At 44.3% G+C, this 41,359-nt stretch carries 32 protein-coding genes; 7 read left to right on the top strand and 25 right to left on the bottom strand.

Translation table 11 applies throughout. The annotated features are described in order from the left end of the window. On the top strand, nucleotides 1-1,223 hold a 1,223-nt coding region (locus tag FTV48_RS09580; RefSeq protein WP_180000141.1), incomplete at its 5' end, for an electron transfer flavoprotein-ubiquinone oxidoreductase. A 300-nt stretch (nucleotides 1,224-1,523) separates the two neighbouring features. Here FTV48_RS09580 and FTV48_RS09575 read toward each other — a convergent pair. The 5 genes from FTV48_RS09575 to betI all read right to left on the bottom strand — a co-directional run bounded on the left by FTV48_RS09575 (nucleotide 1,524) and on the right by betI (nucleotide 8,766). Further along, entirely contained in the window at nucleotides 1,524-3,722 is a 2,199-nt protein-coding gene (locus FTV48_RS09575) for an OsmC domain/YcaO domain-containing protein (protein WP_100354826.1), read from the bottom strand. A 365-nt stretch (nucleotides 3,723-4,087) separates the two neighbouring features. Then, on the bottom strand, nucleotides 4,088-4,858 hold the full coding sequence (locus tag FTV48_RS09570; RefSeq protein ID WP_180000139.1) for a hypothetical protein: 771 nt from the start codon (nucleotides 4,856-4,858) through the stop codon (nucleotides 4,088-4,090). Nucleotides 4,859-5,005: 147 nt separating this feature from the next. Next, on the bottom strand, nucleotides 5,006-6,673 hold the full coding sequence (betA, locus tag FTV48_RS09565; RefSeq protein WP_100354824.1) for a choline dehydrogenase: 1,668 nt from the start codon (nucleotides 6,671-6,673) through the stop codon (nucleotides 5,006-5,008). A 15-nt stretch (nucleotides 6,674-6,688) separates the two neighbouring features. Continuing rightward, complete coding sequence (betB, locus tag FTV48_RS09560) at nucleotides 6,689-8,164, bottom strand: betaine-aldehyde dehydrogenase (protein ID WP_100535113.1); 1,476 nt, start codon at nucleotides 8,162-8,164, stop codon at nucleotides 6,689-6,691. Nucleotides 8,165-8,178: 14 nt separating this feature from the next. Next, entirely contained in the window at nucleotides 8,179-8,766 is a 588-nt protein-coding gene (gene betI, locus FTV48_RS09555) for a transcriptional regulator BetI (protein ID WP_005170886.1), read from the bottom strand. A 260-nt stretch (nucleotides 8,767-9,026) separates the two neighbouring features. Here betI and FTV48_RS09550 point away from each other — a divergent pair, with 260 nt between their 5' ends. Together FTV48_RS09550 and FTV48_RS09545 are read left to right on the top strand one after the other, a co-directional pair. Continuing rightward, on the top strand, nucleotides 9,027-11,063 hold the full coding sequence (locus FTV48_RS09550; protein WP_074382767.1) for a choline transporter: 2,037 nt from the start codon (nucleotides 9,027-9,029) through the stop codon (nucleotides 11,061-11,063). A gap of 30 nt (nucleotides 11,064-11,093) precedes the next feature. Next, complete coding sequence (locus FTV48_RS09545) at nucleotides 11,094-11,702, top strand: MarC family protein (protein ID WP_180000137.1); 609 nt, start codon at nucleotides 11,094-11,096, stop codon at nucleotides 11,700-11,702. Between the two features lie 75 nt (nucleotides 11,703-11,777). Here the strand turns inward: FTV48_RS09545 and FTV48_RS09540 are convergent, their stop codons facing one another. The 3 genes from FTV48_RS09540 to FTV48_RS09530 all read right to left on the bottom strand — a co-directional run bounded on the left by FTV48_RS09540 (nucleotide 11,778) and on the right by FTV48_RS09530 (nucleotide 17,231). Beyond that, the gene (locus FTV48_RS09540) at nucleotides 11,778-13,937 is read right to left on the bottom strand and encodes a TonB-dependent receptor domain-containing protein (protein ID WP_180000147.1); all 2,160 of its coding nucleotides are present in this window, start codon (nucleotides 13,935-13,937) and stop codon (nucleotides 11,778-11,780) included. A 688-nt stretch (nucleotides 13,938-14,625) separates the two neighbouring features. Next, a complete protein-coding gene (locus FTV48_RS09535) occupies nucleotides 14,626-16,356 on the bottom strand; it encodes a bifunctional protein-serine/threonine kinase/phosphatase (RefSeq protein WP_180000135.1) in 1,731 nt (576 codons plus the stop codon). 65 nt (nucleotides 16,357-16,421) lie between these two features. After that, entirely contained in the window at nucleotides 16,422-17,231 is an 810-nt protein-coding gene (locus tag FTV48_RS09530; protein WP_005170868.1) for a formate/nitrite transporter family protein, read from the bottom strand. 286 nt (nucleotides 17,232-17,517) lie between these two features. On the opposite strand from FTV48_RS09530, the gene cynS reads away from it, so the two are divergent. Then, complete coding sequence (cynS, locus tag FTV48_RS09525; protein WP_180000134.1) at nucleotides 17,518-17,967, top strand: cyanase; 450 nt, start codon at nucleotides 17,518-17,520, stop codon at nucleotides 17,965-17,967. Between the two features lie 302 nt (nucleotides 17,968-18,269). Here the strand turns inward: cynS and FTV48_RS09520 are convergent, their stop codons facing one another. From FTV48_RS09520 to nirB, 13 genes are all read right to left on the bottom strand, one after another. Continuing rightward, a complete protein-coding gene (locus FTV48_RS09520) occupies nucleotides 18,270-19,619 on the bottom strand; it encodes an MFS transporter (protein WP_005170866.1) in 1,350 nt (449 codons plus the stop codon). Nucleotides 19,620-19,949: 330 nt separating this feature from the next. Further along, nucleotides 19,950-20,591, bottom strand: a complete 642-nt coding sequence (locus FTV48_RS09515) for an ATP-binding cassette domain-containing protein (protein ID WP_005096928.1) — start codon at nucleotides 20,589-20,591, stop codon at nucleotides 19,950-19,952. Nucleotide 20,592: 1 nt separating this feature from the next. Then, nucleotides 20,593-21,276 (bottom strand): molybdate ABC transporter permease subunit, encoded by a 684-nt coding sequence (gene modB, locus FTV48_RS09510; protein ID WP_034609008.1) that lies wholly within the window; start codon nucleotides 21,274-21,276, stop codon nucleotides 20,593-20,595. Between the two features lie 6 nt (nucleotides 21,277-21,282). Continuing rightward, nucleotides 21,283-22,047, bottom strand: a complete 765-nt coding sequence (gene modA, locus FTV48_RS09505; protein WP_005170862.1) for a molybdate ABC transporter substrate-binding protein — start codon at nucleotides 22,045-22,047, stop codon at nucleotides 21,283-21,285. Nucleotides 22,048-22,094: 47 nt separating this feature from the next. After that, nucleotides 22,095-23,336 (bottom strand): molybdopterin molybdotransferase MoeA, encoded by a 1,242-nt coding sequence (locus FTV48_RS09500; RefSeq protein WP_180000132.1) that lies wholly within the window; start codon nucleotides 23,334-23,336, stop codon nucleotides 22,095-22,097. Then, on the bottom strand, nucleotides 23,333-24,256 hold the full coding sequence (moaCB, locus tag FTV48_RS09495; protein WP_180000130.1) for a bifunctional molybdenum cofactor biosynthesis protein MoaC/MoaB: 924 nt from the start codon (nucleotides 24,254-24,256) through the stop codon (nucleotides 23,333-23,335). The genes FTV48_RS09500 and moaCB overlap by 4 nt, the downstream gene beginning before the upstream one ends. Nucleotides 24,257-24,326: 70 nt before the next feature. Then, nucleotides 24,327-24,869 carry a molybdenum cofactor biosynthesis protein MoaE gene (locus FTV48_RS09490; protein WP_004646997.1) on the bottom strand — a complete coding sequence of 181 codons (543 nt, stop codon included), beginning with the start codon at nucleotides 24,867-24,869 and terminating at the stop codon, nucleotides 24,327-24,329. 1 nt (nucleotide 24,870) lies between these two features. Beyond that, nucleotides 24,871-25,137, bottom strand: coding sequence for a MoaD/ThiS family protein (locus FTV48_RS09485; RefSeq protein ID WP_005266361.1), 267 nt, complete (start codon nucleotides 25,135-25,137; stop codon nucleotides 24,871-24,873). A 2-nt stretch (nucleotides 25,138-25,139) separates the two neighbouring features. Then, on the bottom strand, nucleotides 25,140-26,165 hold the full coding sequence (gene moaA, locus FTV48_RS09480) for a GTP 3',8-cyclase MoaA (protein ID WP_180000129.1): 1,026 nt from the start codon (nucleotides 26,163-26,165) through the stop codon (nucleotides 25,140-25,142). A 230-nt stretch (nucleotides 26,166-26,395) separates the two neighbouring features. Beyond that, on the bottom strand, nucleotides 26,396-27,022 hold the full coding sequence (locus FTV48_RS09475; RefSeq protein ID WP_005100264.1) for a molybdenum cofactor guanylyltransferase: 627 nt from the start codon (nucleotides 27,020-27,022) through the stop codon (nucleotides 26,396-26,398). Next, nucleotides 27,019-29,796 carry a nitrate reductase gene (locus FTV48_RS09470; protein WP_005170848.1) on the bottom strand — a complete coding sequence of 926 codons (2,778 nt, stop codon included), beginning with the start codon at nucleotides 29,794-29,796 and terminating at the stop codon, nucleotides 27,019-27,021. Before FTV48_RS09470 ends, FTV48_RS09475 begins: the two co-directional genes overlap by 4 nt. Nucleotides 29,797-29,952: 156 nt before the next feature. Further along, nucleotides 29,953-31,563, bottom strand: coding sequence for a nitrite reductase small subunit NirD (gene nirD / locus FTV48_RS09465; RefSeq protein WP_180000127.1), 1,611 nt, complete (start codon nucleotides 31,561-31,563; stop codon nucleotides 29,953-29,955). Nucleotides 31,564-31,587: 24 nt separating this feature from the next. Next, complete coding sequence (nirB, locus tag FTV48_RS09460; protein ID WP_218945907.1) at nucleotides 31,588-34,134, bottom strand: nitrite reductase large subunit NirB; 2,547 nt, start codon at nucleotides 34,132-34,134, stop codon at nucleotides 31,588-31,590. A gap of 491 nt (nucleotides 34,135-34,625) precedes the next feature. Here nirB and FTV48_RS09455 point away from each other — a divergent pair, with 491 nt between their 5' ends. Further along, entirely contained in the window at nucleotides 34,626-35,204 is a 579-nt protein-coding gene (locus FTV48_RS09455) for an ANTAR domain-containing response regulator (protein WP_100328604.1), read from the top strand. A 10-nt stretch (nucleotides 35,205-35,214) separates the two neighbouring features. Then, the gene (locus tag FTV48_RS09450; RefSeq protein WP_005096939.1) at nucleotides 35,215-36,216 is read left to right on the top strand and encodes a CmpA/NrtA family ABC transporter substrate-binding protein; all 1,002 of its coding nucleotides are present in this window, start codon (nucleotides 35,215-35,217) and stop codon (nucleotides 36,214-36,216) included. Here FTV48_RS09450 and FTV48_RS09445 read toward each other — a convergent pair. Continuing rightward, the gene (locus FTV48_RS09445; RefSeq protein ID WP_005096940.1) at nucleotides 36,205-37,098 is read right to left on the bottom strand and encodes a LysR family transcriptional regulator; all 894 of its coding nucleotides are present in this window, start codon (nucleotides 37,096-37,098) and stop codon (nucleotides 36,205-36,207) included. The two genes, FTV48_RS09450 and FTV48_RS09445, sit on opposite strands and share 12 nt — an antisense overlap. A gap of 282 nt (nucleotides 37,099-37,380) precedes the next feature. On the opposite strand from FTV48_RS09445, the gene FTV48_RS09440 reads away from it, so the two are divergent. Then, nucleotides 37,381-38,091: an HAD family phosphatase gene (locus tag FTV48_RS09440; protein WP_180000126.1), complete on the top strand. Its 711-nt coding sequence runs from the start codon at nucleotides 37,381-37,383 to the stop codon at nucleotides 38,089-38,091. A gap of 65 nt (nucleotides 38,092-38,156) precedes the next feature. On the opposite strand, the gene FTV48_RS09435 is transcribed toward FTV48_RS09440, so the two are convergent. From FTV48_RS09435 to FTV48_RS09425, 3 genes are all read right to left on the bottom strand, one after another. Beyond that, nucleotides 38,157-38,507: a hypothetical protein gene (locus tag FTV48_RS09435; RefSeq protein WP_005170837.1), complete on the bottom strand. Its 351-nt coding sequence runs from the start codon at nucleotides 38,505-38,507 to the stop codon at nucleotides 38,157-38,159. Between the two features lie 258 nt (nucleotides 38,508-38,765). Next, nucleotides 38,766-39,932: a fatty acid desaturase gene (locus FTV48_RS09430; protein WP_373683529.1), complete on the bottom strand. Its 1,167-nt coding sequence runs from the start codon at nucleotides 39,930-39,932 to the stop codon at nucleotides 38,766-38,768. A 42-nt stretch (nucleotides 39,933-39,974) separates the two neighbouring features. Continuing rightward, the gene (locus tag FTV48_RS09425) at nucleotides 39,975-40,997 is read right to left on the bottom strand and encodes a flavin reductase family protein (protein WP_180000124.1); all 1,023 of its coding nucleotides are present in this window, start codon (nucleotides 40,995-40,997) and stop codon (nucleotides 39,975-39,977) included. Between the last annotated feature and the right edge of the window lie 362 nt (nucleotides 40,998-41,359).

Raw genomic sequence — 41,359 nt, 5'->3', positions numbered from 1 at the left:
TGGGCATTGGTAAAGATGGCGAACCGACGCATAACTTTACTCCGGGTTATGAACTGCATGCCAAATATACGATTTTTGCTGAAGGCTGTCGTGGTCACCTCGGTAAACGTCTGATTGAACAGTTCAACCTGGCCAAAGATGCAGATCCACAGCATTACGGGATCGGCATTAAAGAACTCTGGGAGATTGATCCTGCCAAGCACAAACCGGGTCTGGTGATGCACGGCGCCGGCTGGCCACTCAATGAAACCGGCTCGAGTGGCGGCTGGTGGTTATACCATGCTGAAAATAATCAGGTGACTTTGGGCATGATCGTGGATCTGTCCTACACCAATCCGCATATGTATCCATTTATGGAAATGCAGCGCTGGAAAACCCATCCTCTGATTAAACAATATCTGGAAGGCGGCAAGCGTATTTCTTATGGCGCACGTGCCGTGACCAAAGGTGGCTTTAACTCACTGCCTAAATTTACCTTCCCGGGTGGCTCTTTAATTGGTGATGATGCAGGTTTCCTGAACTTTGCCAAAATCAAAGGTTCACATACGGCAATGAAGTCCGGCATGCTCTGCGGCGAAGCGGTATTTGAAGCGATTGCGGCTGGTGTGGAAAAAGGCGGTGATCTGGCGGTTGCGCGTGTAGTTGAAGGCGAAGATTTCTTTGTCAAAGAACTGACCGCCTATAAAGACAAGTTTGATGCAAGCTGGCTGAAAGAAGAGTTATATAACTCACGTAACTTTGGCCCGGCAATGCATAAATTCGGTCAATGGATCGGTGGTGCATTTAACTTCATTGATCAGAACGTGTTTAAAGTACCGTTTACCCTACATGATCTGGTACAAGACCATGCGGCACTGAAAACTCAGGCGGCTGAAACGTTTAAACCGAACTATCCTAAACCGGATGGCAAGCTGACCTTTGACCGTCTGTCTTCAGTATTTGTATCCAATACCGTACATGAAGAAAACCAGCCTGCGCATTTAAAGCTGACTGATGCTTCGATTCCGGTGGAAGTGAACTTACCGAAATGGGATGAGCCGGCACAGCGTTACTGCCCGGCAGGTGTATACGAAATCATGGAAAATAATGACGGTTCCAAGCGTTTCCAGATCAATGCAGCCAACTGTGTGCACTGCAAGACCTGTGATATTAAAGATCCGTCTCAGAACATCACCTGGGTAACACCGGAAGGTGGCGGTGGTCCAAACTATCCAAATATGTAATTTGGATAGTTCTTGTGAATTAAAAAAATATATCTATTTCTCTGATTCACTTACCCAATCTTGAAGCAGTTCGTACTAACTCTTCACTTTAATTTTTTAGGTAATCCCAGTTCTCTCGAGAGCTGGGATTAATAAATTTTAAAGTAAATCAAAATAAGCCTGTATCACTCTATCTATTGAAATGAGATAGGAAAATAATCTGGTTTATGTCGTGCTGAAAAAATGGCTGACCCGAAGCCGGATCAGCCATTTTAAAATCAGACCTGAACGACTAAAATTTGAGTCATTCAGGGAATTGATTTATTTTGCGACAAACTTGGCACGCGCAGCATGCAGTTTTTTATAGCTATCAATCAGGCGTAAATGACGATCCAGACCTTCAAGCTTCATGCTGGTTTCAGTCAGGCCATGGAAACGAAGCGTGCCTTCAACTGAAGCCATAACCGCATCCATACGTTCATCACCAAACATACGGCGGAAGTTGTGTGCATAATCTTCCAGCTCCATATCATCATCGAGCAATACTTCAAGCACGACATTCATGCATTGGTAGAACAGGCCACGTTCAACGGTATTGGTATTGAACTGCAAGAACTGCTCAACCAGATCCTTGGCTTCTTCAAATTGCTGTAAAGCGATATAAATCAAGAGTTTTAGCTCAAGAATAGTAAGCTGTCCCCATTCAGTATTTTCATCGAATTCAACCCCGATCAAGGTTTTGATCTCGGTATAGTCATCCAGCTCACATTCTTCCAGACGCTCTACCAGCGCCTCAAGCTGTTCTTCATCCAGACGATGCAAGTTCAGGATATCTTCACGGAATGCCAGAGCCTTGTTGGTATTGTCCCAGATCAGATCTTCGACCAGATAGATTTCAGAATAGCCTGGCACCAGGATACGACAAGCCGTTGCACCTAAATGTTGATAAACCGCCATATAGGCTTCATGACCGAGCTCTTCCAGAATGCCGAATAAAGCTGCAGCTTCATCTGCATTGGAGTTTTGACCATGGTTGGTGAAATCCCATTCCACAAATTCATGATCTGCTTTGGCACTAAAGAAACGCCAAGACACCACACCGCTCGAATCGATAAAGTGTTCGACATAGTTGTTCGGTTCAGTCACGGCATTTGAGCTAAAAGTTGGCTTCGGCAGGTCATTCAGACCTTCGAAGCTACGACCTTGCAGCAATTCAGTCAGACTGCGTTCAAGTGCCACTTCAAAATTTGGATGCGCGCCAAAAGATGCAAACACACCGCCGGTACGCGGGTTCATCAAGGTCACACACATTACCGGGAATTGACCGCCTAATGAGGCATCTTTGACCAGCACCGGGAAGCCCTGTTCCTCTAAACCTTTAATACCTTCAACGATTTTTGGATATTTCGCCAGCACCTGTTCAGGTACATCTGGTAAAGCCAGTTCACCTTCAATAATTTCACGCTTGACTGCACGTTCAAAGATTTCAGACAGACATTGCACCTGAGCTTCAGGCAAGGTATTCCCTGCACTCATGCCGTTACTTAAGTAAAGGTTTTCAATCAGATTTGATGGGAAATAAACAGTTTCACCATCAGAGTGCCGTACAAATGGCAGTGAACAAATGCCGCGTTCGGTGTTGCCCGAGTTGGTGTCATAAAGATGAGTACCTAAAAGTTCATCTTCAGGATCATAAATTTCAAGCGTGTATTCGTCTAAGACTTCCTGTGGAAGTTCGCCATTTGGACCCGGCTTAAACCATTTTTCATCTGGATAATGTACAAATTCTGCATTGGCAATGTCTTCACCCCAGAACTGGTCGTTATAAAAGAAGTTACAGTTCAGACGCTCGATGAACTCGCCCAGTGCAGATGCCAGCGCACTTTCCTTGGTTGACCCTTTACCATTGGTAAAGCACATTGGCGACTGTGCATCACGAATATGCAATGACCATACATTTGGTACGATGTTGCGCCATGATGCGATTTCAATCTTCATGCCCAGACCGGCCAGAATGGCAGACATATTGGCAATGGTTTCTTCCAAAGGCAGATCTTTGCCCGGAATGAAGGTGCTGTTTGCCGAGGCCAGACTTGGCATTAACAAGGCTTGCGCATCGGCATCAATGCTTTCGACTTCTTCAATCACAAACTCAGGGCCAGTCTGGATCACTTTCTTGACCGTACAACGGTCAATCGAACGTAAAATGCCCTGGCGGTCTTTTTCTGAAATATCAGCTGGCAGTTCAACCTGAATTTTAAAAATCTGTTTATAACGGTTTTCAGGATCGACAATATTGTTTTGTGACAGGCGAATATTTTCGGTCGGAATATCACGTGCTGCACAATATACTTTGACAAAGTAAGCTGCACAAAGTGCCGATGAGGCCAGAAAATAATCGAATGGACCGGGTGCAGAACCATCGCCTTTGTAACGAATCGGTTGATCGGCAATCACCGTGAAGTCATCAAATTTGGCTTCTTGGCGCAGATTGTCGAGATAATTGACCTTGATTTCCATGTGGACACCTAAATGTTCTTATGTGCCGCCATGGACAAATAAGATGCTGAATCTGAATGTACAAGCCGAATCACGCAGGAGAACTTGACTTAAAAATAAATCAGGGTAATAACGTAGTCATGAGACTACGGCGAACCCTTTAAGAATGGGCGCTATTATAGAGTCATTTGATGAAATTGATAACGTTTGTGAGTTTTTCCGCGATATTTTCTATAAAGCTAAGAAATAGGAACAACATGAATCAACACATTTAAAATTTGTGACGATCCATGTGTTGCTTTTAATATCGAATGAGCGCTTCTGATGTAGCTTTAAAATATGTATAGACAGATTAACAATAATTTCATCTTCTAAGCTTTAAGGCCTTAAAAATCATAGCTTAAACCGAATAAAGCCAGATTTCGCTGCTTGTCACCGTAGCGGTCATAGCCCCCCAGCAGATATTCGCCTGACACACTTAATTGAGGCAAGATTGCATAACTCAGTCCAGCAGACGCATAACGGAAGGCATGCTGTTTTTGGGTATCGCCCAGTTCTCCACCTTCATATTTGCCTTCATCATTAAAATAGCTACCTGCAGCAGTCAGACTGGCATTCACACGATCATTCAATTGATGGTTCAGATTCAGCGTATAAAAGGTATCGCCCTGATTGGCATAGGCCACATCATAAAGATAGGTCGATACGCTCGCGCCAATACTGGTTTTTTCATCCAGCATACGGCTGACATTTAAACCCAACTCATTACCGGTGGTGTTTTCGCCCCCTGGATAATAGTAGGTGGCATTCCAGAAATCCCAATCATAATGTTCCGAGCTGTGCGTATAACCGACCAGAAAATCATGCTCGAATTTATCGGTGCTATGCCCTTTGCGTCCTTGCACCTCAGCATAGGAATAACCCAATGTAGAACCCCAATAGCCCACATAAAAGTTGCCATAGGCCAAATTCAACCCTGCTTGTAGTGCAATATTATCGTCTTCCGGTGCATTGCTTAAACCACGTGATACATATTTAGACACCACGCTCAGGTTGCCACTTGCTTGTATTTGAGTATTTTGAACGTCATTTGCAAAACTACAAATACTGGAAAATGTGACACAGCCGAAGAGCAAGGTTTGATTTAAGATTCTCATAAAATATAAAATTCTTTTTAGGTAAATAAAAGGGCTGAACACATGATGCAGCCCTACTTAAAGATTGATTAATATCAAAATATACAGCTTATTTTAACGCATAATTAATATAAGTTTATGCCTATTTCCACCTGTAAAATAGAAATTTCAAGCTTGGCTTGAGACTCGAGCTGCCTGATAAAACGGCGCAGTCGATGCAGCTAAAGCCGGATTTCCCCGAATATGATCTGCCAGTTTCTCGGCCATCATGATGGTGGTGGCATTCAAATTTCCGGTAATAATTAAGGGCATGATGGAAGCATCAATGACTCTGAGACCCTGCATTTCATGTACCCGGCCATAACCGTCCACAACTGCCATATCATCCTCGCCCATTTTACAGCTAGAAGATGGGTGATATGCGGTTTCAGCATGATTACGCACAAACTCGTCAATCTGGGTATCTGTCTGTACAGCTTGACCCGGACTGATTTCTTCACCCCGATAAGGATCAAGTGCTGGCTGGTGCATAATTTCCCGGGTAATCCGGATGGCATCCCGGAATTCGCGCCAATCCTGCTCGGTACTCATATAGTTAAATAAAATACTTGGATGCTCAAACGGATCTTTGGATTTGAGTTGTATACGCCCGCGGGAGGGTGAACGCATCGAACCGACATGCGCCTGAAAACCATGCTCATGAATGGCATTGGTTCCATTATAGTTAATTGCAATCGGCAGGAAATGATACTGGATATTGGGCCAGTCGAACTCGTCGGAGGAGCGGATAAAGCCACCTGCTTCAAACTGATTACTGGCACCAATACCTGTGCCTAGAAATAACCATTCAGCACCAATCATCGGCTGGTTATACCACTTTAAGGCGGGATAGAGACTGACCGGTTTTTTACACTGGTATTGCAGGTACATTTCCAGATGATCCTGCAAGTTTTCGCCCACACCCGGCAAGTCCTGAACGACCGGAATGTCCAGACTTTTTAATAATGCGGCAGGACCCACACCTGAACGCTGCAAAATTTGCGGGGAAGCAATCGTCCCGGCACACAGCAGAACTTCTTTATCGGCAAAGACCTGAATGGGTTGTAAGGCATTTTGACCTTCAAAATATTCCACGCCAATCGCCTGCTTCTGGCTAAACAGAATTCTATTGGTCATGGCATGGGTAATAATAGTGAGATTGTCGCGCCCTTTGGCCATATCCAGATAACCGCGCGCGGTACTGGAACGGCGGCCTTGCGGAGTCACGGTACGATCCATCGGGCCAAAGCCTTCCTGCTGATAGCCATTTAAATCGTCCGTTCGTGGATAACCGGCCTGTACACCAGCTTCGATCATGGCATGAAACAGCTCATTATTATCATTTTTTGGTGTTGCGACTGAAACTGGCCCTGCATCGCCATGATAGTCATTGCCGCCAATATCGCGTGTTTCCGCCTTTTTATAATAGGGCAGACATTCTGCATAGCTCCAGTGTTCCAGACCTTTCAAGCTGGCCCACTGTTCCAGATCCATGGCATTGCCGCGGATATAACACATGCCATTAATCAGCGATGAGCCACCAAGGCCTTTACCACGTCCGCATTCCATGCGGCGATTATTCATATGTGGTTCAGGATCGGTCAGATAGGCCCAGTTATAACGGCGTCCCTGTAAAGGATAAGCCAAGGCTGCCGGCATCTGGGTTCTAAAATCCAGACGATAATCCGGCCCGCCCGCCTCTAACAGCAAGACTTTGGTGTCCGGATCTTCAGTCAATCGAGCAGCCAGCACATTTCCGGCTGAGCCTGCCCCAATAATAATATAATCATAATTCATAAAGCTGGGCCCTCTTTATGCGCTAAACACGGACTGGAATGGGCTCAACTCCACCTGAACCGATTTGGTCTGGGTATATTGCTGCAAAGTCACAATGCCATTTTCACGTCCAACTCCTGAGTGTTTATAACCACCGACTGGCATTTCTGCTGGAGATTCGCCCCAGGTATTTATCCAGCAAATTCCGGCTTCAATCTGATGAATGATACGATGCGCACGGGCAAGGTCAGGCGTGACAACACCCGCAGCCAGTCCGTACTCGGTCGCATTGGCACGGCGAATGACTTCCTCTTCAGAGTCATAGCTTAAAATGCTCATGACAGGCCCAAAGATCTCATGCTGGACGATACTCATATCATCCCGGCAGTCACTAAATACCGTGGGCAAGACGTAGGCACCTTTGGCCAAATCACCTTGTGTGGCACGGCCACCACCACAAAGTAATCGTGCCCCTTCGATTTTGCCCTGCTCGATAAATTTCAGTACTTTCTGCATATGCGCAAAACTAGAGACTGGCCCAAAATTGGTTTCCGGATCGAGCGGATCGCCTATACGGATATGAGGAATACGCTGCAAGATTTTTTCTTCAAAAGCCGCTTTTAAGGTATAGGGAATGAATACCCGGGTGCCGTTGGTACAGACCTGACCTGAGCTGTAAAAATTGGCCATCATGGCAATGTCAGCGGCAAGATCAAGATCGGCATCTTCACAGATAATCAGGGGAGATTTCCCACCGAGTTCCATGGTGACTTCTTTCAGGCTGGAATCTGCGGCTTGCGCCATGACTTTTTTACCCGTGGCAACACCACCGGTAAACGAGACTTTAGCAATATCCCGATGTGCAGTTAAATAAGCGCCAATCTCGCCACTGCCAGTCACGACATTAAATACCCCGTGCGGCACACCGGCTTCGGTATAGATTTCAGCCAGTTTCAGTGCGGTCAAAGGCGTGGTTTCACTGGCCTTAAAAATCATGGCATTGCCTGCCGCCAGTGCTGGTGCAGATTTCCATAATGCAATCTGGATTGGATAATTCCAGGCCCCGATGCCGGCCACAACACCCAAAGGCTCACGACGGGTATAAATAAATGAAGTCTCTCGCAGTGGAATCTGCTGTCCTTCGAGGGCTGGCAAGATGCCGGCATAATATTCGAGGACATCTGCACCAGTCGCAATATCTACCGTAGAGGTTTCACTCCAGGCTTTACCGCTGTCGAGACTTTCAATACGCGCCAGTTCATCACTACGTTCGCGTAAAATAGCGACTGCTTTATTTAAAATCCGGGAGCGCTCGATCGCCGTCATTGCAGCCCAGACCTTCTGCCCTTTTTGTGCAGATTCGACGGCACGATCAATGTCTTCTTTGCTGCAGATCTGGATTTCCGCCAGGATCTCACCAGTTGCAGGGTTGATGCTTTCAAAGCTGCGATGCGATGTTGCATCGACATATTGGCCGTGAATATAAGGACGCTGTAAATGATAGGTAGTCACTGTAATTCCCTCGCCTATTTGTGTGATTTCAATTGCTGCTGGATAAACTGGCTACACAGTTCGATCGGCATTTCTGGATCAATCTCGCCACTGATCAGTGCTCCACGTAGCCAGAAACCATCAATCAGTGCAGCTAGCCCTTGTGCCGCTTTTTCTGCTTCTGATTTGGACAGCACTTTCATAAATTCGTGCTTGAGATTGGAATGTAAGCGGTAATGGTTAACCTGTTGCAACCGATGCAAGTCCGGTTGATGCAAGCTGCTCGCCCAAAATGCCAGCCAGACTTTCATAGCGGCCTTATTGGTTTGAGGTGCAGCAAAATTACCCCGTACAATGGCAAGCAAACGTTGCTCAGGTGTGGCATCCACCTGGGTCTGCATCTCTGCCACGGTTTTACCTAACTGCTGCAATAAATAACGCATTGTTGCTTCAATGAGGCCATTTTTCCCGCCAAAATAATGGCTTATGATGCCGGTCGAAACACCGGCACGTTGTGCAATCTGGCTGATTGAGGTTTCTGCAAAACCTAGTTCATTTACAGCAGCTAGGGTCGCGTCAATAAGCTGTTGACGGCGGATCGGTTGCATACCAACTTTTGGCATAAGACTAACCTGAATAACGAATCTATAAATCGGACTCATGCTGCAATAGCAGAATGAGGTAACATTAAAAAACGTTTTTTTAATTGAACGATCAATTAATAAAAATTATAGTGCCTAGCAACCTCAGATGTACAGCGCAGTTTGTTTTGGATTTGCAAATGTTTGTAATTGATTCGGCTTTGACTCTTTAAGTGTCGAACCCTGTGTCAAATCGAACTGCGCTGTAAATCACATGACAATAAAACTACGGTCACAGATTTATGCAAAAGAAAACTGAACAAGTGCAGGATAGTCTGAATAAAGTGGTGTTTTATGTTTCAGCAACACTTATTCTGCTTTTTTCTCTCGTCACGATTTTATTCAATCAACAGGCCAATCTGGTCATCACCAATATTCTGAACTGGGTCAGTGCTACATTTAGCTGGTATTACCTGCTGGCTGCGACCTTATATCTGGTGTTTATTATTTTTATTGCCTGTTCACGTTATGGGGAAATTAAATTAGGGCCTAAACATTCCAAGCCTGAATTTAGTTTATTAAGCTGGTCAGCCATGTTGTTTTCTGCCGGAATCGGGATTGACCTGATGTTCTTCTCGGTGGCGGAACCTCTCTCGCATTATATGAATCCACCCGTCGGTGAAGGCCAGACTTTCGAGGCGGCTCGCCAGTCCATGGTCTGGACCCTGTTCCACTATGGTTTAACTGGCTGGAGCATGTATGCACTGATAGGTGTGGCCCTGGGCTATTTCAGTTATCGTTATAACCTGCCACTGACCATCCGTTCAGCACTCTATCCGATTTTTGGTAAAAAGATTCATGGTCCGATTGGGCATACGGTCGATACTGCGGCAGTACTCGGCACGATTTTCGGTATTGCGACCACCTGCGGTATTGGTGTGGTCCAGCTCAATTACGGCCTGCATGTGCTGTTTGATTTACCGGAAAACCTGTGGGTACAGACCGGATTAATCGCAGTCGCGGTGATTATTACCATTATTTCTGTTGCATCCGGTGTCAATAAAGGCATTCGCGTCCTTTCAGAAATTAATATTTATGTCTCGATTGGCCTGTTACTGTTTATTTTAATGATGGGCAATACCGAATTCTTGCTGGCCGCCCTGATTCAGAACTTTGGTGACTATATCAGTCAGTTTCCAAAGCTGTCCTTAACCAGTTTTCCATTTGAGCAACCTAAAGAATGGATGAACAGCTGGACCTTGTTCTTCTGGGCCTGGTGGATTGCCTGGTCTCCTTTTGTCGGGCTGTTTCTGGCGCGTATTTCACGTGGACGAACCATCCGTGAGTTTGTCGCCGGCACCTTGATTATTCCCCTATTATTTACCCTGACCTGGTTATCTATTTTTGGTAATAGTGCACTCCATAGCGTCATGTTTGATGGCAATACTCAACTGGCAACCACAGTCCTGGAAAATCCGGCACATGGTTTCTATGACTTGCTGGCGCAATATCCTGGCTTTAGCTTTATCGCAGGGATCGCAACCATTACCGGTTTGTTGTTCTATGTCACTTCTGCGGATTCTGGCGCTTTGGTACTGGGGAATTTCACCACTAAATTTACCAATATCGAGCATGATTCACCGCGCTGGCTGAGTATTTTCTGGGCCATTGCGATTGGCTTGCTGACTTTGGCGATGCTGATGGCCAATGGTGTTACAGCCTTGCAAAACACCACCATTATTATGGGACTGCCTTTTAGCTTTGTGATTTTCTTTGTCATGGCGGGCCTGTATAAATCCCTGCGTCTGGAAGATTTCCGTCAGGCCAGTACCAGTATGAATGCGGCACCTGTGGTCGGAAACGTGGACATCTTTAACTGGAAAAAACGGCTGAGTCGGGTGATGTTACATCCAAGCCTGTCCCAGACCCGAAGCATGCTAAATGAGGTGTGCAAACCGGCTATCGAGGCTGTTGCAGCCGAACTCATCACTAAAGGTGTGCATGTTGATGTACAGGAAAAACCGGTAGAGGATGAACCGGAACTCTATCATCTGGATCTGATTATTCAGCTCGATGAAGAAGAAAATTTTGTTTATGAAATCTGGCCGGTGCGTTATGACACCCCAAACTTCAGTTCGCGCGGGAAACGTGCCAAACGTTATTACTATCGTCTGGAAAGCTATCTGTTTGAAGGTTCGCAAGGCAATGATCTGGTCGGTTATAGCAAGGAACAGGTCATTAACGACATTCTGGATAAATATGAACGTCATATGATGTATCTGCATATTAACCGTATCAGTCCGGGTACACGCCCGCTGTTTCCAGACCGTGAAAATTAATACCGTCCAAGGCCCTAGAAGGAATCGATAATGTCAGAAAGCTTACATGCCTTTGCCCTGTTCTTCTCTTTACTCAATCCATTTTTGATGAGTATTTATATGCTCGGAATTATCCGTAATTCCGAGGCCAAAGTCTTTAATATGGCATTGATTCAGGGCAGCCTGATCAGTTTTATCGTCTTTATCATTTTTGCCAAGACTGGTGAAGCCTTTTTTCAGGAAGTGCTGCATGTACGCTTTGAATCTTTCCAGATTTTTGGCGGTATCATTTTTCTGGTGATTGGTTATCGCTATGTCTTTGAAGGCGCCGATACCATTGGCGTGATGCGCGGCGCGCCCAGTCATCTGGCAGGCACCATTGCCATGCCCTTTATGATTGGGCCGGGCACCATTTCAGCGGCGGTGATCACCGGGATTCAGCTCAGTTTATGGCAAACCATGCTGGTGATTTTTCTTACCCTGTTTTTGACCTGTAGCCTGCTGATTCTGATGAAATATCTGCATGATCATTTGCAGCATAAATATTCCAACTACATAGATTTATATGTGGATATAGTCGGGCGTGTTGCTGCACTGCTGATCGGTACCATTGCGATTGATATGATTGTCACTGGCGTGACTGGAATTATCCAAAGTTAATGGTTGAATTAATCATATATAAAAAAGAGCGGACTAATCTCCGCTCTTTTCTTTACGCTTGTAACAGTTTCAAGTTTAAAACTTGAAAGACACACCAGCATAGGTCGAGAATCCTTCGCCTGGCGAAGATCGCGCCACATCCTTCCCTTGATCATTTAGACCTGGAATCACCACAGCAGCATATTTTTCATCGGTGATATTCTTGAAATTGATCCAGGTTTTCCATGATTGGTGTTCTGGTGCATAACCGAGATCAATGCCCCAAATCTGGTAATCATCACTAAAGCGGCTATTGGCATAATCATGCGGCATTTTGGACGCATATTCGGTATTCACGCCGATATAAAAACCATTATGCATGGCATAACTGAGCTGTGCCTGATACAAATGTTTGGGTATTCCCGGCAACTGGTTTTCGCCAAACAGCGGATCATTTTTGTATTGGAAATCGCTCAGTGTATAGGCCTGTTGCAAGCGTAATTCGCCATATTTAAATTCATGCAATGGTGTATCCAAACTGAGTTCGATGCCTTGATGAATGGTTGGTGTGGCATTTGCTTCTACACTGATTCTTTCATTTTTGCTTGAACCCTCTCCATAATCCTTAATCATTTCAGACGTTAAAAGTTCATTTTTAACTTTAGAATAATAATAGCTGAGCGCCCAATCGCCAAAGCCTGATTGGCCACGTCCACCCAATTCCAATGTATTTGCAGTCTGGGTTTTTAATTGAATCGGAGCACGTACCCGACCTGAAGCAATTCCTTCATCAAAATAATAGGGGGATGACCATGCCATCGCCCAAGGATGAGCCGGTTCAATGCTGCGGCTTAAATTGGCAAACCACTGCACAGACTCATTCGGTTGATAAGTCATCCCGAGACGTGGGGCAAAATCCCACTCATACTGATTGATCTTAGAACTGGCAACTGGATAAGTCACTTCACTTTCACGATGGGCATAGACTGCTGCAAGCCCCAGATCTAGGGAGAGCTGGTCATTGAGCGCCGTCTGCTGATCAAATTGCAATACATTGTCTGAACCACGATAGGTATAACGGCGTGTGACCGTATCTGCCGGATATGTTTGATTACCAATTTCTGTATTAAATCTTAAAGTTTCCGTTACACCACTGTTTGGACGATGGGTGGTACTGCGTAAGGCAATACGCCCCTGATGTTCCAGACCTAACAATTGATAGGGCTTTTCATACTGAATACGTGCAGTAATATCTTCATAATCGACATTGGTACGATAGCGACTTTCACGTAAGTCTAACGGATAATGATGATATGCCAGACTAGCAGTCAATTTTGCATCATCCTGTAAATTCCAGGTGGTGGTGTTGGCGAGCCAGGTACTGCCCGGCTGGATACGTTTGGCATCAATTCCTACAAAATTAGGATCAGCTACTTCAGGATTGTTTTTTAATTGTTCTTGCCTAATACGCCCCGGTGTCAGATGTTTGCTTTCGCGGTAACGGGCATAAAAACGGGTTTCAATGTCCGGGCTAATCTGGTAGCCGAGATTAAAAGCCAGGCCTTTGCCATCACCTTTGGCATGATCCTGAATTCCGTCAAACTGGTTACCTGTTAGCGCCAGATAATAATCCAGCTGATCCAGTTTACGGCCGGTACTGAACTGATATTTTTGATAACCATGACTGCCTGCCTCATACTTCAGTTCAGAACCATTCTGCTCGGCACCAGTCTTGCTTTTATAGTTAATCGCTCCGCCTAGCGCCAGCGCCCCCTGTTTAAAACCGTTTGCACCGCGATAGACGCCAACATGATCAATCCACCAAGGCTCTAGTAATTCATAAGCGGTGCCGCCCGGCCCGGTAAATGGAATGTCATCAATCAGCACAAAGGTACCAGAGGCATGCGCACCTGATGTCCGGTTAATACCCGAGCCACGGATAGACACTTTGGCGCCTTCATTGCCCGGGGATTGAGCATAGATACCGGGTTGCAGACGAAATACATCGGCATTATTTGCAATATGTTGATGTTCAAGCTGCTGGGCTGAAATAAAATTGGTTCCACCTGAGGTTTGCGCAAGCTCGGTCTGGTATTGCTGCTGCGGATCTGTCTGTTCAGCACTGACCACGATGGTGTTGAGTTGTTGCACAGGATGCTGGCTGCGAGATGTTTCAGCATAGACAGCACTGGAAAGAACTGAAAGGATCATCAAGCTTAGCGGTTTTTTGTTCAGCGGAATTGTTCTCGTGCTCATATCGGGTTTATACAATCCTGTATACATGATCCTAATCCTAGAGGGATTCTGGTTTTAAAAATTATGCTGTAGCATAAATGAACAATGCCGAATCAAGGCATTATTTTCTGCCAAAAAACTGACTGATCAGCGTATATTTTTTGATGTAATTTTGGTATTTTTTGATTATACAACTTGCAAGATAGCCACCACATCCTCACAAGTTCCAAGAACTTAATAATTAAGTATTTGATATTAAATAATATGCTATTTAATTCTGCACACATGTATTTCCAGTTGGCATAATGTAATACTGCGTTAAATTCATAGTGGACTAAACCAGTTACTTCATATTCAAAGCTCACTGAAATTGAGTAGCATATCGATTTGAATTAGCTCATAGCATCGTCTTGGATCGAGCCCACAGTCGTTTATATATTTTGAGAAAATTACTGAGCACTGGGTCTTGGATCTGGGCTAAAGGATAAATTTTGGATCAGACTCAACCTGACTCATATTCAAAAATTATTCACTCATTGAGCAGAAAAAGGGTGAAAACCGCGTGAACATAAAGTGATGCAAACAGCAACTGTTTCATTAAAACCTGCACATAGAATAAGCAGATATTTGGACTGAATAATATGCCAAACATTCCCGAACTTGCTGCTGACAATTCAAAAAATATAATTGAATAGCCTATTAAAGAGCTTTATTTTGTAAAATATAGGGAAAAGACCAAGAGTAATAAGATAAACAGAATCGCGGTGCAGCATTTCCAGAATGTCAGGGGATGACGCTCAATCACAGGACGTGAAACAGATTTTTTTAATTCAAGATCAGGCTGTTTCAAGTTATAGATAAATGCTGAAAGTGCCTCATAACGTTGCTCTGGACGAATTGACAGTGCTTTTTTAAAAATCGCATCCAAACCCTTGGGCAAATCCGGACGATATTCAGACAGTGAATGATAGCGTACCTTTTTTAATTTTTTTTCGGTCTTGCAGCGCGCCAGCTCTGTCCCATAAGGCAATTGCCGGGTCAATAAATAATAGCTCATCACTGCCAGTGAAAACTGATCTGATTTTACCGAGGGTGAGCGCCCTATAAAATACTCTGGTGCCATAAATGCCAACGTTCCCAAAGGCACATCTGCATGTTTAGGATTCAGTTCGACCAGCCCTCTAACTGCCGTCGATCCATAATCAATCAGTTTTACTTTCAAAGCATCAATCGGTTCAAGCAGCATGACATTTTCTGGCCGTACATCCTGATGCAGCATTTCAAGTCGATGCATGGCATTCAGTGCTTTGGCCACCTGTTCAATAATCGGAATCAGTTGTTTTAAACTTAAAGCAGTTTTTTGACGATGTAGCCATCGGTTTAAGCTTTCCCCTTGCAAGTATTCATAACTTTGAAATAAAAACTTTTTACTGCCTGTATGCGGATAGTAGTGCATCAGGTTTTCATGTTTTAAACGCTTGGATACCCAGTCTTCCAGCTGGAATTGTTCCACTGCTTTCAGGTCATCCTGCAAATCGACAGACAAGGTTTTAATGACCAGCTGAGCTTGTGTGGCTGCATCCTGCGCCAAATAAAGGCTACTGCGATGATTTTGGTGCAGGATTTTATGAATGCGATAACCTTCAAACAAATCACCATGACTGAGTTGCTGTGGAAATAAAATATTTTCCTGAATCTGAAAGCTTTTCTCTTGAGCTAATGCATCAATTCGGATGATTTGAATGGTGAGATTGTCATCGCTGCCGCGCTTTAAGGCCAGTTCGACGATAGATTGGGCAATAGTATCCAGATTTTGTTTTTGCTGCAGCATATCCGAGATCTGCTGTATATCGATAAATTCATAGACACCATCGGTCATCAAGAGAAACAAATCATCTTCACATAATTCAAGTTGTTGATAATCGACTTCAATCCGATGATCTACACCTAAAGCACGACTTAAATAATGCTCGGTTGAAGATAAACGAACCCGATGATCAATGGTCAGCTGTTCAATGCTTTGGGCTTGAATGCGATAAACACGGCCATCACCTGCATGAAAAATATGTGCCCTGTTTTGTTTCAAAATCAGTGCACTCAAGGTGCAGACATAACCATGATCTTTATCAAAACGTCCCTGACTCTGTTGGGTTTGCGCATACAGCCAAGAGTTGGTCGCACGAATCACCCGAGCAGCTGAAGTTTGGGTACTCCATGCATCCGAAGTTGAATAATAATCGGATAAAAAACTACTGACCGCCGTTTCTGCCGCAATATGGCTGACATTGCTGCTGCTAATCCCGTCTGCAATGGCACAGGCAATACCTTTGCTGCTCAGCGCATGGCCTTCAGGAATATAAATGCCATAAAAATCCTGATTTTGTGCTTTGATTCCGGCGGAAGAATATTGTCCGATACTGATTTTTAATTTTTTATTCATTGTAGACACTCGAAAAGGGATCGAATCGATCCCTTCAATTTCAAGACATAAATATCATGCTCAAATTAAAATTCTTTTTTATCACCTGTACGGACATGCGTGGTATACAGCGCCAGACCAGTTAAAGCTAAACCACCAACCAAGTTACCCAGCACTACCGGTAATTCATTCCACAAGAAATAGTCTGTAATCGAGAAATCACCGCCCATCATCATGGCAAATGGGAACAGGAACATATTCACGACAGAATGCTCAAATCCCATGGCAAAGAACAGCATGATCGGCATCCACATGGCAATGAATTTTCCACTTACAGTTGTTGACATCATGGCGCCAATCACACCAAGTGACACCATCCAGTTACACAGCATGCCGCGTATAAAGATGGTCATCCAGCCAGCAAAGCCATATTCGGCATAACCCAAAGTCCGGTCTTCACCAATATGAGCAATTTTCACGCCGACTTCGTTTGGTTCAGCTGCGAAACCCATGGTATAGACCGCAGCCATCAAGATTGCAACGGTTAAACATCCAATAAAATTGCCTAAAAACACCAGACCCCAGTTTTTTAAAATACGCGCCCATGTCACCCCTGGACGTTTGTCTAGCCAAGCCAAAGGAGTCAATACAAATACCCCGGTCAGCAGGTCATAGCCCAATAGATATAACATGCAAAACCCGACTGGAAATAACAGTGCACCGATCAGCGGCACCCCTGTCTGTACAGCAATCGTCACCGCAAATACTGCTGCCAGCGCCAGAATCGCACCGGCCATAAATGCACGAATTACAACATCACGTGTGGCCATATGCAGTTTTGCTTCACCAGCATCGACTACTTTTTTTGCAAACTCTGCAGGAGCAAGATAAGCCATATTTTTATCCCCTTTATATAAATTACTTGCCTGTTTGCAAATAAAAAACGCCTAAGGTCTATTTCAACCCTAGGCGTCTTTGCCTTGCATTATTCAAACAGATCAATTGTGTCATGGCGCCGTTGCCATATTTAATATAGATAAAAGCAAATAGCATGCCATTTATTTTAAATGGCTAATAAAAATCCTATAAATTATTTTAAAATTTCATCCTTATAATTATATTGGCACAATCTCTGCATTATCTATAGCGGTCATTTTTTAAATATAGCTATTGGAGAAGATTATGATTAGCCATCGTCAACAAGTGACAGACATGATTATTTCAGCGAAAGTTTTAAAGTCTATCAAATGGGCAGATGTCGCTGAAACAATAGGCCTTTCTAAAGAATGGGTGACAGCCGCATGTTTGGGTCAGATGGCTTTTAATAAAGAACAGGCAAAAAAAATTGGTGAAATATTTGGATTGACTGATGAAGCCATCGCCTGGTTGCAAATCATACCCTATAAAGGTTCTCTGCCAACTAGCGTGCCGACAGATCCGCTGATTTATCGCTGGTATGAGGTTGTCAGCGTCTATGGTATGACTATTAAAGAACTGATCCATGAAGAATTTGGTGATGGAATTATGAGTGCAATTGATTTCAATATGGATATTCAACGTGAGAATAATCCAAACGGAGATCGGGTGAATGTCGTATTATCCGGAAAGTTTTTACCTTATAAAACTTATTAATCCTCCACCATAAGCATAAAAGCCATTATTAAAATGGCTTTTATTTTATCTACACTTATTAAATTCATTTATTTTTTTAAAAATCATTATTAAAATATATATAATTTTTTCATCTCAAATTAAACATATAAACTATAAATGATTTTACTTTTATTCGATAAATTCAACCATTCTGTACTTTTTAAATAATATTTTCCTATCCTGAATATATAGCTCATCATTTTATTATTGCGTTAGCAAAAACAACAAAAAGGATATTGCTATCCTTTTTGTCAATTCATTTTATATCAGGGCGTGTTGTGTTATTGCTGTACTTCCGCCAGATGACGTTCAGTCACGGCCTGTTCATATAAACGCTGTTCTTTTTCTTTATGCTCGACAGAGAAACGGATCATCAACACACAACTTGCAGCAATCACCACCAAGCCACCCAGTACCATCAAAGTGGTTTGAATATCCAGCATGCCTTTTAACAGGAAACCCGCAGCCACCGCGCCGACATTGCCACCTGCTCCAATAATACCGGCCACACCGCCCAAGGCATCACGGTCGATAAAAGGCACCAGTGCATAGGTAGCGCCACATGCCATATGGGTAAACAAGGCAAAGATGGTCATAGCCATAATAGCCAAGGTCGCGCTGTTCATTTGCGAAAACAGAATAAGAAACAGACCTTCCAGCATGATCAAGGCAAACAGGACTTTGGTTCGACCATCCAGACCTTTTTGAATCGCAACTTTGTCTGAAACAATGCCACCCAAGGCACGGGCAAACAATGCCAGTAAACCAAAAATCCCGGCAGCCATGCCTGCTTCTTTTAGGCCAAACTGGAAGTTGTCGACAAAGTACAAGGCAATAATGTTATGGATGAAAATTTCAATACCAAAACAGGCTGCATAAGCTCCAAACAAAATCCACACACGGTAGTTACGTGCGGCATGCATCAAGATTGCAAGGCCGCCTTTTTTATCGCTACCAACAGAAATACCTTCAGCACGGAGTTCTTTAAAATTGCCTTGTGGACAGTCTTGGGTGAATTTCCAGTACAGTACACCGACAATGATCATTAGAATACCCGGAACCAGAAGTGCAATTCTCCATCCCATTGCCTGTTCTACACCGAACATCACCAAAGCAGCCAGCATTAAAGGCATCAGGGCTTGAGTCGCACCGCCACCGGCATTCCCCCAACCTGCTGTAGTTGCATTTGCCGTTCCCACCACATTTGGCGCAAACATGATACTGGTATGATATTGAGTAATCACGAAGCTGGCACCGATGGCGCCAATCAATAAACGGAAAAACAAGAAAGATTCATAACTGTTGGCCGACGCCACACCAAACACCGGAATACTGCCAATAATCAGTAAGGCGGTATAGGTTTTACGCGGACCGTATTTATCACACAACGGCCCCACGATCAGACGCACCAGAATTGTAATGGCGACTGCGGCAATATTGATATTGGCGATCTGCTCTTTGGTCAGGCTGAATTCACCGGCAATCACTGGCATTAACGGTGCACAGGCAAACCACGCAAAGAAACAGACAAAAAAAGCGAGCCAACTCATATGGAAGGCCCGCATCGCTGAACTACTGAAGTTAAATAGACTTATTTTTGTTGCTTTATTGAGACTTGTATTTGAAGACATAGCCATTTCCTTACCAGAACTGAACGTATTTAAGTCACTGTGATGCACAAGGCATATCAGTAACGATCAGAACGGACGTCATTGGCCGTCATACAAATGTAGAGTCTTCTTTGACTTTAATTAGATATATGCATAGGTCATGCCAGATTATTTTTAACATAAAATAAACTATTCTTTTATATAAAATAATTTTTATTTCACTTTCAAATTTAGACTTTTCTTTCTTAAAAATAGAGAGAAAAATAGATATCTTCTGAGAAATTATGAGCAAAACAGCGATAGGATGACCTGCCCGGAGTCATTGCTGGTTTAAATCGGTGCAGGGCTGGATCAAATAATTTTTCCCTTTTCAAAATGCAGCAGTTGTGCCTGTAAATACGCCACTTCATCTACATGATGAGTCACATAAATCATGGGTAAATCTGTTTGATGAATCACAATTTTCAGAAAAGGTAAAATCTGGTTTTTCAGCTTTTGATCCAGTCCATTTAAAGGCTCATCCAAAAGTAATAGGTCGGGAGAAGATAAAAGTGCACGACCGATAGAAACGCGCTGTGCCTGTCCACCAGAAAGCTGATGCGCCCGATGCCGAAGTAGTGGCTTTAATTCGAGTAACTCCACAATGTCTTCAAACGTAAATTTCTGCTGACCTTTATTTTTTATATTTAGCTGTTCTGCATATTTCAAATTCTGCATGACATTCAGATGCGGAAACAGTAGGGCTTGCTGAAAAATCAGGGCAATTTTTCTTTGATGAACAGGAATATTCAGTTTCTGCTGATGATCAAATAATATTTTTTGCTGAAAATGAATAAAGCCTTGTGATGGTTTTAATAGCCCTGCAATATTTTTTAAAAAGGTGCTTTTCCCACTTCCTGAGGCTCCCACAATACCAATCAATTGTGTCTGCATATCCAGACTGGCCTGTAGCTGGAAATTTGCGTAATTAAACTGAAAATCACACTTCAGCATCTTAGCCCTCCAATTTACGTTGATACTTCTGCATGATCCAGTAATTTGCAATCAAGGCTGAAAAAGCCAGAATCAAAGATAAAATGACCAAACGCATAGCCATACTTTCTCCATCAGGCTGTTGTAACAGGCTATAAATGGCGATGGGAATGGTACGGGTTTCTTCTGGAATATTGCCAACAAAGGTAATCGTGGCACCAAATTCTCCCAGACTGCGGCTGAAACATAAAATGCTGCCGATTAAAATTCCAGGCAAAGCCAGAGGCAGGCTAATGCTACAGAATACCCGCCATGGTGTGGCGCCCAAAGATCCTGCCACCTGTTCTAACTGCCGGTTGATCATTTGAAAAGACAAGCGAATTGGTTGAACCATTAAAGGAAATGCCACAATCATTGCTGCCAGTACCGCACCTTTCCAGTTAAATATCAGCTGAATTCCCCATTTATGTAGATATTGCCCCAGCATACCCTGATGACCAAATAGCAGGAGCAGAAGATAGCCCAGTACTACCGGCGGTAGCACCATAGGCATCTGCAATATTGCCTCTACGAGAAATTTGGCCCTGAATTCATAACGTGCCAGCAACCATGCCACGGTAATGGCAAATGGCAGGCACACTGCTGTGGCAAAGCCCGCCACTTTGGCTGAAAGCATCAAGGCATTCAATTCTTCTGGTGTAAGCATCATCAGTTATGGAACCTTGAGCTTAAAACCATATTTCTGGAAAATCTGCCTGGCCCTTGGACTCGTCTGGATAAATTCAGAAAATTGGATTGCTGCCTGATTTTTCTGGCCTTGCCGGGTTAAAGCAATCGGATACACAATCGGACGATGTGTACTGGCTGGAAATACTCCCGAAATTCTGACTTTTTTACTCATCAAGGCATCGGTTCTATAGACAATGCCGACCTGACATTCGCCACGTTCTACAAATGCGAGAGTTGAACGAACGCTATCCGTACCGACTATTCTGCCCCGAAGCGGATTCAACCAGCCCAGCCGGGTTAAGCTTTGCTGGGCATATTTCCCGGCAGGCACCGATTCCATTTGTCCGGTACATAAATAACCTTGAAAGGCCTGAGCAAAATTAAAGTTGGCTGACATTTTAAAATGATTTTTTTGCTGAACTGGACTAATCAATACCAGTTCATTTAAAAGCAAAGGTCGAATCTGACCGATCTGAATTTTTTGTTTCTTGATCAAATCATTCATCCAGTGCAGGTCTGCAGAGAAAAATAGATCACTGCTGGCTCCCGCTGCAATTTGTTTGGCCAATACCGAAGACGCAGCAAAAACCGGAACGATCTGGATGTCCCGATGCTGTTGCTCATATAATCTGGAAATATCAGTAATCGCATTGGTCAGGCTTGCTGCAGCATATATTTTAACTTTCTCGGCATGCAGAATGGGGCTAGTCAACAGCATGCCAGTGAGTAGAACTTTGAATAAATCCATCTTTCTCATTCTGCGTGGCTTGAATATTGAGAATTGCGACAGGCATTTCAAATCAGCAAACCCTGTACCACTTGCCCAGCCTGGATTTCTGTTCCTGCCGGAATACGGACCAGACAGTTGGCCTGCATCAGATTACTCAACATATGCGACTGTTGTTTTGCCAGGCTCTTGAGCTTTAAAGTGCCCTGATCAAATTCGGCAGCCATTCTTAAAAAGCGTTCACGTGCATCCGCTTTCAAGTCATGCGTCATTACCGCACTAAGCCATGCAGGTGACTGCTTTTGCCCTTGTAAGGCATTCAGTAAAGTTGCCGTATAGATTTGCATCCCGACATACACGGCAGCCGGATTTCCCGGCAAACCCAAGAGATAACAGTAACCTTGATCATCTCGACGATACTTGGCAAATAACATCGGTTTTCCGGGCTTCTGCTTCACTTTCCAGAAAATCTGCTCAAAACCCTGCTCCAGGGCAACAGGACGAATGAAATCATAATCACCCACCGAAACCCCGCCTGTGGTCAATATGAAGTCGTATTGGTTTTTAAGACGATGTATTAACGTTTGCAGCTCATACTCATTATCTGAAACATGCAGAATATCTACGTTTTGACCCTGTGATTGAAACCAGGCCTGAATCAGTGGAGCATTGGCGTCAAAGATTTTTCCGGAATTCAGGTCTTCAATGCTGGAAGCGACTTCATCTCCAGTAATCACAACAGCAATTTTAGGATAACGATAGACTGAAACCTGCTTTACGCCTGCCATGCTCAAAGCTGCAATTGCACCTACATGCAGTTTTTGACCTGCATCTGCCAGACGCTGCCCTTGTGCGATTTCCTCGCCTGCATCACGTATATCCGTATGAGGCTTTAGGTCTGTTGTAATAATGATTTGATTGGCATGGCATTTGACAATTTCCTGACGGGCGACCGTTGTAGTTCCTGCTGGAATCCTGGCACCGGTAAAAATCCGGACCGCCTGACCTGGCCGCAGTTCAATTTCAGTACTTTGCCCTGCCCGAATCTCTCCAATGAGTTCAAAAGTGCTGTGAGCACTAACATTTTCTGCACTACAAAGCGCATAGCCATCTACAGCACTTTGTGAAAACAGCGGCAATGGAATAGCCGAATCAATCGCTTTTGCCAGATAGCGATTCAGAGTCTGAACAAGCGGCAGGCTTTCAGTTGCCAAGACATTCGTCTGCTCAAGTATCATCTGTAGTGCCTGATCAACAGAAATCAGTCCCGGCTCAGCACCGCAGGCTGAATGCGATATTGCCTGATTCATTGATAGCCTCCCGAATGTGGAATATTTTTTTGTACATCAAACAAGTGCACTAACGCAGGAAGTACCGCGATCAGGGATTCTTTCGCCCCCTGCCGACTTCCCGGCAGGGTCATCACCAGACTGTTCTCAATATAGCCAGCCACGCCACGACTTAATGCCGCATAAGGGGTACGTTTTTGCCCAAAACTACGCGAAGCTTCCATCAAGCCGGGGATTTCCCGTTGCAGCAAAGGTTGCAAGGTTTCGACTGTCAGGTCTTTAGGACCCAATCCAGTACCGCCCACAGTTAGAATCAGCGGATACTGATTTTTCTGCTGTTCAATCAGGGTCAAGAGCTGTTCTGGGCTATCGGAAATAACTTGATAACTTATAGGACCAAAACTGGCTTCTTTTAAAATTTCCAGTACGTTTTGCCCGGCAGTGTCCGGCTTTTTGCCTGCTGCAACCGTATCGGACAGCACAATAACCGAAGCGGACAGACTCTCTTTAAGTACCCGGGTAAAATGTGATTTTCCGCCTTTTTTCTGCTGCAACCTGCATTGATCCAGCGACAAATCTTCCGGTTCACAATGCGGCTTCAGCATGTCATACAAGGTCAGACCTGCCAGACTGACCGCTGTCAAAGCTTCCATTTCCACACCAGTGGGTCCAATGGTTTCAACAGTAGCAATAATTTCGACATGTGCATCACACAGTTCATATTCCACATCGGCACGATAAATCGGTAATGGATGGCACAATGGAATCAGCTCATCGGTCCGTTTGGCACCTAGAATGCCGGCAATGCGTGCTGTTTTCAGGGCATCCCCTTTTTCAGTATTGCCATTACGTAGCAGCTCAATGCAATGTGGCGGTGCATGCAGGATTCCAGTGGCAATTGCTGTACGGTAACTTTCTGCTTTCATCCCTACATTTTTCATGATTCATCCCAGGCTAATTTTTAAAATCTGTTTTAAAGTGATTCATCTTATGCATCCTCATTGGACGCATTTAATTAGATGGTGATTGGCAAGCGTGTTCTGCTACATGGTGATGGTGACAATGCGCTTCTTCTGCATGATGAGAGTGATTAGTTTCAGGTCCATGATCTTTTCGAATACAACAGCCTTCCACATACTGGCTGCTACCATCCAGATAAAACTCTTCTTTCCAGACCGGAACCTCATGCTTCACCCGTTCCACAGCTTCCTCACAGGCAGCGAAGGCCTCACGACGATGGGCCGCATAAGCCATAGCAATAATGGCTGTTTCCCCAACCTCCAGCTCACCAATACGGTGCACTACCCGCACATAAGACACCTGGTATTTGATCTGGATCTGCTGTTCAATTTCACGAATCATTTTTTCAGCCACAGGCGCATAGGCGGTATATTTCAGGGCACGCACAGCTTTCCCCTGATGATGGTTACGTACTGTTCCGACAAAGATGCCGATTCCACCACATTCCGGAAAATGCTGGATACCATCAAAATCCTCCAGACTAAAAGCAGTCTGCTGGATTCGGGCAAATTGTTTTAGTGACTTGAGTTGCATCTCAGCCTCCTGCTACCGGCGATAACAGCACCAGCGTACTGTCACGATTTAAAACATTCTGTCTGGAAATAATGTCTTCACCGATTGCACAGGCACAACGTTCCAGCATGGGCTGTATATCGGGATAGAGGGATAGCAACTGGTTCAGGACTTCAGAAACCTGAATTTCAGACTCGCATTGCAAATTTAAATCTGTGGGAATTTGTCGTTCAATCGCACCGAAGGCTTCTATTTTGATATGAATTAATTTTTGCTGAGTGAGTGACATATTTACCCTCCAATGCTGTGCATGCTGATTTTTCGGATCGGCTTTTGTATTGGTGATTGCTGGATCGCATGGAAGCCGGCCTCTTTATGCCAGATATAAGCGTGGAGCTTGTGCTGAAATGTCTGTGTGGCGAAATGATCCAGCGCCAGTTGTTCGATATCTGCCTTAAGGTTCAGGCCTTGTCTGGCAAATAAACAGTTATAAAATTCACCTTGGGCATTGAGGCGCAGACGGTCACAATCACTGCAAAATGAATGGGTAATGGTGGAAATAATCCCCAAAGGCTGCCCATTGACCAAATAGCCACGGGCTGGATTGGCGCCTTGTCCTTGAGATACCTGGACATCAAATTCAGTTTTCAGTTGATCCAGGATATCCTGCTCACTGATGACATCAGACGGATTCCATTTCTGATCGCCATCGAGGGGCATAAACTCAATAAAACGCAGTTCTATAGCCTGATGCTGTGCCCATTTCACCAAAGGAATAATCTGATTGTCATTGATGCCTTTGATGAGCACACTATTGATCTTGACGGTCAAACCTGCCTGCTGTGCGGCAGAAATACCTTGAAGTACAGGCTGTAACTGTTTTTGGGTCAGTTGCTGAAACTGCTTTGGATCAAGACTGTCTAGACTGATATTCAGATCGTTCAGTCCTGCCTGTTTAAGCGCTTGAGCATAATCTTTTAAATAATGGCCATTACTGGTCATGGAAATACGTTTCAGGCCAATTGCTTTCAATGTCTGTAAGCAGGCAATAAAATGAACGATGCCTTGGCGCATCAACGGTTCGCCCCCCGTCACGCGGATCTGCTCAATCCCGTGTCGCACCATAAACTCGCAAAAAGCATACAGGGCTTCAAAACTGAGCAAATCTTTTTTATTCATCCATTCCGGATGTTCAGGCATGCAATAGCTGCATTTAAAATTACAGCGGTCAGTCACCGAGATCCGCAACTTACGTTTCTGGCGTCCAAACTGATCCTGAAAGATACTGCGAGATGCTAAAACTTTCATGCTGTTCATTGCTGCGGTCCATGATGAGATCTGCACGGTTATTTAACAGTCTTGATTTACTGCCCTATTTCTTCACAATGAATAAGCAATAAGTGTTCCAACTTTGCACAAATTTATTTTTAAATAATATTAATGGATAATATTTGTTCTTTTTTAGTCCGAAATTTTGTTCGAAAAATAAAAAAAGCAATATTTTGGTGAGCCAGAATATGATGATTCGGCTTTTAGCATTTTAAATGCTAAAGAAAGTTAAGCTGTTGATGCTGCTGTAGCTCGTCAAATGAATTAATACTGTGGAAAAACAGGGCACGATTTTTAAAACTTGCCCGCTGCATGTGCATGTCAGCAAAACAGAGTTTTAAACTGTGCTGATCATTTTCAAGATGTTGTATAAGCGTGGGTAAGCTGCTGCGTTTCATCAGACAGAATGGAAACAATGCCTTTTCATTGATTTCAACTACCGCCACTTCACATAAGGGATGTCGTTGCAAGGCCTGATGTAAACGTGAAATGACCTTTTTGGGGATATAGGTCACATCACAAGGCACGAACAGCACATAATCAGATTCCACATGTGACCAGGCACTCTTCATGCCCATCAATGGTCCCTGAAAGCCGGGTTCATCGTCCTGATAAAAATCAATCGAAGGAATCATCCGTTTATAAATAGAGTGATCCCGATGGCTATTGACCCAGACTTTGCTTGCCCGGGACTTCAGTTGCTGATGGATTTTAATCAGCTGGATTTCATCATCAAATTTGTGCAGCAATTTATTGATGCCATTCATGCGCCGCGCTAAACCTCCGGCCAGAATCACCACGTCGGTTTCCGGATAAGACACCGTCTTCATCACTCTTCTTTTCATTCTATGCACTCCGTCTGGCAGGCCTTAATCAGGCCTCTAATTTCTGGCAAACACGAACCACAATTTCCTCCGGCTTTTAGACATGCAGTCACCTGTTTTTCATGCGTGATATTTTTATCTTTAATGGTTTGAATAATTCGGTTCTTACCGACCTTAAAACAGCTACAGACCAATGCCCCTTCACTATTTCCCATCGACATGGCCTGACCTGCCAGCAATGCTTTACGATGCAATGCACTCAGACGTTCACGTCTAAACAGGCCAGCCACCCAGTCACGATCTGGCAATAGTGCCGCCGGTGCGATATAAAAACTGGCAATTAACTGGCCATCCTGAAGCACCACACTATGACTGATATGCGCCGTTTGATCTTCGAGATTCAGCCATTCAAAGCTTTCATCATCAAAGGCTAACAGGCTCTTGATCTGCCCGGTGATGTCAGAAAACCTGCGCCGGTCTGCCAGTTCATACCGGATGGCCTGAGTGGTTTGAATTTTGCTCCACCACACCGTATTTTCAATCATGGTCTGGATCTGTTGTTCAAAGCCTTCCCGCACATACAGCACGCCCTGCCACTGGGTATAAAATGGCTGGATCATCACTGGAGTATGCTTAAATTCTGGTTCGCCAGAAATCGGGTCAACTACCGGATTCACCACTTTGCCAATCCGCGCATCGGACGCAAACTGGTCGTTCCAATGAATCGGTGCAAAAATCTGGCCACGTCGCATATTTTGTGAAAATTGCACACGGAGTACACAACTTCCCCAAGCGGATTTCACCTCGACCAGCTCGGCATCTTTCAAGCCATATTTCAGCGCATCGTGCGGATGCAACTCACAATAAGGCTCAGTACGATGCTGGGATAAACTGGCAGATAATCCGGTACGACTCATGGTGTGCCATTGATCGCGAATCCGTCCGGTATTCAGGATCAGCGGATATTCAGCAGAAATAGCATGTATGGGATTGGCGGCAACTGTCGGCACTAATCTGGCCTTGCCATCTGCATGACTAAACTGGCCTTGGCTAAATAGTTGACCAACCTGATGAACTTCTTGCTTATCCCAAACCGGCCACTGGATCGATGCCAGATTCTGATATTCCGCAAAACCGAGATGAGTTAAACCTTGCAGGTTGAAATAGCGAAAATTGGGTGTATCTGCGCGTTGCGAAAGTGAACTATTCTGATAGGCAGATAAACGGGCGTGTTCCAGAAAAATGTCATGGCTATTGCTAAAGTCAAAACCGCGAAAACCTAAGACCTGAGCCACCCGAGAAATGGCCCACCAGTCTGCTTTGGCTTCACCCGGAGCCGGCAAAAAAGCCTTTTGCCGGGAAATACGGCGCTCCGAATTGGTGACTGTGCCATCTTTTTCGCCCCAACCCAATGCCGGTAACAGTACATCGGCATATTGCGTGGTATCGGTGTCGAGACAAATATCGGAAACGACCACAAATTCACACTTTTCCAGAGCGCGTTTAACCTGATCTGCATCGGGCAAACTCACGATCGGATTGGTGGCCATAATCCAGATGGCCTTGATTTTCCCGCTTTCCACCGCTTGAAATAAATCTACCGCTTTTAATCCGGGCTGCCGCGCGATGACCGGGCTTTGCCAGAAATCCTGCACCAGTTGCTGATGCTGCGGATTATCCAGATCCAGATGACTGGCCAGCATATTGGCCAGTCCACCGACTTCCCGTCCGCCCATGGCATTCGGCTGTCCGGTCATGGAAAAAGGTGCCGAACCGGGTTTGCCTATTTTTCCTGTCAATAAATGACAGTTGATAATGCTATTGGCCTTGTCTACTCCTTGAGAGGATTGGTTTACGCCCATGGAAAACAGGCTCATGATTTTTTCGGTCTGTGCAAATTTCTGAAAAAATAAGGTTAATTTTTCAATAGCAATACCGGTACATTTTGCCACGCTTTCAAGTGATGACTCTGTCGAGCTGCTGGCAAGCGCCTGCTCCAGACCTTGAGTATGTTGGGTAACAAAATCCAGATCGGCATGACCATTTTGCTGAAGATACTGCAACAAGCCATTAAACAGCGCGACATCCTGACCTGGTAAAATCGGCAAGTGTAAATCTGCCGCTTCACAGGTTGCAGTAAAGCGCGGATCAATCACCACCACGAATAAATCCCGCTCTTCCTTGGCTTTCATGATGCGCTGATAAAGCACCGGATGGCACCAGGCAGTATTGGAACCTACCAGAACCACCATTTCTGTCTGCTCAAAATCTGTATAGCTGGCTGGTACCAGGTCTTCGCCAAAAGCCCGTTTATGTGCCGCCACAGCAGATGACATGCACAGTCTTGAATTGGTATCAATATTGGCAGTACCCAGATAGCCTTTTACAAACTTGTTCACCACATAATAGTCTTCAGTCAAAAGCTGGCCGGAGACATAAAAGGCGATGCTGTCGCGTCCATATTGATCAATACATTGCTGAAATTTATTGGCAATACTAGAAATGGCATGATCCCAAGTGCTTATTTGCCGCTGCTCTTTTCGACCTGTCATCGGATGCAGAAGCCGGGTTTTTAAGCCAAGTGTATCGGCAAGATGACTGCCTTTAATACACAACTTGCCCAAGTTCGCAGGATGCTGAACATCGCCTTCAATCTCAACCTTTTCACCCATCGGGGTTTGGCTTACGTGCGCGATGACGCCACAGCCTACTCCACAATAAGGACAGGTCGTCTGAGTAGTTTTTATTTGGGATTCAGTAGAGCTATCTAGTTCCATAACCGGAATACTATTCATTGCTGCTGTGCTCCTTAATCATCCAAATTCACGTGTTTCACCAAATCTCTGATATCTAGTTTTTACAGGTTTGATTTAAATATTTTCTATATCTCAAAAGTTTTAATCCTCCCCCAACCCTCCTTTGCTAAAGAAGGGCTGGAGAGCTTTATCCGATTAGCCTACTTTCCTTAATGCAAAATCCCGACCAAAAAGCAGCTTGCTGCGGATATTACTAATTGGTGTCTGATCTGCAATCAGTTCGGCATACCATGCCCCATCTTCAGTATCGCCAAATAGCACCGCACCAATGACCTTGTCCTGCTGGATGATGATCCGTTTATAAATCTGACGCTTCTCATCATTCAGCACGATATCTTCGAAATCATTAGTCGGTTCAAAATTACCTGCCGAGAATACGTCACATCCGCTGACCTTAAGCTGGGTCGGAACAGTCGGTGCCTTAAAGGTCAGTCGGCCATGTTCAGCCAGATGAGTCGCACAGATAAAGGCCTGTCCCCATAATGGCTCAACCAATCCAAAGGTCTGACCACGATGCTCAATACATTCACCCACTGCATAAATACTCGGATCATAGGTCTGCATGGTGTCATTCACCAGCACGCCGCGGTTACAGCGCAGGCCAGACTGTTCGGCCAGACTTTTATTTGGTCGAATCCCGACGGCGAATACCACCAAATCAGCATCCAGCATTGTCCCGTCTTTTAAGCGCAGTTGAGTCACGTGACCATCACTACCGAGTAGTTCTTCGGTATTGGCTTCGGTGATAATCCTAATACCTTTTTCTTCAATTGATTTCTTCAGCATTTGACTGGCTTTCATGTCCAGCTGACGATCCATAATACGGTCTATCAGATGTAGCACCGTTACATTCATCCCTCGCTGTTTTAAGCCATATGCGGCTTCCAGTCCTAACAGACCACCGCCAATGACGACGGCATTTTGCTTGGTTTTGCAGTAATCCAGCATGCGGTTAACATCCTGAATATCCCGGAAGCTCATCACGCCTTCAAGTTCAGCACCTGGAATTGGCGGTATAAAGGGTTTGGAACCAGTGGCGAGGATCAGACGATCATAAGCAACCATTTCGCCTTTTCCGGTATGCACCTGTTTGCGTGAGCGGTCGATAGAGAGTGCTGCATCTCCGCCAATAAAACGGATACCTTTTTCAGTATACCAGTCGACTGAATGCAACATAATTTCGGCAAAACTTTTCTCACCAGATAATACCGGTGACAACATGATGCGGTTGTAATTGCCCCATGGCTCTTCCCCAATCACGGTAATGTCATAACGATCTGGCGCCATATCCAGCAAGTCTTCCAGACAGCGCATACCCGCCAGCCCATTCCCGACCAATACCAGTTTTAAACGCTCTGTGTTTTGACCATTACTGGAAATATAGGTCTTTTGTGCAGTTGGGCTGATAAAGACTGTGCCATTTTCAATTCGGGTTGGAAATATCAGTAATTTCTGATCTTGCTCTTCCAGACAACGGCCGGTCACCAGACTGAAATGCTGCTTGTAAATTGGGGATGCGACTACACGCTCACCTTGCAGATCGCCCAGAATGCCACGTGCCATGACATTGGCCAGACTAAACGGATCCTGATTGCTGAGCGCATACACCCGCTGTTCCTGACCCACGCGAAAAATTGCAATCTGTTGATCTTCAATCAAAGCTGCAACACCAGTATTCGGGGTGATCTCATCCAGATGACAGACTTCGTACCAGTTCAGTTCGTTCATATCTTTTAAAATTGTCATTTTCATTCTCCCTGACTGTGGTGTTTAGGCTTCAACCACTGGAATACGGTTGAGATCACGTTCAGCGTCAGTCTTTGGCCGGATCTGACCACGTACAGGTGCAAACTGAATATGCGGGTCATTCTGCTCGGCTGCTTTGGCGTTGATAAAGGTCTTAAAGCGTTTGCGTACTTCAGGATCTTCAATCGCGGTGCGCCATTCATCCTGATAAGTGCCAATCACATGCTGCATACGGCTTTCCAGTTCAGCAGCAATACCCAGTGAGTCATGCACAATGACATCTTTCAGATAGTCCAGCCCACCTTCCATATTGTCACGCCATACACTGGTGCGTTGCAGACGGTCTGCTGTCTGGATATAGAATATAAAGAAGCGGTCGATATATTTGATGAGTGTGGAAGTATCCAGATCCGAGGCGAGCAGTTCAGCATGGCGCGGTTTCATACCGCCATTACCGCATACATATAGATTCCAGCCTTTTTCCGTGGCAATGACACCGACATCCTTACTTTGTGCTTCTGCACATTCCCGGGTACAGCCGGATACTGCCATTTTGGTTTTATGTGGTGAACGCAGGCCTTTATAACGATTCTCCAGGAAAATCGCCAAGCCGACAGAATCATCGACACCAAAACGGCACCAGGTACTGCCCACGCAAGATTTCACCGTACGTAAGGATTTGCCGTAGGCATGTCCGGACTCGAAACCGGCATTGATCAGTTTTTCCCAGATTTCAGGCAGTTGATGTACCTGCGCACCAAACATGTCAATTCGTTGTCCGCCCGTGATTTTGGTATATAGACCATAATCTTTGGCGATCTGACCGATGCTAATCAGGCCATCCGGAGTAATCTCGCCGCCTGCAACACGTGGCACAATCGAATAGGAACCATCTTTCTGGATATTGCCGAGGTAGTAGTCGTTGCTATCCTGCAAACCGGCATGACTTGGTTTCAGGACAAAATCATTCCAGCAGGATGCCAGAATATTGGCTACAGTCGGTTTGCAGATATCACAGCCCATCCCGTGCCCATGTTGCTGAATCAGGTCAGAAAAAGTTTTGATTTCATGCACACGTACAAGGTGATACAGTTCCTGCCGCGAATAGGCAAAGTGTTCACACAGGTGATTGTTCACCGTGACACCCTGACGCTGTAATTCGGATTTGAGAACCTGCGTCACCAGTGGCGCACAGCCACCGCACGCCGTTGCAGCCTGCGTGCATTTTTTCAGTGCACCCAATGAAGTTGCACCGCCATCAATGGCTGAACAGATATCAGCTTTGGAAACGTTATTACAGGAACAGATGGTCGCACTGTCAGGCAATAAATCGATGCCACTGCCACCCGATTTGGAAGTTGACTGATCAAAGCCTGGCATGATCAGGCTTTCCGGTTGCTCCGGCACAGCCAGACCATTCAGCATCATTTGTAGGAGATCGCTATACTCTTTGGCACAGCCCACCAGCACCGCGCCCAGCAGCTTGGTCCTGTCTGCTGACACCACGATTTTTTTATAAACCTGCGCGGCTTCATCAGCATAGAAATAGCTCAAGGCACCAGGTGACATGGCATGTGCGTCACCAATAGAAGCAACATCCACACCCATCAGTTTGAGCTTGGTGCTCATGTCGGCGCCAGCGAATGCATGACTCTCTTGGCCCAGTACATGTTTCGCTGCGATACGCGCCATGTCATAGCCTGGTGCAACCAGACCATAAATTTTATTGTCCCAAAGTGCACATTCACCAATGGCATAAATGTCCGGATGTGAGGTCTGGCAATAATCATTAATGATGATACCGCCTCGTTCACCGATGAGCAGACCGCTCTGCCGGGCCAGTTCATCACGTGGGCGAATGCCGGCAGAGAATAAAATGATGTCGGTTTCAAGGACTGAGCCATCGCCAAACTTTATTACATGCTGAGTGCTGTCACCATCTTCAATACTTGATGTGGCTTTCTGGGTATGAACCTTGACGCCTAAATCTTCGATTTTAGAACGCAATACCCGGCCACCCAGATCATCAATCTGCACCGCCATCAGACGCGGTGCAAATTCCACCACATGGGTGTCTAGATTCAGATCTCGTAATGCCTTCGCTGCTTCCAGTCCGAGCAAGCCGCCACCAATCACCACACCGGTTTTTGCATTCAGGCTGGCGGCACGAATCGCGTCCAGATCTTCAATAGTACGATAGACAAAACAGTTTTGACGCTCATTGCCCGGGATTGGCGGTATAAAGGCATAAGAGCCGGTGGCAAGAATCAACTTGTCAAAACTCAGCACATCACCGTGATTAGTCGTTACCGTTTTATTCAGCTGATCCATTTCAACTGCTTTGGTATTCAGTCGTAAATCAATGCCATAGGCATCGGCGAAATCACTACGGCATAGACTCAGATCCTTGACCGACTTGCCGCTGAAATATTCGGTCAAATGTACCCGGTCATAAGCCAAATGTGGCTCTTCTGCCAAAATGGTCAGCTCAATGTCATCACCGGCCTGTTCCAGTACAGATTCGATGAATTTATGCCCCACCATGCCATGCCCAATCATGAGAATTTTCATATCTGCGCTCCGACTATTGTTTTTTTAAAGACGATAAAAAGCCACATATCAGATCTAGTGGTTGATATGTCGACTGTTTGAATGGGTGGTAAATACCGTGCCCAGCTGTTTGAAATGCTGGATCAAAGGTTGAAATGCCCGTACGGTTTGTATTGCTGAACAACTGACCATGTCATTTATCCTGTGCTGAACGAAATATCAGTTGCACCCTTTTAAAGTGCAACTACGATCAGAACGGGCATCGTTGGCCGTTATTCGTATTGAAAGTCATCTTTGACAATTTGATAAATGCAGGAAGCATGCCAACTTTTTTAGCAACACAATGACTGATATCAGCCAGAAAATTGCAGGAAATGCTTTATTTTGATGATGGATGCCAAACTCCTGCACCAAATTGAACTCAAAATAACTCTTTGATGCACCAATATAATGGCATGTTTTTTGCATTATTCGTACTTGAATATTCCTTAGGCCTTACTTGAAAATATTCCATGTCTAAATTACGAATTGCTCTTATTGATGATGATCTGGAGCGCGCCCAATTCATCCAGGAATCGCTGCTGTTACATGATTTTCAGGTGGTGGCCTGTTTAATCCTGAATGATCTGAATATGGTGCATGTCAAAGGCATCCATGCAGATGTGATTCTGCTAAATATGGATCATCCACATCGGGATATTATTGAAAGCTGTGTCAGCCAATATGAACTTCCTACCGTACTGTTTACCCAAAACTCCAATAAAGACACCATCAAAAGTGCGATTGATGCCGGGATCACGGCTTATATTGTCGATGGTATTGATCCCAGCAAATTAGAAAGCATTCTGGAAATATCAATTGAACAGTTCCGCAAGCATAAAAAGCTGCTGAACGATTTAAAAGAAACCCAAGACAAGCTGATTGACCGTAAAGATATCGATAAAGCCAAAGCATTGCTGATCCAGCTGCATGCATTATCTGAAGAACAGGCCTTTGCCTTATTACGTAAAAATGCCATGAGTCACCGGATTACCATTGGTGAAATGGCCAGACGCCTGCTCGATGCACAGAAGCTGTTATTGGGCCAATAAGGAAAAGCATATGTCCACATTAGAAAAAACTGAACTCAATATTGGCTATATTCCTTTGCTTGATTGTGTGGCCATTCTCTGGGCCGAAAAACAGGGTTATTTTGCCGAACAGGGATTAACCATCAACTTAATCCGGGAGGCCTCCTGGTCCAGTTTAAGAGACCGTCTGGCCTATGGCTTTCTGGACGCTGCGCATTGTTTGTCCGCCATGCTACCTGCTGCTGCTCTGGGTACAGACCAGTTACAGGTGGCTTTGCAAACCCCGTTGGTACTGAGCATGAATCAGGCTTTTATCAGCCTGCGTCAAGATCTGTGTCATGAATTGGGAATTGATGCAGAAGATGATGAAAAAAGCAGTTCTCAAAAACTGGTGCAGGCCTTGCAACAACAGCAGAAAATGAATCTGGCCTATGTCTATAAGCACTCAATTCATCATTATTGTATAAAAGAATGGTTAGCCCTGACAGATGTCAATATTGCCCACAAGATTCAGCTCATGACCTCACCACCAGCTTCGATGGTAAAAGGAATCTCGGAACAGGTCTTTGATGGCTTTTGTGTGGGAGAACCCTGGAATATTCAGGCCAAGCTTGAAGGCTATAGTTTAATTGTCGCTGCAAGCCAGAATGTCATTCCTAAAGTTGCCGACAAGGTTCTGGCCATGACTCAGGAATGGGCAGAATTACATCCATGCACGGTGAAGGCTTTGGTCAATGCTGTCCAGAAAGCCCAAACGGATTTAAAACAGCGTGCTGATCTGTCCCAAGTTTGGGACATGCTGGTTGATTATCAGATTATCCAGTTTGAATGCTCTGCACAGCGTCATGTCTGTGACTATCATAAAATTCAAAACATCATCCGCAATCTTGTTGGTGCAAGTGCGAAACCGCAGCTTGCCGATTTTATCTGGTTAATCGAGCAGATTGAAAAATGGGATGGTGTCGAAATCTCTGAGATAGAGAAAAAGCAGATTGCAGCACAATGCATGTATGCTGAAATGCTATTTGCTTAAGATTTCATGCAACATATTGCGTAGCCATTGATGACTGGTTTTATGATGACAGGACATATGCCAATACTGCTTTACAGAATAGGTCGGGAAAGCAATCGGTGCCCCAAAAATCTTGAGATTGCCACGTGATAACAGGACTTCACTCAAATAATAAGGCACGGTCGCAATCGCATCGGTTTCCTGTACCACCAGTCCCACGCCTAAATAGCTGGGCAGACGCATTAGAATGTCGCGCTTGAGTTCCAGATTCAGCAATTCATTTTCAATATGGTAATGCCCCATCCCGGCATCAATATCGATATGGGTTTCACGTAAATACTCTTCGGTCGTGATGCTGTCACCCGTTAGTCGCGGATGGTCTTTCGCTGCGATCACCACATAATACTGTTCAAACAGTTTCTGCTGATAAAAGCCATTCTCCAGATTTGGCAAGAAGCCCAAAGCCAGATCAATCTCGCCATTGGCCATCTGATAACTGGTTTCCGAGGTAATCGGACGCACATTCAGGCGGATATGTGATGCATGCTGCTTGAGATACTGTGAAATTTTTGGCAATAACACCAGATGCGATACATCGGTCATCGCCAGTGTAAAACGTTGCTGTGAAGTGACCTGATCAAAATTGATGGTGAAATTATTAATCGCTTCAACTTTACTGAGTGCTTCACTGACCAAGGGAAACAACTGCTTAGATAAATCTGTCGGCAGCATTTCATTGCCAATACGTAAAAATAAAGGATCACCATAATGCTGGCGAATTTTATTCAGCAGATTGCTCACCGCTGGCTGGCTCATGTCTAAATGATCAGCTGCCTGAGATACGTTTTTAAATTTATAGACATAATAAAAAATACTGAGCAATTTACAGTCAAGTTCAAACACAGAAACACATTTCCTTTAACTTTCTAATAATTTTGACGAAGATATCATCGACATCATTTTATCAATTGCCAATGTTCAAATATAACACTTTGCAACGATTTCTAGGATCAGTCAATTTCCATGTGGTGTTAAAAATCACTTTTCTCTGATGTGGAACCTCGTTACAAGTACTTCTGTTGTAAATATGCACTTCTGTTTTTCCTTGGTCAACTTAAACACGCAAGCTTCATGCTATATACTCAAGCCCACAGAATTAACGATGCAAATTAAGAGAAATATCTTATGTTCCAAGGCAAAAAGTTGGTGTGTTTTGATTTGGATGGCACCTTGATTGATTCCGTGGGAGTCTGGAATCAGGTCGATGCTGCGCTGATTCAGGAGTTGGCAAATATTGAAGTCGACTTAAGGCAGATCCAGCAACAGCGCGATCTTCAGCTCAAAAAATTTAAACATCAGCCGGATCCCTATCTGGAATATTGTGCTTATTTAAAAGCGCTTTATGGATTTGCGCCGAATAAAGAAGAAGTAAAAAACCGCCGTTATGCAATTTCACGGCATTTTCTCGATCATGTGGTCGAGCTAAAACCACATGCTGAACGGTTCATTCAAGCCCTGAAACAACAAGGGATTCAGATCGCCCTGACCACAACGACCAGTTTGTTCAATGTGCAGCGTTATCAGGACAATAATCAAAACATTAACAAAAAAATCAGCTTTAATGATGACTTTGCCCTGCTATTGACCCGTGAAAATGTGCAGAACATCAAGCCACATCCTGAAGTCTATTTCAATGTCCTTCAGCATTTTCAGGTGCAAGCCGCAGATTGCCTGATTATTGAGGATTCATTAATTGGCGTTGAAGCGGCCAACAATGCAGGAGTCGATGTGATTGCAGTTTATGATCAATACTCTGTTCATGAAATAGATTTGATCAAGGCCAAAGTAAATTATTTCGCAGAAGATTTTGCTGAGTTATTAAGTTTAGCCCAATAAAAAAATGCCATGAATATTGTGTTTCATGACATTTTTCTGCAGATCTCTGACCTGAGAAGAAAACATTATTTGGCTTTCTCATAGACTGAGCCTGAACCGACCAGATTTCCTGTTTTTTCATCGATTGCAAAATCAACCATACCCGCACCTGCATTTAACTGAAGTAAGCCATTTTTGCTCACTGCTGCCGGCATCGGATTTTTCTTTTCGGTTTTACCAGTTTCTTTGTCTTTTATGGTGTTGGTAATGAAGTAATTTTCACCATTTTTCGAAATGACCAATACATTTTCAAGTTTTGGATTTTCCAGCGTATTTTTCCAGTTTCCCTGATAATCTGGAGCTGGTGCTTCTGTGAGGTTACAAGCAGTTAAAAGCAGTAATAATGAGATGCCTGAAAAAAATTGAAGATATTTCAAAACTGAGCCCTTGAGTGTGACAACGCGGCCATTATAGAGACAACCCTCTAGAGCTTAAGCAGGTTGTTGTAGGCAAAGCGTTTCAGCAGTACCGTATCTGTTTTTCTTTGGTGATTTTTTTGAAATATCTCTCCATACTTCATTCATAAAAATGGATGATTCAATTTCTACTAAAACGACAAAAAAGCAAAAAAGTCCCCAATAGACCATGTAAATCTATTGAGGCGTAGCAAACGGGTGAATACCACACATTAAAAATTAGGGCATGATTTTAGATTTAAAGTGGCTCAATACAGATTTAGCAGAGTGGGTTTTTTCAATAATCTGTGCAGTCCAGTGATTCGGTAGAGAACATTTAGCGAGACCTACCCATACAGTAGAAAACTGTTTCATAAAGCTGGCTTCGTTATAATGAATGCCATATTCTGCACAGAGCGCTTTGATTTTTGGCGCAACCTGCGCATAGCGATTGGCGGGCATGTCTGGGAATAAATGATGCTCAATCTGATGGCTCAAATTGCCACTCAAGATATGTAGCCAGGTTGTTCCACTAAAATTGCTCGAACCACGAATCTGGCGTAAATACCACTCGGCACGGGTTTCATTGTCAGTATTGTCCATTTCAAAGGTTTCAGCATCTTCAGTGAAATGACCGTTAAAAATGACAGCAGAAGCCCATAGACTGCGAATCACATTGGCCACCGCATTTCCGGTAAATACCGGAATGGCGTTTGGGCCGGCAATGAGCGGGAAAAATACATAATCTTTTAACACCTGACGTCGCATTTTCTGGCGTAAAGGTGCTGCTTCTTCCCAGACTTCTTTCCAGGTCTTGGTTTTATAGGCAATCACATCTTCCAGATGCAGGCGTTGCAGGCCAACATACCATTCGAAAAATACCATTAACTGAATGCCCAGTGGAATATTGAACAGAAAGCGTGGTTCCCACTTCTGCGATTCACTGACTCGAATCAGTCCATAACCCACATCATGATCCATCCCGACAATATTGGTATAAGTATGGTGAATATAGTTATGGGTGTATTTCCAGTCATCGCCGGTTGAAATCGTATCCCAGTCATAGGTCGCACCGTTCAGACTCGGATCATTCATCCAGTCGAACTGGCCATGCATGACATTGTGGCCGAGTTCCATATTTTCCACGATTTTGGAAAGACCGAGCAGACCTGTCCCCGCCAGCCATACCGGTGGCAACCAACCGGCAAACATCAGCATGCCACGTGAGGCAATTTCGCTATAGCGGACAAAGTTGCGGATTTTATAAATATATTCGGCGTCTTTTTCCCCCAGATCATCCATGACCTCGCGGCGGATCGCATCGACTTTGGCACCGAATTCCTCAATCTGTTCAGGACTAAGAAATTGGCTTTTGCTATGTCGTTTAAAATCAATTTGCATATTCATGGGAGCACCTTCTTATAGTTTAATTAATGGCTTATCAATAGTTTATAAATTAATCACCACAGGACTCACTGCCTGAGAAATGCACAGTTTGATCTGGGTATTATTACCATGATCAATTTCACCGGTCAGGACATTTCGTACCGAACCACTGACCTTGGTACAGGAACAGGTGTTGCAGATGCCCATCCGGCAGCCATGCGCTGGTCGCAAGCCCGACTTTTCGGCACTTTCCAGTAAATTGGACTGCGCCTGAAACTCTTGCTGCGATCTTAAAAACTGTACCGGCTGTGCTTTAATTTTTTCATCGACCACAACCTGGAAATATTCCGAATGAAAATTGGATTTCAATTCCAGTTTATCAACGATGCGAAGTGAGGCCTTCATCATCCCGGCGGAGCCACAAGCATAAATTTTTCGTTCTGCAAAGTCTGGCACCAGCTTTTGCAATAAGCTCTGGGTCAGATGCTGCTGGTGTTCCACAGTATTGAAATGGTGATATTTCAAGTTTGGATGCATAAGAGCCAATGTTTTCAGTTCAGCATGAAAGGCATCATCTCGAGTGAAATAAATCAGGTCGATCTGTTCCAGAGATTGAATGACTGCTTTTTGCAGCAAGGAGTAAATGGCGGTAATACCACTGCCTGAAGCCAGGAATAAAATCGGCTGCGTGGATTTTTGCAATGTGAACTCACCTTGCGGCTGTGAAATTTCTATCACGGCACCAATTTGCATCAGACTTAAGGCACGTGACACTTTGCCCTGCTGTTTAACCGCAATGATCAGATCGCCATTTTTTAATACCGTCACTACAGAATAATGTCGCTGATGACGTACGCCATCAAGTCTGACGGTCACTGCAATATTCTGGCCGGCCTGAAATGACTTGGCTTTAAAATTATGATTTGGACGTAAGTGAATCTTGAAAAAGTCAGGGCTGATGGCTTGAATGCCCATAACGGCAGCCTTAACTTTTTTGATTGCCCAGGTTGGATGGATTTTTTCACCAATAAAATCAATGAAATCTTCCCGGATCCAATGCGGCTGATAGGTCGGCATACTTGTCATTTTTATCCCCTTATCCGCAGACAGTAATATTAATGTACAACTGTCTATTTATTATGTTGTCAGCATAAAGTGTTTTATAATTCAGACCATATCAATACAGGTCAAATTATGTGCTTATCAAACATAATAGAGCTTTTTGTCGGACAATATGAAGCAAAAGCATCTGCTGAAACTATAGTTTTTAGAAAAAGGGATTTTTATATCTGTTAATTCTGCTAACTCTATATAAAAAGCTGACTTTTATAGGGAAATCAATTCTGAGTGATTTTTTTGCTTGTGAGATCGTCATGCGATACATTATTTGTCATCTCTAGTAATTTGAATTGATAACATAGCATCCTTAAATTGCTAACCGTATATAT

Source organism: Acinetobacter sp. YH18001, assembly GCF_013416975.1.
GTDB classification, from domain to species: Bacteria; Pseudomonadota; Gammaproteobacteria; order Pseudomonadales; family Moraxellaceae; genus Acinetobacter; species Acinetobacter pseudolwoffii.
Note: the sequence above shows the minus strand (reverse complement) of the source record. Positions and strands in the feature narration are given on the sequence as shown.

Bases quoted from the DNA above. Each gene is read 5' to 3' on its own strand.
- FTV48_RS09475 (WP_005100264.1), bottom strand. From the start codon at position 27,022: ATGAAAAGAAGAGTGATGAAGACGGTGTCTTATCCGGAAACCGACGTG.
- cynS (WP_180000134.1), top strand. From the start codon at position 17,518: ATGATTAGCCATCGTCAACAAGTGACAGACATGATTATTTCAGCGAAA.
- FTV48_RS09450 (WP_005096939.1), top strand. From the start codon at position 35,215: ATGTCCACATTAGAAAAAACTGAACTCAATATTGGCTATATTCCTTTG.
- FTV48_RS09570 (WP_180000139.1), bottom strand. From the start codon at position 4,858: ATGAGAATCTTAAATCAAACCTTGCTCTTCGGCTGTGTCACATTTTCC.
- nirB (WP_218945907.1), bottom strand. From the start codon at position 34,134: ATGAAAATTCTCATGATTGGGCATGGCATGGTGGGGCATAAATTCATC.
- FTV48_RS09470 (WP_005170848.1), bottom strand. From the start codon at position 29,796: ATGAATAGTATTCCGGTTATGGAACTAGATAGCTCTACTGAATCCCAA.
- modB (WP_034609008.1), bottom strand. From the start codon at position 21,276: ATGCTTACACCAGAAGAATTGAATGCCTTGATGCTTTCAGCCAAAGTG.
- betI (WP_005170886.1), bottom strand. From the start codon at position 8,766: ATGCCAAAAGTTGGTATGCAACCGATCCGCCGTCAACAGCTTATTGAC.
- FTV48_RS09490 (WP_004646997.1), bottom strand. From the start codon at position 24,869: ATGCAACTCAAGTCACTAAAACAATTTGCCCGAATCCAGCAGACTGCT.
- FTV48_RS09440 (WP_180000126.1), top strand. From the start codon at position 37,381: ATGTTCCAAGGCAAAAAGTTGGTGTGTTTTGATTTGGATGGCACCTTG.
- FTV48_RS09520 (WP_005170866.1), bottom strand. From the start codon at position 19,619: ATGTCTTCAAATACAAGTCTCAATAAAGCAACAAAAATAAGTCTATTT.
- FTV48_RS09455 (WP_100328604.1), top strand. From the start codon at position 34,626: ATGTCTAAATTACGAATTGCTCTTATTGATGATGATCTGGAGCGCGCC.
- betA (WP_100354824.1), bottom strand. From the start codon at position 6,673: ATGAATTATGATTATATTATTATTGGGGCAGGCTCAGCCGGAAATGTG.
- FTV48_RS09550 (WP_074382767.1), top strand. From the start codon at position 9,027: ATGCAAAAGAAAACTGAACAAGTGCAGGATAGTCTGAATAAAGTGGTG.
- FTV48_RS09530 (WP_005170868.1), bottom strand. From the start codon at position 17,231: ATGGCTTATCTTGCTCCTGCAGAGTTTGCAAAAAAAGTAGTCGATGCT.
- FTV48_RS09425 (WP_180000124.1), bottom strand. From the start codon at position 40,997: ATGACAAGTATGCCGACCTATCAGCCGCATTGGATCCGGGAAGATTTC.
- FTV48_RS09500 (WP_180000132.1), bottom strand. From the start codon at position 23,336: ATGAATCAGGCAATATCGCATTCAGCCTGCGGTGCTGAGCCGGGACTG.
- moaCB (WP_180000130.1), bottom strand. From the start codon at position 24,256: ATGAAAAATGTAGGGATGAAAGCAGAAAGTTACCGTACAGCAATTGCC.
- FTV48_RS09515 (WP_005096928.1), bottom strand. From the start codon at position 20,591: ATGCTGAAGTGTGATTTTCAGTTTAATTACGCAAATTTCCAGCTACAG.
- modA (WP_005170862.1), bottom strand. From the start codon at position 22,047: ATGGATTTATTCAAAGTTCTACTCACTGGCATGCTGTTGACTAGCCCC.
- moaA (WP_180000129.1), bottom strand. From the start codon at position 26,165: ATGAACAGCATGAAAGTTTTAGCATCTCGCAGTATCTTTCAGGATCAG.
- FTV48_RS09575 (WP_100354826.1), bottom strand. From the start codon at position 3,722: ATGGAAATCAAGGTCAATTATCTCGACAATCTGCGCCAAGAAGCCAAA.
- FTV48_RS09535 (WP_180000135.1), bottom strand. From the start codon at position 16,356: ATGAATAAAAAATTAAAAATCAGTATCGGACAATATTCTTCCGCCGGA.
- FTV48_RS09485 (WP_005266361.1), bottom strand. From the start codon at position 25,137: ATGTCACTCACTCAGCAAAAATTAATTCATATCAAAATAGAAGCCTTC.
- FTV48_RS09430 (WP_373683529.1), bottom strand. From the start codon at position 39,932: ATGAATATGCAAATTGATTTTAAACGACATAGCAAAAGCCAATTTCTT.
- nirD (WP_180000127.1), bottom strand. From the start codon at position 31,563: ATGACAATTTTAAAAGATATGAACGAACTGAACTGGTACGAAGTCTGT.
- FTV48_RS09545 (WP_180000137.1), top strand. From the start codon at position 11,094: ATGTCAGAAAGCTTACATGCCTTTGCCCTGTTCTTCTCTTTACTCAAT.
- FTV48_RS09540 (WP_180000147.1), bottom strand. From the start codon at position 13,937: ATGAGCACGAGAACAATTCCGCTGAACAAAAAACCGCTAAGCTTGATG.